60 protein-coding genes, 2 rRNA genes and 1 pseudogene (1 of these 63 running past the window's edge) are annotated in these 57,671 nt (G+C 36.7%); 44 read left to right on the top strand and 19 right to left on the bottom strand.

Annotation, left to right across the window (positions count from 1 at the left end):
- Together ACIP9W_RS12900 and rrf are read left to right on the top strand one after the other, a co-directional pair.
- A 23S ribosomal RNA gene (locus tag ACIP9W_RS12900) occupies positions 1 to 93 on the top strand; the annotation flags it as partial.
- 59 nt (positions 94 to 152) lie between these two features.
- Positions 153 to 268 (top strand): 5S ribosomal RNA (rrf, locus tag ACIP9W_RS12905).
- A 261-nt stretch (positions 269 to 529) separates the two neighbouring features.
- Here rrf and ACIP9W_RS12910 read toward each other — a convergent pair.
- A complete protein-coding gene (locus tag ACIP9W_RS12910) occupies positions 530 to 889 on the bottom strand; it encodes a VOC family protein (protein ID WP_400789987.1) in 360 nt (119 codons plus the stop codon).
- 146 nt (positions 890 to 1,035) lie between these two features.
- On the opposite strand from ACIP9W_RS12910, the gene ACIP9W_RS12915 reads away from it, so the two are divergent.
- The 5 genes from ACIP9W_RS12915 to ACIP9W_RS12935 all read left to right on the top strand — a co-directional run bounded on the left by ACIP9W_RS12915 (position 1,036) and on the right by ACIP9W_RS12935 (position 4,854).
- The gene (locus ACIP9W_RS12915) at positions 1,036 to 1,911 is read left to right on the top strand and encodes a helix-turn-helix transcriptional regulator (RefSeq protein ID WP_400789989.1); all 876 of its coding nucleotides are present in this window, start codon (positions 1,036 to 1,038) and stop codon (positions 1,909 to 1,911) included.
- A 286-nt stretch (positions 1,912 to 2,197) separates the two neighbouring features.
- On the top strand, positions 2,198 to 2,572 hold the full coding sequence (locus ACIP9W_RS12920) for a GntR family transcriptional regulator (protein ID WP_400789991.1): 375 nt from the start codon (positions 2,198 to 2,200) through the stop codon (positions 2,570 to 2,572).
- Positions 2,569 to 3,447, top strand: a complete 879-nt coding sequence (locus tag ACIP9W_RS12925; RefSeq protein ID WP_400789994.1) for an ATP-binding cassette domain-containing protein — start codon at positions 2,569 to 2,571, stop codon at positions 3,445 to 3,447. The genes ACIP9W_RS12920 and ACIP9W_RS12925 overlap by 4 nt, the downstream gene beginning before the upstream one ends.
- The gene (locus ACIP9W_RS12930) at positions 3,431 to 4,165 is read left to right on the top strand and encodes a hypothetical protein (protein WP_400789996.1); all 735 of its coding nucleotides are present in this window, start codon (positions 3,431 to 3,433) and stop codon (positions 4,163 to 4,165) included. The genes ACIP9W_RS12925 and ACIP9W_RS12930 overlap by 17 nt, the downstream gene beginning before the upstream one ends.
- Positions 4,162 to 4,854 (top strand): hypothetical protein, encoded by a 693-nt coding sequence (locus tag ACIP9W_RS12935; RefSeq protein ID WP_400789998.1) that lies wholly within the window; start codon positions 4,162 to 4,164, stop codon positions 4,852 to 4,854. The genes ACIP9W_RS12930 and ACIP9W_RS12935 overlap by 4 nt, the downstream gene beginning before the upstream one ends.
- A 29-nt stretch (positions 4,855 to 4,883) precedes the next feature.
- Here ACIP9W_RS12935 and ACIP9W_RS12940 read toward each other — a convergent pair whose 3' ends face one another.
- The gene (locus ACIP9W_RS12940) at positions 4,884 to 6,026 is read right to left on the bottom strand and encodes an FAD-dependent monooxygenase (RefSeq protein ID WP_400790001.1); all 1,143 of its coding nucleotides are present in this window, start codon (positions 6,024 to 6,026) and stop codon (positions 4,884 to 4,886) included.
- Positions 6,027 to 6,114: 88 nt separating this feature from the next.
- On the opposite strand from ACIP9W_RS12940, the gene ACIP9W_RS12945 reads away from it, so the two are divergent.
- Positions 6,115 to 7,098 carry a GNAT family N-acetyltransferase gene (locus ACIP9W_RS12945; RefSeq protein ID WP_400790004.1) on the top strand — a complete coding sequence of 328 codons (984 nt, stop codon included), beginning with the start codon at positions 6,115 to 6,117 and terminating at the stop codon, positions 7,096 to 7,098.
- On the opposite strand, the gene ACIP9W_RS12950 is transcribed toward ACIP9W_RS12945, so the two are convergent.
- Positions 7,080 to 7,682, bottom strand: coding sequence for a PQQ-dependent sugar dehydrogenase (locus tag ACIP9W_RS12950; RefSeq protein ID WP_400790007.1), 603 nt, complete (start codon positions 7,680 to 7,682; stop codon positions 7,080 to 7,082). The genes ACIP9W_RS12945 and ACIP9W_RS12950 overlap by 19 nt on opposite strands.
- Before the next feature lie 38 nt (positions 7,683 to 7,720).
- Positions 7,721 to 7,852, bottom strand: a complete 132-nt coding sequence (locus tag ACIP9W_RS12955; RefSeq protein WP_400790010.1) for a hypothetical protein — start codon at positions 7,850 to 7,852, stop codon at positions 7,721 to 7,723.
- Positions 7,853 to 8,041: 189 nt separating this feature from the next.
- Between ACIP9W_RS12955 and ACIP9W_RS12960 the strand changes: the two genes are divergently transcribed.
- The 4 genes from ACIP9W_RS12960 to ACIP9W_RS12975 all read left to right on the top strand — a co-directional run bounded on the left by ACIP9W_RS12960 (position 8,042) and on the right by ACIP9W_RS12975 (position 10,948).
- A complete protein-coding gene (locus tag ACIP9W_RS12960; protein WP_400790013.1) occupies positions 8,042 to 8,776 on the top strand; it encodes a sulfite exporter TauE/SafE family protein in 735 nt (244 codons plus the stop codon).
- Between the two features lie 18 nt (positions 8,777 to 8,794).
- Positions 8,795 to 9,754: a D-2-hydroxyacid dehydrogenase family protein gene (locus tag ACIP9W_RS12965; protein ID WP_400790504.1), complete on the top strand. Its 960-nt coding sequence runs from the start codon at positions 8,795 to 8,797 to the stop codon at positions 9,752 to 9,754.
- Between the two features lie 137 nt (positions 9,755 to 9,891).
- Entirely contained in the window at positions 9,892 to 10,065 is a 174-nt protein-coding gene (locus ACIP9W_RS12970) for a hypothetical protein (protein ID WP_400790016.1), read from the top strand.
- Complete coding sequence (locus ACIP9W_RS12975; RefSeq protein ID WP_400790506.1) at positions 10,061 to 10,948, top strand: Rpn family recombination-promoting nuclease/putative transposase; 888 nt, start codon at positions 10,061 to 10,063, stop codon at positions 10,946 to 10,948. The genes ACIP9W_RS12970 and ACIP9W_RS12975 overlap by 5 nt, the downstream gene beginning before the upstream one ends.
- A 31-nt stretch (positions 10,949 to 10,979) precedes the next feature.
- Here the strand turns inward: ACIP9W_RS12975 and ACIP9W_RS12980 are convergent, their stop codons facing one another.
- Entirely contained in the window at positions 10,980 to 13,142 is a 2,163-nt protein-coding gene (locus ACIP9W_RS12980) for a M28 family peptidase (protein WP_400790018.1), read from the bottom strand.
- A gap of 191 nt (positions 13,143 to 13,333) precedes the next feature.
- Here ACIP9W_RS12980 and ACIP9W_RS12985 point away from each other — a divergent pair, with 191 nt between their 5' ends.
- On the top strand, positions 13,334 to 14,494 hold the full coding sequence (locus tag ACIP9W_RS12985; protein ID WP_400790022.1) for a PstS family phosphate ABC transporter substrate-binding protein: 1,161 nt from the start codon (positions 13,334 to 13,336) through the stop codon (positions 14,492 to 14,494).
- 38 nt (positions 14,495 to 14,532) lie between these two features.
- Here the strand turns inward: ACIP9W_RS12985 and ACIP9W_RS12990 are convergent, their stop codons facing one another.
- From ACIP9W_RS12990 to ACIP9W_RS13005, 4 genes are read right to left on the bottom strand one after another with little or no spacing between them, the layout of a single operon-like run.
- Positions 14,533 to 14,943, bottom strand: a complete 411-nt coding sequence (locus ACIP9W_RS12990; protein WP_400790025.1) for a DUF3021 domain-containing protein — start codon at positions 14,941 to 14,943, stop codon at positions 14,533 to 14,535.
- Entirely contained in the window at positions 14,940 to 15,398 is a 459-nt protein-coding gene (locus ACIP9W_RS12995; RefSeq protein WP_400790028.1) for a LytTR family DNA-binding domain-containing protein, read from the bottom strand. Before ACIP9W_RS12995 ends, ACIP9W_RS12990 begins: the two co-directional genes overlap by 4 nt.
- Before the next feature lie 49 nt (positions 15,399 to 15,447).
- Complete coding sequence (locus ACIP9W_RS13000) at positions 15,448 to 16,194, bottom strand: ABC transporter permease (protein ID WP_400790030.1); 747 nt, start codon at positions 16,192 to 16,194, stop codon at positions 15,448 to 15,450.
- 12 nt (positions 16,195 to 16,206) lie between these two features.
- Complete coding sequence (locus ACIP9W_RS13005; RefSeq protein WP_400790032.1) at positions 16,207 to 16,926, bottom strand: ABC transporter ATP-binding protein; 720 nt, start codon at positions 16,924 to 16,926, stop codon at positions 16,207 to 16,209.
- Positions 16,927 to 17,182: 256 nt separating this feature from the next.
- On the opposite strand from ACIP9W_RS13005, the gene ACIP9W_RS13010 reads away from it, so the two are divergent.
- The 6 genes from ACIP9W_RS13010 to ACIP9W_RS13035 all read left to right on the top strand — a co-directional run bounded on the left by ACIP9W_RS13010 (position 17,183) and on the right by ACIP9W_RS13035 (position 23,625).
- Positions 17,183 to 18,112, top strand: a complete 930-nt coding sequence (locus tag ACIP9W_RS13010) for an AEC family transporter (RefSeq protein WP_400790035.1) — start codon at positions 17,183 to 17,185, stop codon at positions 18,110 to 18,112.
- A 12-nt stretch (positions 18,113 to 18,124) separates the two neighbouring features.
- Positions 18,125 to 19,756: an ATP-binding protein gene (locus ACIP9W_RS13015; RefSeq protein ID WP_400790038.1), complete on the top strand. Its 1,632-nt coding sequence runs from the start codon at positions 18,125 to 18,127 to the stop codon at positions 19,754 to 19,756.
- Entirely contained in the window at positions 19,719 to 20,408 is a 690-nt protein-coding gene (locus ACIP9W_RS13020) for a response regulator (RefSeq protein ID WP_400790040.1), read from the top strand. Before ACIP9W_RS13015 ends, ACIP9W_RS13020 begins: the two co-directional genes overlap by 38 nt.
- 134 nt (positions 20,409 to 20,542) lie before the next feature.
- Positions 20,543 to 21,577 (top strand): Bug family tripartite tricarboxylate transporter substrate binding protein, encoded by a 1,035-nt coding sequence (locus tag ACIP9W_RS13025; RefSeq protein WP_400790042.1) that lies wholly within the window; start codon positions 20,543 to 20,545, stop codon positions 21,575 to 21,577.
- A 53-nt stretch (positions 21,578 to 21,630) separates the two neighbouring features.
- Positions 21,631 to 22,080, top strand: coding sequence for a tripartite tricarboxylate transporter TctB family protein (locus tag ACIP9W_RS13030; RefSeq protein WP_400790045.1), 450 nt, complete (start codon positions 21,631 to 21,633; stop codon positions 22,078 to 22,080).
- Positions 22,081 to 22,098: 18 nt separating this feature from the next.
- On the top strand, positions 22,099 to 23,625 hold the full coding sequence (locus ACIP9W_RS13035; RefSeq protein WP_400790048.1) for a tripartite tricarboxylate transporter permease: 1,527 nt from the start codon (positions 22,099 to 22,101) through the stop codon (positions 23,623 to 23,625).
- A gap of 42 nt (positions 23,626 to 23,667) precedes the next feature.
- Here the strand turns inward: ACIP9W_RS13035 and ACIP9W_RS13040 are convergent, their stop codons facing one another.
- Both ACIP9W_RS13040 and ACIP9W_RS13045 read right to left on the bottom strand, forming a co-directional pair.
- Positions 23,668 to 24,450, bottom strand: a complete 783-nt coding sequence (locus ACIP9W_RS13040; RefSeq protein ID WP_400790051.1) for a class I SAM-dependent methyltransferase — start codon at positions 24,448 to 24,450, stop codon at positions 23,668 to 23,670.
- A 131-nt stretch (positions 24,451 to 24,581) separates the two neighbouring features.
- Positions 24,582 to 25,454 carry a LysR family transcriptional regulator gene (locus ACIP9W_RS13045; protein WP_400790054.1) on the bottom strand — a complete coding sequence of 291 codons (873 nt, stop codon included), beginning with the start codon at positions 25,452 to 25,454 and terminating at the stop codon, positions 24,582 to 24,584.
- A gap of 131 nt (positions 25,455 to 25,585) precedes the next feature.
- Between ACIP9W_RS13045 and ACIP9W_RS13050 the strand changes: the two genes are divergently transcribed.
- The 6 genes from ACIP9W_RS13050 (at position 25,586) to ACIP9W_RS13075 (ending at position 31,528) form a co-directional block, all read left to right on the top strand.
- Complete coding sequence (locus ACIP9W_RS13050; protein WP_400790056.1) at positions 25,586 to 26,671, top strand: isocitrate/isopropylmalate dehydrogenase family protein; 1,086 nt, start codon at positions 25,586 to 25,588, stop codon at positions 26,669 to 26,671.
- Between the two features lie 41 nt (positions 26,672 to 26,712).
- The gene (locus ACIP9W_RS13055) at positions 26,713 to 27,543 is read left to right on the top strand and encodes a DUF6282 family protein (protein WP_400790058.1); all 831 of its coding nucleotides are present in this window, start codon (positions 26,713 to 26,715) and stop codon (positions 27,541 to 27,543) included.
- Between the two features lie 230 nt (positions 27,544 to 27,773).
- Complete coding sequence (locus tag ACIP9W_RS13060; protein ID WP_400790061.1) at positions 27,774 to 28,802, top strand: tripartite tricarboxylate transporter substrate binding protein; 1,029 nt, start codon at positions 27,774 to 27,776, stop codon at positions 28,800 to 28,802.
- Positions 28,803 to 28,908: 106 nt separating this feature from the next.
- Entirely contained in the window at positions 28,909 to 29,355 is a 447-nt protein-coding gene (locus ACIP9W_RS13065) for a tripartite tricarboxylate transporter TctB family protein (RefSeq protein ID WP_400790508.1), read from the top strand.
- Between the two features lie 24 nt (positions 29,356 to 29,379).
- Positions 29,380 to 30,903, top strand: coding sequence for a tripartite tricarboxylate transporter permease (locus ACIP9W_RS13070; RefSeq protein WP_400790064.1), 1,524 nt, complete (start codon positions 29,380 to 29,382; stop codon positions 30,901 to 30,903).
- A 13-nt stretch (positions 30,904 to 30,916) separates the two neighbouring features.
- Entirely contained in the window at positions 30,917 to 31,528 is a 612-nt protein-coding gene (locus ACIP9W_RS13075; RefSeq protein ID WP_400790066.1) for an RraA family protein, read from the top strand.
- A gap of 38 nt (positions 31,529 to 31,566) precedes the next feature.
- Here ACIP9W_RS13075 and ACIP9W_RS13080 read toward each other — a convergent pair whose 3' ends face one another.
- Complete coding sequence (locus ACIP9W_RS13080) at positions 31,567 to 32,427, bottom strand: LysR family transcriptional regulator (RefSeq protein WP_400790069.1); 861 nt, start codon at positions 32,425 to 32,427, stop codon at positions 31,567 to 31,569.
- Between the two features lie 167 nt (positions 32,428 to 32,594).
- Between ACIP9W_RS13080 and acnA the strand changes: the two genes are divergently transcribed.
- From acnA to ACIP9W_RS13135, 11 genes are all read left to right on the top strand, one after another.
- Complete coding sequence (gene acnA, locus ACIP9W_RS13085; protein ID WP_400790071.1) at positions 32,595 to 35,327, top strand: aconitate hydratase AcnA; 2,733 nt, start codon at positions 32,595 to 32,597, stop codon at positions 35,325 to 35,327.
- Positions 35,314 to 35,568: an HPr family phosphocarrier protein gene (locus tag ACIP9W_RS13090; protein WP_400790074.1), complete on the top strand. Its 255-nt coding sequence runs from the start codon at positions 35,314 to 35,316 to the stop codon at positions 35,566 to 35,568. The genes acnA and ACIP9W_RS13090 overlap by 14 nt, the downstream gene beginning before the upstream one ends.
- A 181-nt stretch (positions 35,569 to 35,749) precedes the next feature.
- Positions 35,750 to 36,388 (top strand): class II aldolase/adducin family protein, encoded by a 639-nt coding sequence (locus ACIP9W_RS13095; RefSeq protein ID WP_400790077.1) that lies wholly within the window; start codon positions 35,750 to 35,752, stop codon positions 36,386 to 36,388.
- A gap of 17 nt (positions 36,389 to 36,405) precedes the next feature.
- Positions 36,406 to 37,101, top strand: coding sequence for an aspartate/glutamate racemase family protein (locus ACIP9W_RS13100; RefSeq protein ID WP_400790079.1), 696 nt, complete (start codon positions 36,406 to 36,408; stop codon positions 37,099 to 37,101).
- Positions 37,080 to 38,372, top strand: coding sequence for a four-carbon acid sugar kinase family protein (locus tag ACIP9W_RS13105; RefSeq protein ID WP_400790082.1), 1,293 nt, complete (start codon positions 37,080 to 37,082; stop codon positions 38,370 to 38,372). Before ACIP9W_RS13100 ends, ACIP9W_RS13105 begins: the two co-directional genes overlap by 22 nt.
- Before the next feature lie 15 nt (positions 38,373 to 38,387).
- Positions 38,388 to 38,525, top strand: a complete 138-nt coding sequence (locus tag ACIP9W_RS13110) for a hypothetical protein (protein WP_400790085.1) — start codon at positions 38,388 to 38,390, stop codon at positions 38,523 to 38,525.
- Positions 38,526 to 38,804: 279 nt separating this feature from the next.
- Positions 38,805 to 39,419 carry an NUDIX hydrolase gene (locus tag ACIP9W_RS13115; RefSeq protein ID WP_400790087.1) on the top strand — a complete coding sequence of 205 codons (615 nt, stop codon included), beginning with the start codon at positions 38,805 to 38,807 and terminating at the stop codon, positions 39,417 to 39,419.
- Between the two features lie 104 nt (positions 39,420 to 39,523).
- On the top strand, positions 39,524 to 40,345 hold the full coding sequence (locus ACIP9W_RS13120; RefSeq protein ID WP_400790510.1) for an alpha/beta fold hydrolase: 822 nt from the start codon (positions 39,524 to 39,526) through the stop codon (positions 40,343 to 40,345).
- 263 nt (positions 40,346 to 40,608) lie between these two features.
- A complete protein-coding gene (gene pcp / locus ACIP9W_RS13125) occupies positions 40,609 to 41,211 on the top strand; it encodes a pyroglutamyl-peptidase I (protein WP_400790512.1) in 603 nt (200 codons plus the stop codon).
- A 90-nt stretch (positions 41,212 to 41,301) separates the two neighbouring features.
- Positions 41,302 to 41,964 carry a GNAT family N-acetyltransferase gene (locus ACIP9W_RS13130; protein WP_400790089.1) on the top strand — a complete coding sequence of 221 codons (663 nt, stop codon included), beginning with the start codon at positions 41,302 to 41,304 and terminating at the stop codon, positions 41,962 to 41,964.
- Positions 41,965 to 42,072: 108 nt separating this feature from the next.
- On the top strand, positions 42,073 to 42,468 hold the full coding sequence (locus ACIP9W_RS13135; RefSeq protein ID WP_400790092.1) for a DUF4181 domain-containing protein: 396 nt from the start codon (positions 42,073 to 42,075) through the stop codon (positions 42,466 to 42,468).
- On the opposite strand, the gene ACIP9W_RS13140 is transcribed toward ACIP9W_RS13135, so the two are convergent.
- The 4 genes and pseudogenes from ACIP9W_RS13140 to ACIP9W_RS13155 form a co-directional block, all read right to left on the bottom strand.
- A complete protein-coding gene (locus ACIP9W_RS13140) occupies positions 42,454 to 43,311 on the bottom strand; it encodes an AraC family transcriptional regulator (RefSeq protein ID WP_400790095.1) in 858 nt (285 codons plus the stop codon). The two genes, ACIP9W_RS13135 and ACIP9W_RS13140, sit on opposite strands and share 15 nt — an antisense overlap.
- 179 nt (positions 43,312 to 43,490) lie before the next feature.
- Complete coding sequence (locus ACIP9W_RS13145; protein ID WP_400790098.1) at positions 43,491 to 44,159, bottom strand: GNAT family N-acetyltransferase; 669 nt, start codon at positions 44,157 to 44,159, stop codon at positions 43,491 to 43,493.
- A gap of 18 nt (positions 44,160 to 44,177) precedes the next feature.
- Positions 44,178 to 45,091 (bottom strand): annotated as a pseudogene (locus ACIP9W_RS13150) (carbon-nitrogen hydrolase family protein).
- A 225-nt stretch (positions 45,092 to 45,316) separates the two neighbouring features.
- Entirely contained in the window at positions 45,317 to 45,733 is a 417-nt protein-coding gene (locus tag ACIP9W_RS13155; RefSeq protein WP_400790101.1) for a helix-turn-helix domain-containing protein, read from the bottom strand.
- A gap of 167 nt (positions 45,734 to 45,900) precedes the next feature.
- Here ACIP9W_RS13155 and ACIP9W_RS13160 point away from each other — a divergent pair, with 167 nt between their 5' ends.
- The 3 genes from ACIP9W_RS13160 (at position 45,901) to ACIP9W_RS13170 (ending at position 48,775) form a co-directional block, all read left to right on the top strand.
- The gene (locus tag ACIP9W_RS13160) at positions 45,901 to 47,295 is read left to right on the top strand and encodes an IS1096 element passenger TnpR family protein (protein WP_400790103.1); all 1,395 of its coding nucleotides are present in this window, start codon (positions 45,901 to 45,903) and stop codon (positions 47,293 to 47,295) included.
- Positions 47,296 to 47,386: 91 nt separating this feature from the next.
- Positions 47,387 to 47,656: a hypothetical protein gene (locus ACIP9W_RS13165; RefSeq protein WP_400790515.1), complete on the top strand. Its 270-nt coding sequence runs from the start codon at positions 47,387 to 47,389 to the stop codon at positions 47,654 to 47,656.
- Positions 47,657 to 47,770: 114 nt separating this feature from the next.
- Positions 47,771 to 48,775, top strand: a complete 1,005-nt coding sequence (locus ACIP9W_RS13170) for a nucleoid-associated protein (RefSeq protein ID WP_400790105.1) — start codon at positions 47,771 to 47,773, stop codon at positions 48,773 to 48,775.
- A gap of 77 nt (positions 48,776 to 48,852) precedes the next feature.
- Here the strand turns inward: ACIP9W_RS13170 and ACIP9W_RS13175 are convergent, their stop codons facing one another.
- The 3 genes from ACIP9W_RS13175 to ACIP9W_RS13185 all read right to left on the bottom strand — a co-directional run bounded on the left by ACIP9W_RS13175 (position 48,853) and on the right by ACIP9W_RS13185 (position 50,749).
- A complete protein-coding gene (locus ACIP9W_RS13175; RefSeq protein ID WP_400790107.1) occupies positions 48,853 to 49,434 on the bottom strand; it encodes a hypothetical protein in 582 nt (193 codons plus the stop codon).
- 101 nt (positions 49,435 to 49,535) lie between these two features.
- Positions 49,536 to 50,069 carry a dihydrofolate reductase family protein gene (locus tag ACIP9W_RS13180; RefSeq protein ID WP_400790109.1) on the bottom strand — a complete coding sequence of 178 codons (534 nt, stop codon included), beginning with the start codon at positions 50,067 to 50,069 and terminating at the stop codon, positions 49,536 to 49,538.
- A gap of 38 nt (positions 50,070 to 50,107) precedes the next feature.
- Positions 50,108 to 50,749, bottom strand: a complete 642-nt coding sequence (locus ACIP9W_RS13185) for a TetR/AcrR family transcriptional regulator (RefSeq protein WP_400790111.1) — start codon at positions 50,747 to 50,749, stop codon at positions 50,108 to 50,110.
- A gap of 112 nt (positions 50,750 to 50,861) precedes the next feature.
- Here ACIP9W_RS13185 and ACIP9W_RS13190 point away from each other — a divergent pair, with 112 nt between their 5' ends.
- The 5 genes from ACIP9W_RS13190 to ACIP9W_RS13210 all read left to right on the top strand — a co-directional run.
- The gene (locus ACIP9W_RS13190) at positions 50,862 to 51,611 is read left to right on the top strand and encodes an SDR family NAD(P)-dependent oxidoreductase (RefSeq protein ID WP_400790518.1); all 750 of its coding nucleotides are present in this window, start codon (positions 50,862 to 50,864) and stop codon (positions 51,609 to 51,611) included.
- Positions 51,612 to 51,989: 378 nt separating this feature from the next.
- Complete coding sequence (locus ACIP9W_RS13195; RefSeq protein WP_400790114.1) at positions 51,990 to 53,048, top strand: NERD domain-containing protein; 1,059 nt, start codon at positions 51,990 to 51,992, stop codon at positions 53,046 to 53,048.
- A 75-nt stretch (positions 53,049 to 53,123) separates the two neighbouring features.
- Positions 53,124 to 53,834, top strand: coding sequence for a nuclease-related domain-containing protein (locus ACIP9W_RS13200; RefSeq protein WP_400790116.1), 711 nt, complete (start codon positions 53,124 to 53,126; stop codon positions 53,832 to 53,834).
- 1,101 nt (positions 53,835 to 54,935) lie between these two features.
- On the top strand, positions 54,936 to 55,961 hold the full coding sequence (locus ACIP9W_RS13205; RefSeq protein WP_400790119.1) for a hypothetical protein: 1,026 nt from the start codon (positions 54,936 to 54,938) through the stop codon (positions 55,959 to 55,961).
- Positions 55,951 to 57,671 carry the 5' portion of an McrB family protein gene (locus ACIP9W_RS13210; RefSeq protein WP_400790122.1) on the top strand. Its footprint extends 229 nt past the window's final position, so only the first 1,721 of its 1,950 coding nucleotides appear in the window; its start codon is at positions 55,951 to 55,953; its stop codon lies beyond the right edge, outside the window. The genes ACIP9W_RS13205 and ACIP9W_RS13210 overlap by 11 nt, the downstream gene beginning before the upstream one ends.

Raw genomic sequence — 57,671 nt, forward strand, 5'->3', positions numbered from 1 at the left:
GATCCCTCAAAGACGATGAGGTAGATAGGTTCGGGGTGGAAGCGTGGCGACACGTGCAGCTGACGAATACTAATCGATCGAGGACTTAACCAAATGTATTTATCTGTAGTAAATGTCTGTTTATCCAGTTTTGAGTGAACAAACACTCATCGTCTAGTGATGATGGCAAAGAGGTCACACCCGTTCCCATACCGAACACGGAAGTTAAGCTCTTTTGCGCCGATGGTAGTTGGGGGTTTCCCCCTGTGAGAGTAGGACGTCGCTGGGCAAATAAAAAAGTCGTTACCGAGTTATCGGTAGCGGCTTTTTTTATATTTTAAAAAAAACAGCAAACGACATTTCCCAGGAAATAACGACATTTTTCATCAATAATATCAAGCAAAATTGAATTTTAATATTCAATTACGTTGTAAAAATAAATTAACATTTGATTATATTATTAATATGTTTAATTTCTTAAAGAATAATCGATCAGATCAATAAAAAGTCTACTTATAAAACAAAAAATCCCCCATAAAAAAGGGGATCCTTAACTAGATATTTCACTCATTAAAGCATGTGTGTTGCCTTCAGTATCTTTGAAGAATGCCATCCAAGTTTCGGTATTCCCCATTTTAGCAACCATATGTGGCTCATCTATGAATGTTGCCCCTCCATCTTTTATTTGAGCTACTTCTGTTTGTATATTATCTACTTTAAAATACAATACAGAACTTGGATGGTTAAATTCTTCCGATTCCGGTCTACTCAATAATAATCTTGTATCTTCGCACTGGAAAAACGCTAATCCATTCATTTCGAATAGCAAAGGCAATCCTAATACATCTCGATAAAACTCGACAGCTCGTTCTACGTTATCTACATTAACTGCAATTTGTCCAATCTTCATCTTTACCACCTCCACTTCCTTTTACAAATTCTCTATAAACTAGAAAAATCCTTTATACTATTTATATTAATCGAAAATTTCGCAAAAAATATCAAAATAACAATAACTAGAACTATTAAGATAAGTATAGAGGAGGTGATGGGCCAGTGAATATCATTCAAGAGACATTAAACTGGTTAGAAACAAAGATAGACGAGTCCATAAAAAATGAAGAAATTGTTCAATTTACAGGATATTCATTTTATCATTTTCACCGTATGTTTCAAGAGCATGTTGGCATGTCACTTCATGAATATGTAAGACAAAGAAGGATAACGAGTGCAGCAACCAAACTTATTTACAGTGATACTCGAATATTGGACATTGCATTTAGTTATCAGTTTGAATCACAGGAAGCTTTTACAAGAGCATTTCGCAAGGTGTATGGATTACCGCCAGGAAAGTATCGAAGGCTAATGCGAACCTTATTACAAGAAGAAAATCAGCAGGAGGTAGAGAAGATGGAAGGTTGGTTTTTAAGTGGTACGAATAGTGAGCGTTATGAAATGAGAAGAGATTTGGAAAATGTTCTGAAAGGAAATGCATCTGGACAATTACGATCTAAAGGACAAGTTATGCAAGATGAGTTCGGTACAGTTATGCAGCAGTTCAATGCAAAAGAATGGCTTGGAAAGCGCGTGAAGCTGTCTTGTTTTATCCAAACGAAAGATGTGGAGAATTCAGCAGGATTGTGGATGAGAGTAGATGGAAAAGATGGGGATACTCTGCAATTTGATAATATGCAAAATCGTCCTATTAAAGGTACGACTGCTTGGAATCATTATTGTGTCATATTAGACATTCCAGTAAATGCAGGGGCTATCTATTTCGGTGTTATGCTTCAAGGTGCTGGAGAAGTATGGATGGATGAATTTACTTTGGTCGAAGTAGATGAAAAAACACCTTCAACGAATATGATGATGCCTGAAAATATGCCAAATAAGCCAGTTAACTTAAATTTTGAACTGGAGTTTGAAATGTAAATGAGTAGTAGAACAAGAAGCATTGTTGGAGTATCTGTTACTGTAATGATTTTTGTGCTTATAATAGCATTGAAATTTTTCTTAGGAAATAGGATTTACCTTTGGATAAAAGATGTTTTAAACATGCTAAATGTGTAAGAACCCAAGACAGCTATATATTAATACAGAAAGCCGCATTCTTATGAATGTGGCTTTCTGTATTAATAGGATAGACTTTTTTATGAATTTCATATATACTACATTACATCACTAATGTACTGATTGTCATAGAAAGGAGGACAGCTAATTGGATTTGAATACAGATAGCACGAAACCCATCTATATGCAAATAGCGGAATGGATTGAAAATGAAATAATTGCCGACCGATTTCTTAGCGATGAAAAAGTATACTCGCAATATCAATTAGCAGAGCTCTTTAACATTAACCCCGCTACAGCAGCAAAGGGTTTAACGATACTTGTAGAAGAACATATTTTATATAAGAAAAGAGGATTAGGCATGTTCGTAGCGCTAGAAGCGAAAAACATGATTCTTGAAAAGAGACGCAGCGAAACTTTAACACGAATGGCAAGAGAGCTTGTTCATGAAGCAAGACGGCTTTCTGTGACTGAAGAGGAACTAATTCAGCTAATAAAGAAATGTGAGGAGGAACAAAAGTGACAATTATTGATTGCCAAAATCTAAAAAAGCGTTATAAGCGATTGAATGCACTTGAAGATATTACATTTCAGTTAGAAGAGAAAAAAATTACCGGTTTAATCGGACGTAATGGTGCTGGGAAGACCACATTGTTAAAAATCTTAGCAGGTTTTATTAGAAAAAGTTCTGGGGATATTCAAGTGTTTTCGAATAACCCATTTAATAATTTGCGTGTATCAGCAAACAGTATTTTAGTAGATGATCAAATGAGCTTTCCGGATTCATTAACATTGGCAGATATATTAGAGGTGGCACCGGATTTTTATAAAAGATGGGATACTGAGCTTGCGAATAATTTATTTAAATATTTTAGATTGAATCCAAAACAACTGCATTCCAGATTATCTAAAGGTAATAGGGCAACTTTTAATATGATTTTTGGGTTGGCAACACGTTGTGAGTTGACGATGTTTGATGAACCTACGAATGGGATGGATGAAGCGGTTCGATCAGATTTCTACCGAGCGCTTTTGAAAGATTATATAGCGCATCCTCGCTCCATTTTGATTTCTAGCCATCATTTAGCTGAAATGGAGCATTTGTTGGAGGATATTTTACTTATTCATAAAGGGAAAGTTATTTTTCATCAATCACTAGAAGAAATAAAAGAGTATGCAGTTGCGCTTCAAGGACCAACTGATTTAGTAGAAAAGTTAACTACCGGCAAGGAAATTCTTCATGTAAAGCAATTGGATAGTCAGCGGAAGTATGTAGTGATTAGAAGAGAAGACGTGCCTGTAATAGAGGGAGTAAAGATTCAACCAGTGTCTGCTAGTGAAGTTTGTATGTATGTGACGAGTGAACGGAAAGGGGGAATAGATGATGTTTTTAAGTAATAGCAATTTAGGAGAAGTAGTTAAGACGCAAGTGAAGTATAAGATGAATGCTTATTTGGGTACGCTCGTATCGCTTATTGTAGTGCAGATACTTGGACTTATACTCTCAATGAATGGAACAAGTTCTATGAGTACGAATTTTAACAATACAGACTTTCAAATTGTGTGGATTACAGCAGATACTGTTATAATATTTGTTTCGATTTGGGCCTTATTTTTGGGAAATGTTATTACAACAAAAGGATATCGAAAAACCAATTTTTCGTTTGTCACAAATGGTATCAGCAATAATTTATCCAATATTATTGTGCTTATTATAATGAGTGTATTTGCAGGTGTAACAACTTTTTTATCTCATTATATTTTACGCCTCGTGGTACCTCTTTTTAACGATGTAGGTTATGTGAAAAGTGGAAGTATTATAGATGATCCGCTTAGTTCGATTGCAAGTATGGGATTAATGGTAGGTCTAATACTAATGATTTCTGCAGGAGGATATTTATGGGGAACACTCGTTTATATTCATAGGGCGTATATGTTTTTGTTAATTGTTTTAATTATTACATTACCTACTACGAAGACTGGTCAAATGATTCTTCAATTCATATTCGCTGATAATGGCTCTTTATTCGTTTTGAATTTCAAGTTTGTTTGTGTAGCCATTATTTTCTTTGTACTAGCGATGCTCAGCTCTAATCGATTGGAGGTCAAACGATGAGTAACTTTGGTATTTTATCCATTTTGCCTATACTCGGTATACTTTTCATTATATGGCGGCTACTTCGGCTGGCAAAGAGCACATCGAATCGTATCAATTGGGCGCAGCGATCGAATAAGTGGATACTTTGTATTTATGTGGGTCTTCTTTTATTGGCAGTTGTTGTGTATGAAGCTATTCAAACAAATGGGGAGGAAGCGTTGACTTCAAAAGAATATACAACCTTTGTAAACGAAAATAATGTATTTCAGCAAGCTTTTGAAAACAATGAGGAAAGTAAACTTGATTCCAAATTTTTGATAGAAGAATGGACAAAAAAATTAGAAGGAGATACATTGGAAGTAATTTCAAACGGCTCTGATTTACTTATGAACATCGAATGGTTGGATTCAAAGGAACAATTGGTGGAAGCTAAAATATATAGGACATTTTCATACATGGGTGGTATAAATATGGGAGAGGAAATTCCATTACCTACTCTTGAAGTAAAAGACAATCAATTAATATTGACAGCCATTCCTCAGAAAAAAAGAACATATTATCGTTTTACAAATGAACTAACGTTCTTTTCAACTGTTAATAGTTTGGATGCCTGGGAGCAAAGACGTGTTATAGGCCACACATATATATACTTAAAAGTCCCAAAACATATCAATGTGATAGATAAAGATGGATTACAATTTTATTGAACAAAAGTGCCTTCTGAAGCGAGGCACTTTTATTTTAACTTCACATCGAATAAAAATTTTAAACGACGTAATAGCAATTTAGATGGGAGAAATGGGAACAAAAAATCACGAGTACTGGCAAGTGAGCGGAAACGAAACTGAGCCGCTACGCCGATTTGCCGAGATAGATTAATCACTTTTGCAGTACGTGCTACCCGCTTTTCTTCGTAGAAGGCAAGTGCTTTCTCATTGTCAGTGAACTGCTGAAATGCGTTTCCGAGCACAATCGCATCCTCAATTGCTTGGCCTGCGCCTTGTCCCATATTTGGAGTGGTGGCATGAGCAGCGTCCCCGAGTAATACAATACGACCAAAGATAAATTGGTGCAAAGGTTTAATGTCGTATATGTCATGGTGAAGAATATGTTCAGGTTGTGTTTCTCTGATTAGTTCTGGTACTACTTTTGGAAAACTTTTAAATAGGTTGGCAATTTCATTTCTTTCGATATGTTGATAAAAAAGGTCTTTCTCTCGTGTATTGATACATGCAAACCAATAGACTCGCCCATCCTTCATCGGAGCCATACCGAATCGACCGTTCGTTGACCAAATTTCAGTAGAGGTAAACTCGTCTACTTTTCCTTTGTTTTCTGTAATCCCACGCCAGCATGTATAGCCGGAATAGCGCGGCTCGGAATTTGGTACAAGTTTTTTTCGAATAGTCGAGTGAATGCCATCTGCTGCGATAAGTAAGTCTGCAGTTAATTCTGTTCCATCTTCAAAATAAGCACTCACTTGGTCTCCACAATCCATCACATTCACGCATTTTTTATTGTAATGAACCGTATTTGGTTCAAGTGCTTCTAGGAATGAACCATGTAAGTCTGCTCGATGAATGGTAATGTTCTCTTGGCCAAACCTTTCTTTAAGTAAAGAAAAGTCGATGGAGTTTAGTAGCCGTCCTTTGGCATTTAGAAAAACTTGCGTGTGTAAAACATTTCCGTTTGTAAAAACTTTTTCACCGACACCAATATTCATAAGAGCCTGCATGGCATTCGACCCAATTCCTATACCTGCGCCAACGGGTTGAAATGTCGATGCTGCTTCGTATACGTTTACGGAAAACCCTTGTTTTTGTAAAGTTACGGCAGCACAAAGCCCTCCGATTCCACCACCGATAATTGCAATTTTCATACCCCTCAGCTCCTTTTGTATCATTAGTTTATCAGATTATAAAGAAAACTTGTGTTATGCTAATATAAAACCAATAATTGGGGGAATTATGGTGATAAAACTTGTAGCATATGATGAAAACTTTCGAACTGCATTAGAAGATTATCCGCTAACAGAAGAACAATTAGGATTTACTGGTCATCCACTTGAACTATTAAAACGCTGCTCTAACATAACTACATACTCGCCTATTATTATATTGGAAGAGGAACAAGTTGCAGGTTTTTTTGTGCTAGATACGGGGGATGATAAATTCCATTACACCGATCAACAAGAGAGCATTTTACTAAGAGGATACTCGATTCATCCCGAATATCAAGGCCGAGGGATTGCTAAGTCATCAATGGCTCTCCTTTCACCCTATATAAAAGACCATTTTCCTCAAATAGAGCAAATCGTACTAGGTGTTAATGAAGCAAATAAAGCAGCACAGTCCCTTTATATAAAAGCTGGATTTATAGATGAAGGGAAACGATTTACTGGAAGATCGGGTATACAGATTGCTATGTGCCTGAAGCTAGATAAACTAATAATCCGACAATCACTTCCTGGAGATGAACAAGGTATTGTGGATGTGTGCGTGGCGGCTCAGTGGAATACATATAAAGAGTTATACACCACAGAATACATAGAAAGAATTATTGAGAAATACTATACAGCAGCACGAATTCAAGATGAAATCATAGCTACAAGTCTAGAGTGGAATGGATACTACGTTGCTTTGCTGAACGATCAAATTGTCGGAGCAATAGGCGGAGGAGTAGACGACGAAGGTATAGCGGAGATATATGTACTTTATTTAGATCCAACAAAACGCGGACAAGGTATTGGTACAAAGTTACTTCATTATTTTACCGGTATTCAGCGTATACAATACAAAGCACAAGAACAATGGGTGTCTGTTGCAAAAGGAAATAATCTCGCTATACCTTTTTATGAAGCAAGAGGGTTCATTTTTCAACTGGAAAAACAGGCTTATGAAAGCAATCCAGAAGACAATGTTAGCTCATTGCGTTACAAACGAATGATATAGCCCCCTGTTATAGGGGGGTAGTCATTCACTCTGTACAATACGTCGTCTTCCTTGCTAGGTTTACCGCGACCATCTGTGTTATTCGTAATAAAATATAGGGACTTCCCATCAGAATAGACATCTAGAACTCTTCCAAATCCGGCAATAGTGCGTTCCACTTTTCCTGTAGATACATTCATTACTTTTATTGCTTCACCGCGTAGTGTAGCAACATACAGTTTTCCTTTATGAAATGTAATACCAGAGGGAGCCCAGGTTTCATTATCTCCGGAAGTTATAATAGGTGTTTCTAACCCTTCTTTTTGTTCTGTTACTTGTATGATCGGGTATCCATATTTTTTTCCATGTTCGATACGATTAGTCTCGTCATTGGCAGATTGACCATGCTCTGCTTCATAAAGGATTCCATCTTCGTTCCAAGCAAGTCCTTGTGGATTTAGATGTCCACTTGAGAAAATGTCGAAGGAACCATCTTCGTTCATGCGTAAAATTTTTCCGTTAAGAGAATTAGTATCTTGTGCATAGTCAGGATTTCCGGCATCACCAATCGTTACATAAAGTAAACCATCGGGACCTATTTCCAAACGGCCGCCATGGTGGATATTGCCTGTAGGTATCGCATCTAGATGGATAGTCGTTTCATACCAGCCATCGTTTTCCCTTTAATCGTTACAACTCTATTGAATGCCTCTCCATTCAGATCGTATGTGTAATAAGCATATGCTTCTTGTGAATCCTTAAAATTAGCCTTCAAGACGAAACCTAGTAGTCCAGCTTCTGAGGCATGAGATAAATCATCAGAGAGCTCGACGTGTTCATGTTCTACTTTTCCATAATGATAAGTATTTCAAATAGGAAACTATAATTACTATCGAATTTACTTATTACGCATAGAGGAGTATGCTGAAATTACACATAGTACGAAAAGAAAGAAGGCTTTTTGATGGAATTATTCCTCTTTTTTATTGTAGGGGTTGCTGGGAATGTTGTTGGTACATTAGTGGGAGGCGGAGGACTTATCAGCTTACCAACAATGTTACTCATGGGTTTGCCCGTGCATTCGGCAATTGGAGCAAACAAAGTCTCCAATACAGTTAGTTCTTTAACTAGTTTCCTTGTTATTTTTAAACGGAAAGAAGTTTCCGGGAAAGAAGCATTGGCGGTTATCACATTTTGCTTAGGTGGTGGTGTCTTAGGTGGGCTGATTGCCTCTTTGTTAAGTGGGCAAGTGCTGACAATCATTGCAATTTTATTACTTAGCTTTGCATTCGTTACATCTTTTATGAGTAGCGGAAACTTTGATGGGACTGAATCATTGCATATCAATAAAAAAATTGGTCCGGCATTACTTGGAATTGGTATGTATGACGGGATGTTTGGACCGGGGAGCAGCACGCTTGCAATGTATATGTATGCTAGTCAAAAAATAGCGTATATCCGAGCGGTAGGCTTATCCAGAATTGGTGTTTTTGCAAGTTGCTTTGGAGCGTCCATTACGTATATATCAACTGGTAAAATCATTTGGCCGCTGACTATTGCATTAATGGCCGGAGCAATTGTGGGGGCACAGTTAGGGGTACGTTTAGCACGCAAATTAAAATCTCAGCATATTAAGCCGCTACTGAGAGTAGTAACAGTGCTATTGATCGTGCAAATAATGGTTGACTACTTGAAATAATGAGGAGGAGAATATTTGATGAAGCTTCGGTGTGCAATATTAGATGATTATCAAAATATAGCAGTAGAGTTAGCTGACTGGTCCAGTGTTTCAGATAAGGTAGACGTGCAATCATTTAACAATCATTTTGAAAGTGAAGAACATTTGGTGAAGGCTATTAGTGATTTTGAAATTGTTGTTATTATGCGTGAAAGAACGCCTTTTACTGCATCCTTGTTTGAAAAACTTCCAAACCTCAAATTACTTATCACATCTGGTATGAGAAATGCAGCAATAGACCTCGTCGCAGCAACAAAACACGGAGTAACGGTTTGTGGTACGGCAAGTAGGTCGGAACCACCAACCGAGCTAACTTGGGCTCTGTTATTGAATCTTGCACGGCAAGTCACAATAGAAAACAAAGCATTACGAAATAATGGACCTTGGCAAAGCACTGTTGGAGCAGATCTATTTGGTAAACGTCTTGGTCTATTAGGACTGGGGAAAATAGGGAGTCGAATGGCAGTAATAGCACAGGCATTTGGCATGGAAGTTATTGCATGGAGCCAAAACTTAACGATAGAACAAACAGAAAAACACGGGGTATTATTAGCGACATCTAAAGAAGAACTGCTAGAAACAAGCGATTTTGTTTCTATTCATCTTGTACTAAGTAATCGAACAAAAGGGCTTGTAAGTGCAAAAGAATTGCAGCTTATGAAAACTTCCGCTTATCTTATCAACACTTCACGTGCAGCTATTGTGGATCAAGAGGCATTAATAAAAGCACTAAGTGAGAACTGGATAGCAGGGGCAGGAATAGATGTTTTTGAAATAGAACCACTTCCACAAAATCATCCATTCCGTGTTCTACCAAACGTACTGGCTACACCACATCTAGGCTATGTTAGTGAACGAAATTACAGTACGTATTACCGCGAAGCAGTGGAGGATATTCATGCATTTCTGACTGGTTTCGTGCTAAGACAATTAAACTAATTATGACAAGAGCTTCTAACTAAATGTTGGAAGCTTTATTTTTATGTCAAATTAAATAGAAAGAAAAATTAGATAATTATTTGCGTTTAAAGAACATGCGTTCTATAATTAGGGTTATAACAAAGGAGATGAAGTTAATGGTGAGTTTTGTAATGGAAGAGAAAAGTGTTTATCCCGCATTAACGGGCAGTAAGACTCCCACTTCAAGATTTAAGAAAAGCGAAAAGATAAGTGGGAGATCAACTGCCCCTAAAAGCCCGATTGGTTCAACTAACAATCAGTGGGGGATGAAGAAAACCCCCACTGATTGAAGTTTCACTTTATACGGAAGAGCTTTTAGACCTTCGAAATGATTTTGTATTTAAAACTTTTTTTAGTAGCCGTTCGAGTAATCATTTGTTATTGGAGTTTTTGAATGCAGTTTTAGAAGAAACAATTATTGCAGTTGAAGTAACAAATACTAATTTGCAGAAGATGCATGCAAATGATAAGGCGTCGAGTATGGATATGCGTGTGAAAACGGAGAGAGGTGAACAAGTAAATATAGAGATGCAAGTTCAAGGACATCGTGCATTACCTGAGCGCATGTTAATGTATTGGGCAAAAATGTACGCTTTACAAGATAAAGTGAATAACTCCTACTCACAATTAAAAAAAGCGACACAGATCCTCATAACTGATTTCAATCTATTGCCAAAAAAACATTTCCATAGTAAATTTCAATTAACAGATAAAGAAGCCGGGGCCATCTTTACAAAACATATAGAAATTCATGTATTAGAATTATCTAAGCTTCCGAATCTTAGTATAGTGGAAACGGATGAGCTAGAGAAATGGTTATTATTTATGAAAAGTGATAAAAAAAAGAAGGAGGCATTAGCGATGGAAAGTCCAATATTTAAAGAAGCACTTGAAGAGATAGAAAGATTAAGCCAAGATCCAGAAACAAGGGCAATCGCCATCTCCCATGAAATTCATTTAAGAGATCAGATTCAACGAGAAGAAGATGCAAGAGAAGATGGTATGGAAAAAGGCATTGAAAAAGGCAAGAAAGTGGAACGAGAAGTTATTATACTGGGGATGATTTCCAAAGGATTTTCAGCTGAAGAAATATCTAATACGACTAGTGTTCCGTTAAAGGAAATAAAAGAAATTTTAAATACAAAAAATGGTCATAGAACAATAAAAAAGTAGAGCTCCCAATTAAATAGGAGCTCTACCTCAATTATTTTAGCTGAGTTAACATCGAACCAAGCTCTTTTACGCTTGCAGTTTCATCGGCAACAGTAGTTTTCAGTAACTCTTTTTGTCTTTCTAGAGCACCATTCAACGTCTTAAGCTCTGTAGTTACATCAGCATTAGCTTGTTCTCTTTTTTCTTGTAAAGAATTGATTGTGTCAAATAAATCTTCGTGTCCAACAATTCTGCCGTTACCCCACATTAGTTTTTCTTTTGGTGCATCTAATACATAGTCTGTGAAGTAATCAAATACTTCTTTATCGAAATCATAAGCATACCAGTTATTATCAATTGCATATAGATACTCGTCCAATGGAGTAGCGATATCACCCTTATTTAGAGCATCAATGGATAATGCTAGATTATCAATATTATTTTGTGGATGTGTGTGGGGGAAAATCTGTTCATCCTCCCATGTTAAGCGTACAAATTGATCCTCTGCATATTTAAATGCAGCAAGCAATCCACTATTTAGATCACGACTTTCTTCATATAGTTTCTTAGCTGCATCAGAATCGCCTTTTGTAAGAGCGGCTAAATAGTCTTTATTCACTTTTGCAACGCGTGCATTTACCTCTTCCGCTGTTGCAATTACGCGATCAACTTCGTTTATAAGCTCATCTGAAGATACTTTAGCTTTTTCAAAGACTTCTGCATTTATATCTTCTTTCAATGCTTTCAAGCGAGTTGTAAAATCAAGTGGAGCGACTGCCGTTTCATCATAATGCATGGCAAGTAATCCGTATAAATTCAAGTGGAACTTTAATGCATCTTCATTGTACGTATCTTCATTATCAAATTGTGAGTGATAATGAGAACGCATGAACTCACTATCTTGGAAGTCATTACGAAGTGCAGGAACACCAGCAATTGCAAATGAGAAGTCATCCGACCATGTACGAAGTGGAGATACAACAGAAATTCCATCTTTATAAACGCCATTTACACTTGGCACATTCTTTGCAAATTCCGTTAAATAGTTATCTAGCTCATAAACTGAACGAATTTCATCCTGTGTCGTATGTTCATAAGCAGGAAGTTCAAAGTTCATATTGGCAAAAGCCTTTCCAGCCCATTCTGGATGTACATTGAAAATTTGATTGTATGCACCAGTGGACCAGTCATAACGAGTATCGGAAACTCCCCATTCCTCAGCAGCAAGTGCATTAAAAATAATCGTTTTTTCCGGTTGGTAGCCACTATCGACTAATCCTTTGGCAACACCCATCATTAAGCCGATTGCCGCGTTGTCATCTTGGAAACCGGAAAAATAAGAATCATAATGAGCAGATAAAATGATATAAGAATCTGGGTCTTTACCAATAATTTTCCCATAATAGTTATATGTTTTTCCGTCAAACTCTACAGTAGATTTTGCGTCAAACTTAACTGTCATCGTACCATTTTCTTGTGCTTTCAGTGCTTCTTTTAAACTATTTGCATCTGTTTGTGACATAGAGAACGCAGGTGCATCTGCTGGTCCGATAATATCTTGTGCGTTCAAGGCATCAGGATCCACTTCCGAATATCCAGCTTCTTGTACAGCAATTACTGCAGCTGCACCTTTTAAGTGTGCTTGATAAGCAGGGTAGTTGATCCACCATTCTTCACGTTGATTGATATCAACTAAAACGAGCTTACCTTCAACATCGACACCTTCTAGATCTGCTTCTGTCCCTTTACCAGCATAAATTATTTCGAATTCCTTTTCGCCATCCGTATCGAAATTTGTTTGATATCCTCCTAATACAGCAAGGTATTCTTTGCCATCTGCATCAGTAAAAGTTAAATCTGCTTTTTCAAATGTCCAAGTATCTAAAGTAAATTCATCTTTTGTTACTTCAGTAAGCCCAATCTTTTTCATTTCTTCCCCAATTTTTTCCCCAGTTTTCAATTCTGCCTCAGATCCAGCAGTACGATAACCTAGTTTTTCATTGGTTTTAAATTCTTCCAAACTTTTCGTGAAATTATAAGCATAATCTACATCTACAGCAGAAAGATAATTGCTATTTACATCTTCTCGAGTGGTCATTTTCCCCTCTTGAACTGTCTCTTCTTTTTCTTTTGATGTTTCATTTTTTGGTGTACACGCTACTAATAACATTGCGACTAACATCGACAAAGTTACATAGCTAATAAGCTTTTTCATTTATCACATTCCTTTACGTTTTTTTTATAACTAGATAATTAAACGATATTTATACAATATTAGCAATACTAATATGGAAAAATAATAACCAACCATATACTACCCTATAAATTGTTGAATAAACAGGAGAAGCTAAAGACAAAGGGATATTCACGTATTTTGTAGAATATACAAATGGGGGGAGATGTCTTTTGGAGAAAAAGTCACTTGTGGAACTAATTTTATATGCGATATTTGTTCTAGTAGGAATGTGTTTTTTAACGTTAGTTATTTTATTTATGGTATTGATAAGCGGTAAGGTTTATTTTATTGCGCTAATAATTACGGGTGCGATTATTTTATATGTGTTTTACGTGCTTCTTCTTTTTCATTTTTTCAAAACAAAGAAACGGAAAGTTGTATTCGGAAGTATTGCGGGAGTAGCTATTATAGTAAGTAGCGTTTCTCCTATTCAACATATTTATACAAATTCCATTCCTTCAGTGGATGCAGAAGTGAATGTGTATGATTATAAGCCTTTTTCAGAATCCAGCAAGATTGCAACTTTAGATGATGACTCTACGTTAAAGTTGACAGGGGACTTGCCTAAATTGGACGGTGCAACGGCTCTTTACCCACTTTACTCTGCATTTGTTCAAGCGACCTATCCTAAAAAAGAGTATGATCCCTATGAAAAGGAAGTTATGGTCAATACGACACCAGATGCATATAACAATTTAATCTTCGGAAGAGTGGATATGATTTTTGCCGCAGCTCCTTCTAAATCTCAAGTGGAAAAGGCAAAGGAACACGGAAAAGAACTTAAAATGATACCAATTGGACGTGAAGCATTTGTCTTTTTTGTTCACCAGAAAAATCCTGTTTCAGGTCTAACAATGGAGCAAATAAAAAATATATATGCAGGAAAAGTAACGAATTGGGAAGAAGTGGGTGGGGAAACGGAGGATATTCGAGCATTCCAACGTCCAGCGGATAGTGGGAGCCAGTCAGCCTTGGAGCACTTAATGGGAGATATTCCAATTATGGAGGCGCCAACAGAGGATATTGCAACAGGAATGGGTGGTATTATTAATGAGGTTTCTCAATATAAAAACTACAAAAATGCCATTGGATACACATTCCGTTTTTATTCTACTGAAATGGTACAAGATAAGAAAATTAAACTGTTAGAAATAGACGGTGTCGCTCCTACAAAGGAAACGATACGATCGGGAGAATATCCCATTGCTTCAGAGTTTTACATTGTAACAGCAGGTACAGATAACCCAAATGTGGAGAAATTCATTGCATGGATCTTATCTCCTGAAGGACAGGAACTAATTGAAAAAACAGGATATGTATCGTTAGATTGATAGTAAGAAGAGCTCTTAAAAGGGCTCTTCTTGTGCGATTAAAGCATCTCTAGCTCTTCATTCAATTTCTTCATTTGTCTTTTAAAATAAAGATAGAAGGACGTCCAAAAAATTACGTAGAAGCCGAGGAATGAAGCAATGGCAATGGAAAAGCTAGCCATATTAAATGGAACCCATCCAATACCGAAAGCTAAAAGGAAATACAATAGGATAACCGTGACAAAATGTAATGCCGTTTGCTGATAAAGCCGTAAATTAGGATTTTCAAAATAGAGGGAGCTGACCGTGAAAAACCAACCGCAAAAGATAGAGCCAAGCGAATTCTTTAGAAACAAAGTTCCATCTAACATAATATGATCATTCGAAATTACATATAAATTTGTAAATACAACTGCAAGAAATGCACCGAAGAAAATACCAATCATGCTTCGAAATAAAAAAGTTTTCATTCGCTTTTCCTCCTATTCATTTTTAAAGCTTCCTTTATCGCATTCACATATGTCCGAGAAACGTATTCCTTCATTCCCGATTTAAAATACACACATAATGTGCCATTAAACGATGCTTCAAATCGGCTTAACTCATGTAGATTTGCAATAACCGATTTGGAGAGCCGGATAAACTTATTAGATGGAAGTATTCCTTCCAATTCATATAGTTTCTCTTTTAGTTTGTAAGAACCAGAAGAGGTTACCGCGATAACCGCCTCTTTTTCGGTATGAAAGTAGTGAATGTCAGTCGGTTTTAAAATATGCTGCATTTCTCCATCTTTTCCTACGAGGAATTCTGTTTCGCGCACCTTTATAAAATCAAGGATGTCCTGCACGGAATCATCTAATTCTGGTGTTTCAATCATCACTTTTGTTTCTTTAAAATCACTATCTATGTTCAATGATACTTTCAACTTTTTACACCCCTCTTGACTTAAGTGTAAACGTTTAGAAGTGAGCCGGCTATCCTATTTTACGTTTATTTTGAATACGAAGAATGACGAGTGCAACTGCAACTAGTGCAACAATGTAGCCAATTGAAAGAAACATATTTTGATCAAAAGTTAGTTGTCCATTCCAAACGGCAATAAATAAATTATTCATATGATACATTGGATTAAAATCTGCAATTACTTGGATGAATTTTGGCATCATGCTAATTGGCATTGCGAAACCACCAGTGAAGATTACAGCTTGAAAAACAACAATAGAGAATACTAGTGCACTATTCATATGCTGAAAAAAGGAGTAAATGGCAGATGCAATAATCAGTAACACGGCATTTAGCAAGATGAAAAATCCATAGGAAGTTAAAAAGCTTAGTAGCCCAAACTCCAAGTCAAACAAGAACAGCCCGATGATTAAAATGAATCCATATCCTAAACTCGTCATAATAGTGGAGCGGATAATACTTGAAAGTAATAGGGTATTTTTAGAAACAGGAGAAAGAGAAATTCGTTTCTCCACACCTGTTGTACGCTGTACAACTTGGTCGAAACCGAAAGCAAAAAATACAACAGTAAACGTAATGAGTAAAATAAAGGATGGTGTATATGTTTGAGCGTAGCTTAAGTTACCTGCATACGATTGATCTCCATATAATTGCCCCATGAAAATATACGTTGCAGGTGGCACGAAAATCGTAAAAACTAAGTAAAATAATTCTCTGGAAAACATTAATAAATCATATTTTAACTGTGTCGCTAACATTATTTTTCCCCCTTAAATAGATACTTTCGCAAGATAAAACTCATGGATCGATTTGTAACCAGCTGCCAAAATAGTATCCGTTGTATCAAATACTTCATTCACGCCATTATTGATAAGCATTACTTTGTCGCAATATAGTTCAATCTCATCCATATTATGAGTAGTTAATATGACCGTTCCACCCGTCCTTTTGTTGTAATCTGTAATGTAGGACCAAAGCATATTACGCATATGGGGATCTAGTCCCGTTGTCGGTTCATCTAATATGAGTAGTTTTGGTTCGGATAAAAAAGCGATTGCTAAGCTCACAATTTGTTTCCAACCACCTGAAAGCTTATCAAAATACTTCTTCCGGTGGGGTTCCAGCTTGAAATCGACGATAATCTTTTTTATGTCCAGTTTCGATTTGTAATATGCTTTGAAAAGTTTTAGCAATTCTTCTACTTTTAATGTTTTATAAAATTGAGTCGGTTGCAGAACAACAGAAATCTGCTTTCGTACTTGTTCCAGTCGATTCATAGGTAGTGATTCAATATTTTCGTCCAACACAATAACTGTTCCGGCATCGTAATGTTTAATCGTCATTAATATTTCTAAAAACGTCGATTTCCCAGCTCCATTTTTTCCAATAACGCCAATGATTTCACCAGACTGAGCTTGGAAGTTTACACCTTGTAACACATGGTTTGTTCCGTATGATTTTATTAGATTGTTCACTTCAATTATCTTCACTTGCTATACCTCCGCTAGGTTTCTTTGTAATGTCATTGTATGGTGAATCCTCTCCTAAGTAATCCGTTTTTCAGTGACCGGGAGAAATAGGAGAGTGACTTGCATAAAAGAGAGGGTCACTTGCAAAGGGAAATATATGGGGTAGAAGCACGAGGTTGTTTAGAGCAACCATTCTAATTTATGGTATAGCAGAAAATTGCAAACAGTGGGATAATACTTTAGTAAAATGTATTTTATTTGGGAAGAGGTAATATGTATGGTTTATTTGAGTATGGTGTTTTTTCAAGTAGTTGCCCCGATTCTAATTATGCTGGGAATTGGTGCATCACTGCAGCTAAAGTTTCAATTTAATCTAAAGGCGTTATCCAATTTAATCACTTATTGTTTAATGCCAGCAGCTGTTTTTATTAATATATATGAAACGAAAGTGAACGCAGGGGTATTGGGACAAATCATTATCTACTTATTAATTTTTAGCGGTTGCTTAATGCTGCTAGGATCGATTGTTAGCAGACTACTAAAACTTAATAGAAGTCAGTCTGCTATTTATAAAAATAGCATTGTGCTCATTAATAATGGAAATTATGGGATTCCTGTTAGTCAAATGCTGTTTGCTACGAATCCTCTTGGAACGTCTATCCAGATTATAATTGTTATTTATCAAAACATTATTACGTATACATATGGTCTTTATAATTTAATCTCTTCTACAAAATCTGGCTTGGATATTTTACGCAGCTTACTTCGTTTGCCAATTGTCCACGCACTCATAATTGGTGCGCTGATGAATATATTCGATATCGGCATTCCGGTATTTTTGCGTATTCCAGTTGACTATTTAGCGCATGCATTTATTTCAATTGCTTTAATTACATTGGGAGCTCAATTAGCCCAGTTAGATATCAAGACGATATTAAATAAAGTGATATTAACCAGTACAATAGGTCGGCTAGTCATAGGTCCTGTAATAGCGTTCGGATTAATCCTATTAATGGGTCTCGACGGTGTCGTAGCACAGTCATTGTTTATAGCTAGTGCTTTTCCAACTTCTAGAAATAGTTCAACACTGTCTCTGGAGTATGATGTAGAACCAAATTTGGCTGCACAAATTGTGCTGTTTTCGACGGTTGTTAGTTGTATTACGGTAACGATCGTTATATATCTATCGAATATTTTGTGGGGATAGTGAGTGGATAGGATGGAAAAGAGGTCATTACAAGCAAGAATTTTTGGATTTGGAGCGGTCTTTGTATCAGTTGTAGCAATTATGACGGGTATTTCTTTTTATTTTATCATTTCGCATGCGATTGAAGGTCAAGTTGGAGAACGTGCGCTTAGCATAGCTATTACCACAGCAGAACGACCAGATATTGTAGCAGGCTTCGAGTCAGACAATCCAACAGATGTATTACAGCCAATCGCAATGACCATTCAGGCAAGTACAGGAGCAGAATATGTCGTTATTGGGGATAAAGACGGGATTCGCTATGCACATCCAGTAGTAGAAAGAATCGGGAAAAAAATGGTTGGAGATGACAATGAACAAGCCCTATTATACGGGCAATCCTATATTTCGGAAGCTACTGGTACACTTGGTACAGCGCTTAGAGGAAAAGCTCCTGTATTCGATAAGGATGGGCATATTATTGGAATTATATCGGTAGGATTCTTAAAAGAGGATATGACCACGTTATTCATTCGCTATGTAGATAATATTGCTTATATCGTGGTAATTGCAATATTACTAGGGATCCTAGGTTCTAGTATATTAGCAAGGAATATTAAGAAAGAGCTGTTTAATCTGGAGCCAGTAGAAATTGCAAATCTATTTACAGAGCGGAATGCATTGATAGAATCTGTCCGCGAAGGGATTGTTATGGTAGATGCAAAAGGCATGATTACAATGGCCAATTCAGCTGCACTTGAAATATTATCATTACCGTCTCAGACCGAATTGGTCGGACGAAACATATGGGATGTTATACCGAATACGTATCTTCCGCAAGTATTAGAATCTGGCGAAGAGCATTTAGATAGATCGATGGAGTTAAGAGGAAAAAAGGCAATCGTTAATCGTATACCCATTCGTGTCGGTGAGAAAATTATCGGTGCTGTATCTAGTTTTCGCTCCCAATCGGACATTGATCGTTTAGCAGAAGAACTATCACAAGTGAAACAATATACCGAGGCTTTACGTGCTCAAACACATGAATATAATAATTTTTTATATACCATTTCTGGACTTATTCAACTGAACTCTTATGATGAAGCTATTAACTTAATCCATGTGGAAACAGCAGAGCATCAATCACTTATTCAATTTATGACGAAGCGTTTACAGGACCCATTCCTTGGAGGGATTGTCATTGGGTTTCTTAATCGCGCAAAGGAATTAAAAGTGCGGTTTATATTGGATGAAGATAGTTATTTAGAAAAGCTACCGAAGCATCTGCAGAAGCATCTCTTTGTTTCTATTATTGGTAACTTAGTGACGAATGCCTTTGAAGCAGTAGAAAAATTATCAGAAGAGCTACGCATTGTCCGCATTTTAATCGTCGACAACGGAGAGGAAATCATAATAGAAGTGGAAGACTCCGGAGCAGGGGTACCTATTGAAGTGCTGGATATAGTTTGGAAGGAGAAAGTATCTACGAAAAGTGATGCGAATCGGGGATTTGGTTTGGTAAAAGTAAAGGAAAACGTGAATGATTTAGGTGGTTCTATCGCGCTTGAAAAGGGGGATTTGGGCGGGGCATTGTTTATCGTTTCTATTCCAAAAGGGGGTTATTTACATGACAAAGCAAATAGAGATTTTAATCGTGGAGGATGATAAACGAATTTCGGATATTCATCGGCGATTTATCGAAAAGTTGGAAGGGTTTAAAGTTATCGGCTCTGCTTATACAGGAGAAGAAGCAAAGGATTGGATTATTTCATATATGCCAGATTTAATCTTATTGGACGTTTATCTCCCGGATACACTTGGAACCGATTTACTGACAATTATTCAAGAACATAGCCCAGACACGGATATCATTTTTATCACTGCGGCTGCAGAGTCGGAAATAGTAAAAAAAGCGTTTAGAGGCGGTGTGGCAGACTATATTTTAAAACCATTAACATATGAGAAATTTAAAGAAAGTCTACTATCCTATAAAACGAAAAGGGACATCCTTACAGGTAGCGGGAGAGTACAAGAGGACTTGATCAAGTCTCTTTGGAATAACTCTTCTTCCGTTCCTCATTCGGAAGATGCCCCTCCAAAAGGAATTGATCCCATTACGAAAGAAAAAGTGGTCAATCATATTAAGAAAGTAAATGACGGTATTACTGCAGAGGCGCTTGGGTTAGAAGTGGGTGTAAGTCGTTCCACTGCAAGACGTTACTTAGAGTATCTTGCATCTGAAAAGCTTGTCTATGCTGAGCTTATTTACGGGACAGTTGGTAGACCAGAACGAAGATACTTCATTCATTCGTCGTGAACAATATGAACAAAATGATTTCAATTTTCATTATCCAACTTATCATCAGAAACATTGTATTAGTCAAATGTTCTGATAAATTAATAACAAGCGAATGAAAACGCTGTCATTACTTTGGGGATGAGGGGGATTTTATGAAAACTTGGAAGAAGGTCACGTCAATCGCTTTTACAGCTGTTTTAGCAGTGGGGTTAGCGGCTTGTTCGTCAAGTGAAAAAGGAAGCGAAAGTAAAGTTGAAGGAGCTAGTGCATCGGATTATCCGAAAAATAATCTTACTATTGTTGCTCCATCAGGTGCTGGAGGCGGATGGGATTTAACTGCTCGATCAATCGCTAAAACTATGAATGATACAAAGTTAATCGAAAAACCAATCGTCGTTGAAAACAAACCAGGGGGCGGCGGAGCAGTTTACATGGCAGAATTTGCAACGAAAGAAGCGAAAAATGACTATGTACTGATGGTAAAGTCTCCACCAATTCTTATTAACAATGATAAAGCGGAAGGGAACAGCCCTTATGGTTACAAAGATACAACACCACTTGCGCAACTAACTCGTGACTACGGAGCGATTGTTGTAAAAAGTGATTCATCTTTCGAAACATTGCAAGATGTTCTAGATGCGATTAAAGCTGATCCAACAGCAGTAACACTTGCAGGTGGTTCTGCACCTGGTTCAATGGATCATCTTGTAGGAATCTTGCCTGCATTTGAAGCGGGAATCGATCCGAAAGCAGTGAAGTATGTATCATATGATGGTGGTGGAGAAGCGGTTGCTGCATTATTAGGCGGTAATGCCGACGTTATCGCAACAGATGCATCTACGATCGCAACATATGCAAAATCTGGAGATGTACGCGTATTGGCAGTTAGCTCTTCTGAACGTTTAGAAGGAGAACTAGCAGATGTACCTACTTATAAAGAATCAGGTATCGATGCAGAGTTTACTATCTGGAGAGGTATTTTTGGACCGAAAGAAATGTCTGAAGGTGCAAAAAACTATTGGTCTGACAAACTAGCAGAAATGGTTGAAACAGACGAGTGGAAAGCAGAGTTAGAAAAGAATGGCTGGGCAAGCGAATACCGTAACTCAGCAGACTTTACTACTTATTTAGAAGAACAAGATAAAGTGATTGTAGAACTTTTAACAGCACTTGGTATGCAAAAATAATAGTATATAGGCGGCTGCAAAGTCGCCTTTTTAAGTTAGGAGCGATTAAAAATATGAATAAAAAATTCGATCGGTTTGCCGGTGTTGCCTTTTTGTTAGTCGGGATTTTGTTTCTTGTAGAGAGTCAAAAAATTTCTGACAGTGCATACGGCTCATCCGTCGGTCCAAAAATATTTCCGATGTGGCTTGGTATTATATTAATTGCTTTAAGTGCTCGTCTTTTATATGAAACATTTAAATACAAATCGGAAGAATCGAAGAAAGAGCGACTGCAATATAAAAAGTTCCTGATCATTTTTGTAAGTGCAGTGCTTTATGCCTTTTTCTTAGAGAAGATTGGATATGTCGTATCTACTTTTCTATTTTTACTAATTGCTTTTCAAACGGTGGAGCGCGGAAAAATGGTTTATTCCATTCTTATTTCAGCTGCTTTTTCATTTGGTGTCTATTATATGTTTTCGGAGCTTCTCGGCGGTTCATTGCCAGGATTTCCGTTGTTGTAGAGAGGAAGGAGTTAAGCTATGGATACATTACAATTTTTAGCAGACGGTTTTAGTGTCGCTTTTCAGTGGCAAAATTTATTGTTTGCTTTGGTCGGCGTTATCATTGGGACGGCAGTAGGAGTGTTACCGGGTATAGGTCCGATGAGCGGTGTTGCTCTCCTAATTCCTGTAACAGCAACGATTACTTCAGGTATGCCAACTAGTGCAGCTGCGGCGAGTTCAATTATTTTATTAGCAGGGGTTTATTATGGAGCGATGTACGGAGGATCAACTACTTCTATTTTATTGAACACACCAGGGGAATCCTCTTCCGTTGTGACGACATTAGATGGTTATCAAATGGCACAACAAGGTCGTGCAGGAGCGGCTTTGGCAATTTCGGCAATTGGATCATTTTGTGCTGGGATTGTAGCACTGATCGGCCTTGTTCTTTTAGCAGAACCGTTATCCAATATTGCCGTAAAGTTTGGACCAGCGGAATACTTTTCTTTAATGTTATTAGGATTAGCAGCAGTTAGTGGGCTTGCAGGAAAGTCGATGACAAAAGCGTTGATCATGACTGTTTTAGGGCTAATGCTTGGAACAATCGGAATCGATGCTGTTTCTGGTATTGCTCGATTTACATACGATCAGCCTATTTTGTATTCTGGACTTGAATTTTTAACAGTTGCTGTAGGGTTATTTGCACTTGGAGAAGTATTTAAAACGATTTTAGAGAAAGATGAAGAGACGGGTGCAATTGCCAAAATTCATCGTATAATGCCAACTAAACAAGACCTGAAAGACAGTGCAATACCAATTACGCGTGGCTCTCTTCTTGGATTCTTTATCGGAGTTTTACCAGGAGCGGGTGCAACACTTGCCTCTTTCTTCTCGTATATGACAGAGAAAAAATTTAGTAAAAACCCAGAAACGTTTGGTAAAGGAAATATTGCAGGTGTAGCTGGTCCCGAGTCAGCAAATAATGCAGCTTCTGGTGGGGCAATGATTCCACTTTTAACTTTAGGAATTCCTGGATCAGGTACAACTGCAATATTAATGGGCGCACTAATCATGTACAATATTCAACCAGGTCCATTACTGTTTGACGAGCACCCAGAAGTTGCATGGGGACTAATCGCAAGTATGTTCATAGGAAACTTAATGTTACTTGTGTTGAATATGCCATTAGTTCGGGTCTTTGCAAAAATTATTGAAACACCTAAAAAGTATTTACTACCGATGATAGTCGCAATTTCCTTCTTTGGTGTGTACGCAGTCCAATACACAACATTTGATTTGTTTTTACTTTTAGGCTGCGGTGTTTTAGGTTATTTATTGTCTAAGAATGATTACCCAGTGGCTCCTTTAGTACTTGCCCTTGTATTAGGACCGATGATCGAAAATAATATGCGACGCGCTTTAACCATTTCAAATGGAGACTTCAGCATTTTCTTTACGAAACCCTTATCATTGGTATTCATCGTAGCGGCAGCAGCGTGGTTGTTAGTTCCTTTACTGCTCAAGCTTAGAGGACGAAAAGTTATTATAAATGAAGAAGGTTAATAGGAATGCAGACTCCATTTGAGAGTCTGCATTTTTTCCGTTCTATTTTTTTATTGCTAACGCCATCCATTCATCTATTGTAATCGATTGAATCCTGTCGTTTGTGTTCTGAATTGAAAAGTAGTGAATGATCCTGTCATTAGCAGAGAGAATATGCGTGTCAACTTTTTTTACTTGTTCTTCAGACGGCGTTGTACGTCTTACCCAATCAGGATAATCAAAAGTTTTCTTTCGTACTTCAGCCTTTAACAAAGTTAAATCAGCTTCTTCGAACCAAGTTTTCCATTCGTTTACAGAATAGCTACGGTTATGGCTTTCATCGCGTAATTTTTCGAGAAGGTTAACGAATTCGTCAAATTCCTTTTCCTCAGGGGCAATATTATCAATAAGTAGAAACTTTCCGCCAGGTTTCAATACTCTTGCTACTTCGTTTACAAATATATCAGGATGAGGAAAATGGTGAGGTGCAATTCTACAAGTAACTGCATCAAACGTATTTTCTAAAAACGGTAGGGATTCAGCATCTGCAATTACATAAGAAATATTTGTCTCGGTCTGATCTAAATGGCGCTTGGCTGCTTCAAGCATTTGATAGGTTAAATCAGTAGCAAATACTTGAGATGCGTGTGGAGCTAATGCTTTAACCACATGGCCCCCTCCTGTTGCGATATCAAGTACAATTGAATTGGTTGGAAGATTCAACCAAACTGGAATAAGGCTTAAATCGGATCCTTTTGCATGCGTGCTACTTGTTACATACTTCTCTGCATTTTTACTAAATACCTCTTGAACTTTATTTTTAATTGGATCTCTTTGTTTTGCCATATTCAAAATCTCCTTTTTAGAATAGATAGTATGCTTTGTAATTAGAAAAGAGAAGTTTAATATCCTCCCCTCAGCAGTTCGCTCACTATAAGATTTTGAGGCAACAGTTTTCAATCAATCTTTTTGTATGTCTAGATTGGTGGCGAAGCCTCTTTTATAAACTTAATAAAATCACGGACAAATGATAGGTTAAGTGTATCTTTTTTATACAAAAGAGAGGTAATCCATAACAAGGGTTCATTATTCTTGTCGCATAAATCAAATTGTTTTAGCTGCTGATCCTCTCGATCATTCAAAATAATCTTCGGTACAATAGCATATCCTAGGCCATTTATGACCATTTTTTTGGCTATTTCCATATTATCAACGCTCATCAGTATTTTTGGAGGGAATTTATAATTATCTCTCCACCAATTATCGATATGCATATTAAGTGCTGGGTCAGTCTGATAGGTAATTCTATTTTGTTCTGCCAGTGTTTGTAGGTCAATTTCTTTTAAAGATATAATCGTAATGCTTTCTTTGAACAACTCATGCTTTTCATCCGACCAGTGGTGATTTCCTCGAATAATCCCAAGATGAAAATCTTCTTTATAAACACCTTGGGCTATATCTAGGTTTAAGCCGGTTTCTATATCGAAGGATACGGCTGGGTATTTTTTGTTGAAACCGGCAAGAACCTTTGGTAATTGATGAGAGGCGATAGCACGAGCTGCACCAATTCTTAAAAGACCTTGTGGTTCATTGCTAAGATTGGATAAATTTTCTTCCAAGCTTCGATACTCCTTTAGCATGGATTTTGCATATTTGGCAAAATACATGCCTTGTTCTGTGAATTCCACCCCATGTCTTCCTCTATGGAGAATTTCGATATCTAATTCTTTTTCGATCTGTTTAATTCGATAGGTAACAGTAGGTTGAGACATAAATAATTTGAGTGAAGCGCGTGTAATGTTTTTTTCAGTAAAAACGGTATCAATAATTTGCCAGTCTTTTTTGTCCATATAGCCTCCTGATATAGAAAATTTGAATGAAAAAGTATACACATTATCTATTATATTTATTCTATTTTTTATATTACACTAAAACCAATGGAAATGTCAGACTATTTCCACAAAAAAAGAGGGGTGTAAATATGGTTGTATATAAAATTGGCGTATTATCTGGCGATGGGATTGGACCAGAAATTGTAGATGCAACAAAAGTAATCTTAAAAGCAGCAGCAGAAAAAGCGGAAGTTGAGCTAGATTTAGTTGAATTACCGATGGGATGGAGTGCGATTAAGGAATATAACGATCCTATACCGCAATATACGAAAGAACAATTAAAGGATTGCCATGGATGGATTCTTGGGCCACATGATTCAGCAGCTTATCCACCAGAGCATAAGGTGAATCGTAATCCAAGTGGTGAATTAAGACATCATTTTGATCTGTATGCCAATATACGTCCGGCAAAAACAATGCCTAGTACAAAGAGTTTAGTCGGTGAAGCGGATTTAGTTATTTATCGGGAGAATACCGAAGGGTTTTACACAGATAGAAATATGTATCAAGGAGTTGGGGAATGGATGATTACCCCCGATGTAGCAATTTCTACAGGAGTCTTTACACGCAAGGCTATTACTCGCATTGCACATGAGGCGTTTAAAGGGGCAATGGGACGTCGTAAAAAAGTGACGATCGTTCATAAAGCGAATGTGATCAAGCTTGGTACTGGTTTATTTTTAAATGTTTGTAGAGAAGTAGCCAAACAATACCCTGAGGTGGAAGTGGATGATTATCATATTGATGCGATGACTGCCCATCTGGTGAGAAGAGCTGGTGATTTTGATGTTATCGTAACTGAAAATATGTTTGGGGATATACTGTCAGATTTAACGGGAGAGTTAGTAGGGAGCTTGGGGTTGGCACCTTCTATCAATTGTAATGACACACAAGCAATGGCACAGGCTGCACATGGTTCGGCACCGGATATAGCAGGGATGAATATAGCAAATCCTATCGGAATTATGCTTTCTACCGTCATGCTATTTGATTGGATGTATTCCCAACATAAGGATGCCAAACTTCAAACGGTCGGAAGAATTATGGAAGATGCTCTATTTTCAACTGTCAAAGAAGGTATTAAAACGAAGGATCTAGGTGGAAATGCAACTACTTCAGCATTTGCTGAGGCAATTACTAATAGAATCACGAGCAATACGATAGTTAGCAGTTAAAGAATATTTACAGATAGGCTCCCAATTTAGGAGGTATTATTTTGAAATTACAAGGTGTAATAGATATGCATGTGCATTCAGCTCCAGATATAAGAGAAAGAGCACATGATGATCTAGTATTAACAAAGCAAGCACAAGAATTAGAAGTACGTGCATTTGTTTTAAAATCACATTATTTTCCAACGACAGACCGTGCTTGGTTGATGAATCAGTTACAAAATGAGGTATTAGTTTTCGGTAGTATCACTTTAAACTATTCAGTAGGTGGTATTAATGCGATTGCAGTGAAGCACGCAGCGAACTTAGGTGCGAAAATTGTATGGTTACCTACTATAGATGCCAAGAATCATCGAATGCACGAAGGTGAAATAGGCGGCATTCATTTAATAAAGGATGAAGGTATTTCAGAAGAATTAAATGAAATCTTTAACATTATTGTCCAATACGATTTAGTTCTAGCGACAGGGCATATCTCGAAGGATGAAATCCTTTATGTAGTAAATGCGGCACGAAAAGCTGGTGTAAAAAAAATTGTCGTTACTCATCCTGAATTTCATATTCTAGGCCTTACAATAGCTGATCAAAAACATTTAGTTGAGGAATACGAGGTAATATTCGAAAGAACATATGCACAGCCAATAGGCAATAAGCAATACAAAGTAAACTTGCCAGAAATAATTGCAGCTATAAAAGAATTAGGCTATGAGTCTACATTAATTTCTACAGATAGCGGGCAAATTGAGAATCCAGCCTGGAATGTTACTCTACCAAGTTATTTAACATATTTACGTGCTCATGGGATAGAGGAAGAAGCAATTAAATACATGACGCAAACATTACCATCCTATCTACTAAACTTAGAGAAAATTTAATGAATTTGAACAATATTCCCAAAATGCATGCAAGCATATGCCTAATATGCATTATTCAACGCTGACACATTAAAGATATAATGAGAACCAAGTTAAAAATATAGGCAAGGAGGGATGCAGATGAATTTGGCTTATGTGTACGTAGACTTACTGTAACTAAAATGCTCTGATTTGAAAGCGCTATCTTTTATTAGTTTGTTTACACATAAAGTATATGAGGGGGAAGTAAAATGAAAAAAATTTTTACTTTAATATTGTTATCCATGTTGTTAGTCATGCTAGCGGCATGCGGAAATGAACCTGAAAACACAAGTGCGGAAGCCGAAACACCATCTTCTGATTCAAACTATCCGGAAAAAGCTTTAACATTCATCGTGCCATCTGGAGCTGGTGGTGGGCTTGATACGATGGGGAGAACATTAAGTAGTTTATTGTCTACTGAAAAACTGGTTGATAAAGCAATTACTGTAGAAAATAACCCAGGTGGCGGTCAAGTAGTTGGAACAGTTGCATTTGCCAACAAAGAAAAAGGCAATGATTATAAAATGTTAATCGCTTCTACACCATTTTTGCTCAATCACATTAAAAAAGAAGGTAACAGTCCAATTTCTTACCGGGATATTACGCCAATTGCACGCTTAGTGACAGAGTACGATGTATTGGCAGTACCAGCAGATTCTCCATATCAGGATTTACAATCATTAATGACTGCATTAAAAGCAGATCCACAATCAATTACATTTTCCGGAGGGTCGGGTCCAGGATCATTTGATCATTTAAATGCTATTTATCCAGCGATGAAGTCAGGTGTTGATATTAAATCGATGAAATATATTTCCTATGATGGCGGTGGAGAAGCCCTAACTGCTTTACTTGGAGGAAATGCAGATGTCGTTACTTCAGATGTTTCATCTGTTTATGAGTTTGTTAAATCTGGTGATGTAAGAATTTTAGGTATATCAGCACCTGAACGTTTAGAAGGGGCGTTTGCAGAAATTCCAACTTATAAAGAGCAAGGAATAGATGCTGTATTGACAAACTGGCGTGGTCTTTATGGTCCTGCTGATATGAGTGATGATGCTAAAGCATTTTGGTCTGAAACTATTGCGAATCTATCAGAAACTCAGGGCTGGGCAGATTTAATGGAAAAGCAAGGATGGCAAGATGGGTTTATGCCTGAAGCAGAATTTATTAAGTTGATGGAAGAAGAAGAAGCGATGTATACGGCAATCTATGAAGATTTAGGAATGGCAAAATAATACCTTTATACGTGTAATGTCTTGATATAAGAAGGCATTACACGTACTTTATATGACGCTTTAAAGAAACTGATATCGGACTATTTTTGGGAAGGGAGGGAACATGTTGAATAAAAAATTTGATAGATTTACTGGTATTTTATTTTTAGCGGTGGGGACTTTATTTATTCTGGAAAGTAGAAAGCTTTCAGAAAGCGCATATGGAAGCGGGGTTGGCCCCGATATTTTTCCGATGTATTTAGGTATTGTACTAGTACTTCTAAGCATTCGATTATTTTATGAAACCTTTAAGTATCAAAGGGACAATGGAGAAAAAGAAAAGTTAGATTATAAACGCTTCATTATTATAGCGGCAACTGCACTTTTCTATGCACTATTTATAGAATCTTTAGGTTATGTAATTACTACCTTTATCTTCTTATTTGTTGGTTTCCAAACGATGGAAAAGGGAAAAGTTTGGATTTCCCTTTTAATATCTTCCATTTTTTCGGGTGGGGTTTATTTTTTATTTGTAGAAGTTTTACAAGGGACCCTTCCACCGTTTCCGTTTTAACATTATCAAAGGGGGGAGGATTTTATGGGGACGCTGGATTTTTTATTTCAAGGATTTGCAACAGCATTGCAATGGCATAATCTATTATTTGCGTTTTTTGGTGTTTTAATCGGGACCGCAGTGGGAGTTTTGCCGGGTATTGGTCCAATGAGTGGAATTGCGCTATTAATGCCTATGGTTGCTTCGGTCACTGGAGGATTACCACCTGAACAGGCAGTTACAAGTTCTATTATTCTTTTAGCAGGTGTATATTATGGTGCTATGTATGGAGGATCTACAACATCCATTCTATTGAATACGCCGGGTGAGTCGTCATCGGTAGTAACGACATTAGATGGTCATCAAATGGCTAAAAATGGTCGTGCAGGTGTTGCGCTTGCAATTAGTGCAATTGGTTCTTTCGCTGCAGGAATAGTTTCTTTAATTGGGTTGGTTTTATTAGCTAAGCCACTTGCAAGTATAGCAATAAAGTTCGGTCCGGCAGAATATACAACGCTTATGCTTCTAGGATTATTAGCTGTAAGTGGATTAGGTGGTAAGTCCATTACAAAAGCCTTGATGATGACAGTTGTAGGTCTTTTAATAGCTACAATCGGAATAGATTCTGTTTCGGGGATCATGCGCTTTACATATGAAATTCCAACACTGTATGAAGGAATCGAGTTTCTAACGATTGCAGTAGGTTTATTTGCAGTGGGGGAAGTATTTAAATCGATTCTTGAAAGGGAAAAAAATGAAGGTAAGATAGCAAAAATTAATAGCATTATACCGACTAAAAAAGATTTGAAAGATAGCTCTCTGCCAATAGCTCGCGGCTCGATTTTTGGCTTTTTTATCGGTGTGCTTCCAGGTGCAGGAGCAACTCTTGCTTCATTTTTCTCTTATATTATGGAGAAAAAGCTTAGTAAAAACCCGAAGAAATTTGGAACAGGTGCTATTGAAGGGGTAGCTGGACCAGAATCGGCAAACAATGCTGCAGCTGGAGGTGCTATGGTACCACTTCTAACATTAGGAATTCCAGGGTCAGGATCAACTGCGATTTTAATGAGTGCATTTATCATGTTCAATATTACACCGGGACCACTACTGTTTGAAAATCATCCACAAGTTGCATGGGGATTGATCGCAAGTATGTTCATGGGGAATCTTATTTTATTAGTATTAAACTTACCATTAGTAAAAGTATTTGCAAAAGTAATAGAAACGCCACCAAAGTATTTAATCCCCTCGATCATTGCATTTTCGTTTTTCGGTGTGTATGCAGTTCAGTTATCTATATTCGATTTAGTGTTACTAGTTGCACTTGGCATTGCGGGATACTTTTTAACAAAAAATGATTATCCAATTGCACCGCTTGTATTAGGTGTCGTATTAGGACCGATGATTGAAAACAATTTTAGAAGATCTTTAACGATTTCAAATGGAGATTTAATGATTTTTGTTGAAAGACCACTTTCCCTTGTATTCGTAATTATCGGTATTCTATGGATTTTAACACCAATGTTATTAAAGTTAAGAGGGAAAAAAGTACTCATTAATGAAGAATAAGGAGACGAGGAAAATGACCATTATAGGAAAATATTTAGATATACCAACAACATGTGTATCGGACGCATTAAAGGGTTTAACGAATATGGCTGCAGAAATAAAACCATTAAAAGAAAATTACCGTATTGCTGGAAGGGCATTTACTGTTCAAATGCCAGTAGGGGATAACTTAGTTGTATTAAAGGCTATCAGAACTGCGAAACCTGGCGACGTTTTGGTCATCGATGCAAAAGGAGATACGTATCGTGCGATTGCAGGAGATTTTATATTAGGAATGGCACAGGATTTAGGTATACAAGCAGTTGTAGTCGATGGCGTCATTAGAGACGTGGTTGGTATTAAAGAATTGAATTTTCCTGTATTTTGTAAAGGAACGACGATCGCAGCGAGTGGCAAGGCAGGAGAAGGAGAGATAAATGTACCAATTTCTTGCGGAGGTGTAACTGTGCATCCTGGAGACATTATAGTAGGGGACGCAGATGGTATTACAGTCATACCTCAAGATGTAGAAGAAAACGTTCTAGAAAAATCTAAAGCAAAAAAAGAGCAAGATGAGCAAAGAGCTGCTAAAGTATCTGGAAAGAAAGATCAAATCATTGCTTACTTAGATGATTTTCTAAAATAATTTGAATAAGCAAAAGGATGGGGGGATGTCTTCCCATCCTATCCATTTGCCGCTTTCATAAACTCAATAAATTTATTAACAACGTTCAAACTTTCCACTTCTTCATGATACACTAACCAAGTTTTTTGCGTTAAAACCTCTCCATCTAGTGTTGTAAGAGGGATTTTATAAATAGGATCATGCTCATTAAAAAATAGAGAAGGTAATATTGCGTAGCCTAAGCCATGCATGACCATTTCCTTGCATGTATCCGCTCGATCTACGGTTGTACTTATTTGTGATGGTAGTTTAAAGCGCTCCGCCCACCAATTATCCACCATATGCTTATAGAGTAAATCGGTTTGATAATTAATGCGAGGCAGCGTATGTAAATCATCCACTTCCACTTTTTCCACAGAAGCAATACAAATCTCTTCTTCAAACAAAAGAATCTTTTTACCAGGCCAGTTATAATCGCCTCGAATAATTCCTACATGAATATCATGTGAATAGGCGATTTGTGAAATATTGCGGCTATGATCTGTAATAATTTCATATCCAACATTCGGATAATTTTCTTTAAACGTTTTTAGCCATAAAGGCAATTTGTATTTACTGATGAAATTAGATACACCAAGTCGGAGTGTGCCTGCCACATGATGATGATAATTATCGATTGCTTCTTTAATCTCTCTAAAGGTATACAGCAATTTTTCTGCACGTTCGGCTAAATATTCTCCCTCAGGAGTAAACTGCACTCCTTTTACACCTCTCGTAACAATTTGTACATCAAACTCAGCTTCTATTTGTTTAAGTCTTTTAGTTAGAGTAGGCTGTGCGATAAAAAGTGCCTGTCCTGTTTTGGTAATACTTTTTTCCTTATATAAAGTATGTAAAATGAGCCAATCTCGATCGTCCATCTTTTCGCCCCCTTCGATATCTATTATATCATTTTCTGACTTTACAGTTTTTTAGAAATAGAGATTATAAAAGTATAGCATGGCTATCTATGAATAATCGCTATTTTTAAAAGCACTCTACTTTAATTTAAGATAATAATATAACCGTTTTATAAGGAGTAGATTAAATGAGCGTCGGTAAATATATGGAGAAAAGTACCTTGAAAGTTAAGGGAAAAGAATATAATTATTATTCTATTCCGCAGCTGATGAAGGAATTCCCTAGTGTTAGTAAGCTACCTTATTCTATAAAAGTTTTACTAGAGGCTGCTATACGGACATTTGATGAGAAAGCTGTAACAAAAGAGCATATTAAGAAATTAGCTACTTGGAATATTAGTAAAAATGTGAATGAGGAAGTACCTTTTAAGCCCACTAGAATTTTACTGCATGATACTACAGGACTGCCGGCAATTGTTGATTTGGCAGCAATGAGAGAAACAATGCATCGTGCCGGTGGAGATCCGGCTTTGATCAATCCAGTCATACCTGTGGATTTGGTAGTAGATCACTCTGTGACAGTAGATCATTTCGGACGACCAGAAGCATTACTGTTAAATGAAAAAATAAATATAGAACGAAATAAAGAGCGCTTTCGTTTTCTAAGATGGGCACAGCAGTCTTTCAACAATCTTCAAATTGTTCCTCCAGCAACAGGTATTATGCACCAAATCAATATGGAATATTTGTCTTCAGTTGCAGCAGTTCAAAACACGGTTGAAGGAACGGTTGTTTTTCCAGATTCATTAGTCGGAACGGATTCGCATACAACGATGATCAATGGATTAGGGATACTGGCCTGGGGGGTTGGTGGAATAGAGGCAGAAGCTGCTATGTTAGGGCAACCATTGTACTTTGTTCCACCTGAAGTAGTTGGTTTTCAGTTAAAAGGAACTTTAAATGAAGGAGTTACAGCAACAGATTTGGCCCTCACAATAACGAATTTGCTAAGAAAAGAAAATGTCGTTGGTAAATTTGTAGAGTTTATCGGTGATGGCGTCAAATCTATGAGCGTTGCTGATAGAGCAACTATTGCGAATATGGCACCAGAATATGGAGCGACAATGGGGTACTTCCCTGTAGATGGCCAGACGCTAAATTATTTACGACTGATAGGACATGAGGAAGCGCATGTCGAATTGGTCGAGGCTTATTATAAACAACAAGGTATGTTTGCAGAAAATGCGGCCATTGCAGATTATTCTGTGTTACTCGAGCTTAATTTAGCAAATGTCGTCCCTTCCTTAGCTGGCCCTAAACGACCGCAGGACCTTGTTAAATTGGGTGATATGAAAAAAGAGTATAGAGAAATTATTCAAAAGCAGGTAACTGAGGGAGGCTATGGGCTAAGCGATCAAGAAGTAGAGAAGGAAATCCAACTTCCACTTATAGATGGGACAAATTCAACCTTAAAAAATGGTTCGGTTGTATTGGCAGCAATCACTAGTTGTACGAACACCTCAAATCCAATGGTGTTGATAATGGCAGGTATCTTAGCAAAGAATGCTGTAGAGAAAGGCTTGACAAAACCAGCGTATGTGAAAAGTTCTCTCACACCGGGTTCTCGAGTAGTAACAGACTACTTGCAAGAAGCAGGGCTACTAAACTACTTAGAACAGCTTGGTTTTCACGTTGCGGGCTATGGCTGTGCAACTTGTATTGGCAATTCAGGACCTCTCATAGAGGAAGTGCGAGATGCAATTGACCAGCATAATTTAACCGTTGCAGGTGTACTCTCCGGAAATAGAAATTTTGAGGGACGTGTACATCCGCAAATAAAAGCAAATTATCTCGCATCACCGCCATTAGTAATTGCCTATGCATTAGCAGGTACGGTAGATATAGACTTTACTAGCGAACCAATTGGCTATGATTATGCTAAGCAGCCGGTTTTTTTAAGAGATATTTGGCCATCTTCATCAGACGTAGATGCATTATTAATAAAGGCATTAAGACCAAGTATGTTTAAACATCGCTATAAAAATATATTGGATGTAAATAAAGATTGGAACCAAATTGAAGTAAAAAACAGTCAACTATTTGATTGGGAAGCATCCTCAACCTATGTCCAAGAGCCGCCTTTCCTGCAAGGGCTAACAGAGAATTTAGCAGATATTAATGATTTTAAAGATATAAGAATACTGGCGTTATTAGGTGATTCTGTGACTACTGATCATTTATCTCCTTCAGGTGCAGTACCACCAAGCAGTGTTGCTGGACAGTATTTGCAAAAGAACGGTGTATTGAAAAAAGATTTAAATTCATATCCATCTAGACGTGGTAATCATCATGTGATGATTCGTGGAGCATTGGCAAATCACCGCATTAGAAACCTAATGGTTCCAGGAGTTGAAGGAGGATATACAAAACACCTCCCAACTGATGAAGTGCTCTCCATGTACGATGCATCCAAAGCGTATAAAAGAGATAATACATCTTTATTCATCATTGCTGGGAAAGAATATGGAACTGGTAGCTCTCGTGATTGGGCCGCAAAAGGTGTTTTATTACTAGGAGTGAAGGCTGTAGTGGCAGAAAGCTTTGAACGAATTCATCGAAGCAATCTGGTGAATATGGGAGTTTTACCTTTGCAATTTCTACCTGGTGAAAATGCGGGAACGCTAGGATTAGATGGTACGGAAGTTTTCCAAACGATTGGTTTATCAAATGATATTAAGCCAGGACAACAAATACAAATAACAGCAGTGAACAATAAGCATACCGTAACCTTCGAGGTGATTGTCCGACTAGATAATATCGTTGATATTGAATACTACCGAAATGGTGGAATCATGCAAAAGGTTGTTAGAGATCGTTTACTGCAGTCAAATTCTGAGGAGGTAAAGTATGGATTTAAGTAATGCGTTTGCACAATTAGTTGTAGATATCAATCGAACTGCACATCAGTTTCAATCGAGTATTGTTATTATAACGGATAATAAATGTCTAGATGCTAAAAGTATTCTTGGGCTAACTTATTCTGTGTTAAACTCAAAATCCTTTGTCTTGGAGATTCATGGTCCAGATGCAGAGGAAGCCAAAAAAGAGATGGTGCAAGTATTTCATCACCATAATCTATCAGTAGAAGTCCATACGGAATAGACTACAAGCCTATAAGAGCACTATTTTGTTAGTTGCTTGCTTAGGCTTTTCTAAATTGATAGGAGCAATCGAAAATATGAATGAAATTGAATCAACATTATCTATTATATTAATTTGTAAAGAAAGATTAAAATTGATATATAGTTCTTAATATTAAAATAATCGGGTTGGAGGGATAAGAGTGGATGCGAAATTAGCGCTCATTGAAGCAGGTTTATATTTGCAAAATAATCGGCTAGCTTGGGGAACCTCTGGCAACATGAGCGTGCGATTAGATGATGAGCAAATGCTTCTTACTGCTTCAGGTACGAAAATAGGAGAATTATCTGCTGACGATTTAATCGTTTCCAATATTTATACGGGTGCATATACGGGAGAACGGAAAGCTTCCAAAGAGACACCTATGCATAGTGGAATTTATAAGAAGAGGGCAGACGTGAAGGCTGTTATTCATTCATCTCCTTTTTATACTACCTTTCTTTCTTGTACCAATGAAAACATTCAATCGAATTTATTCATCGAAACAATGTACTATCTTGAAAATATTGCTTATGTTGAGTATTTTCATCCAGGCACAGCTGAGCTAGGAGAAGCGATTGCACAAAAAGCTTGTGAGGTAAACATTATTATGATGAAAAATCATGGAGTGGTTGTCTTTGATGAGTCTTTAGAAGAAGCTAAAATGCGACTGGAAACGTTAGAAATGGCTTGTCGCATGATGGTCGAAGCAAAAGCAAGTGGAATTCCATTAGTAGGATTGAGCGAGGATACGGTTCAAAGCTTTTTAAATGAATCACTCTATAAGCCAAGAAAAAAATAGATGGAGGCTGTAAAGCGATGTATAAAATAGGGATAGTAAATGCTACAAAAAACTCGATGGAACCGATCAATGATGTATTGGAAACAAAGGAATCATTAGTAACAGCACAGCATTTTTCAGATTTCGAATTACTAAGTGATATTAGGGAAGCTGGTGGAGTCAAAAAACCTTTCATTAGAAGAGTGATTCGATTATTAGAAGAAGCAGAGAGCCAACAAGTAGATGGGGTTGCACTATCTTGCTCCTCTTTTACACCCTATGTAGATTTACTCAGATCATTATTTGATTTTCCGATTGTCAGCGTGGATTACGATATGCTTGAAAAATCTGTAGAGGTCGGTACGAAGATTGGTGTAATTTCCACTTTGCCAACTGCCGGAAAAACAACAAAAAGTATTATCGAAAGTATTGCAACTAAACAAAACAAAAACGTGGAGATTTATAGTGAGATCGTTGACCAGGCAGGAAAAGCCATCTTAAATGGACAGGAAGAAGAGCATAATCGTCTTATAATAGAGACAATAATAGAATTATCGGCAAAATGTGATGTGATTGTACTGGCTCAGCTGTCTATGTGTAGAGTATTAAGGCAAAAAGTAGAGCTCCAGAACGATATTCCTATTTTAACAAGCGCAGATTTTTGTATCTCCTCCTTGATAAATACGTTAGGCAGGAAAGAGGAGGGGTTAGGGTGCAGCATTTTATCGGTGTAGTTGCGGATGATACAACGGGTGCAAATGACATAGGAATTATGTTTAGAAGGGGTGGTTACTCGGCGAAAGTATATTTTTATTCAGAAGAGCAAGCTTATAAAATGGATACGAATGTTGTTATCGTGGATACGGATAGTCGCTTAGATTCACCAGAAGTGAGCTACAATAAGGTTTACAATGCTACGGAGAAGCTAAAGGAAGCTGGATGTAAGACTTTTTACAATAAAACCTGTTCGGTCTTTCGAGGTAATATTGGCGTAGAATTTGACGCGATGCTAGATGCTTTAGAGGAAGAATTTGCAGTCATAAGCTTGGCATACCCTTTGAATGGTCGCAAAACAGTACATGGAATTCATACGGTGCATGGCAAAAAACTTGAGCAATCAGAGTTCGCAAAAGATCCAGTTCATCCTACAACTGAATCCTCTTTAGTATCTATTCTACAAAAACAAACGGCTAGATTGGTTAGCTTTATAGATATTGATGTGGTTCGTCAAGGACCAGCAAGGCTAACAGAAGAAATCGAAAAAAAGAAACGCGAATCTAATTATTGTATTATCGATTCTGAAACCCAACAAGATTTACAAATCGTAGCAGAAGCAATTAAAGATATTCGTGTAATATGCGGTAGTTCCGCGCTAGGTGAGGAGTTACCACATTATTATAGTGAGCAGCCTATACCGACGGAGATAGATGATATAAAGATAGAAAATAATCAGGGTGTACTTGTCGTAGCAGGAAGTCTTACACCACAAACAAAGTCACAAATTCTATTTTTGAAAAACAAAGAGATAGAACAAATAATAATAGATTCACGACAATTAATTTCTTCGAATGATTTAGCTGAAATAAGAGAAATTGTTGAGCAAGCTACATCAATATTACTTACAGGTAACGATGTACTTATCATGCCAAATAATAGAGATGAAGTCGTAAAAGAAACGAAACGTATAGGTGAGGAAAAAGGATACACGCCTTTAGAAACAAGTAAGATGGTCTCTGCTATGTTAGCAGAAATTACTGCAGAGATTGTCCAACAAATTTCACTGAAAAAGTTGATTGTTGCAGGAGGAGACACCTCTGGGACGGTCATTAGAAAGCTTCGTTTGGAGGGCAATTATATTTTAGAAGAAGTAGATATAGGTGTCCCATCTATCAGAGCTATGGGAGAAGATATGTTCATGGTATTAAAGTCAGGAAGCTTCGGCAAGGAGAGCTTTTTAATGGATGCTATTGATCATTTAAGAAATCTTACGTTAGTAACTAAGTGAAGAAGAGTAATAGAAATGCAGACTCAAAGTAAGTGTGAGTCTGCATTTTTTACGGTTTGTCGATTAGTAGTGGAAAACTATGGGGTAAGTCGTCCTGAAAAAAATAAAAATAAGAAACAGTTTGTCGACTATGTAAATCCAGTAAATGGCTAAGGGCAACAGATTAGTTATGATAAGCAATCAAATCTAGTTGGTAAGCAACTAAATCAGCATCAGAGCAATCAAATTACTAGTGAAAGCAACCAGATTGCCGATGAGAGCAACCAAATCTAAAAATGACAGATTACTTGAAGTGAGACGCCGATAATTATTGCTAGTTTTCCTATTATGCTAAACCTATGAAACAGTGTAATGCTCGACAGCTTCTTTTCTCAAACACTAATTTTCATGATACGATTGGAGAATATAAAGTTTTGTAAGGGGGTAGATTCCGTGTTCATAGATAAGCTAAAAAATAGGTTAAATGAAAATCAACCTCTGTTTATCGGAGAGGAGACGGCATTACGTTCAGCTGTTATGATACCACTTATTCAAGTAGATAATGAATGGCATGTTCTTTTTGAAGTACGTTCACTAACGATGAGAAAACAACCAGGGGATATAAGTTTTCCGGGTGGTCGAATTGATGCAACAGATGCATCGCCAATGGAAGCTGCCATAAGAGAAACCTATGAAGAACTAGGTATAGATCCAGCATCCATCAACGTATTAGGACAAATGAGTGCTTATGTTTCATCTCCCTCTTTTGTTGTTTATCCGTTTGTAGCGACGATTGACCAGCATCCAATACATTCCTTTAACAAGCAAGAGGTCGAAGAGGTATTCACGATACCTGTCGACTGGTTGTTGAACTATCAACCTTATATGCATACAGTATCCGTTCAACCGATGCCCTTAACCGATTTTCCCTTTGAAAAGATTATGAATGGCGATAAATATCAATGGAGACCACGTGCGATCGAGGAATGGTTCTATGATTTTGGAAAATATACAATATGGGGTTTGACCGCTAGAATATTAAAGCATTTTGTAGAGACGATTAAATAAGTAATATTGGAATTTTTAGTATAAGGTCCGAATAGGCTGATATAACGAAGAGTGTACAAGAATTATATTATTGCTGCTCTTACGATAAGGAGGCTGGCTAGTTGATGACAGTGTCGGAAGGAAAATATGTGGAAGTAAACCCAGGTGTAGAATTGTATGTTCAAGATGTGGGAAGTGGGGAACCAATTGTTTTTATCCCTGGCTTTACGTTTACAACGGAAGTGTTTACTCATCAAGTGGAGCACTTCTCCAAAACAAATCGAGTCATTGTTATCGATCCAAGAAGTCACGGTCGATCATCGATTACGTTACAGGGAAATGATTATGTAACGCATGGTACTGATTTGGCAAAGGTACTTGAAATATTACAATTAAAGAACGTAACACTTGCAGGCTGGTCATTCGGTTGCTTATCTATTTGGGAGTATTTAAAACAGAATGGCTATGATAATGTAAACTCTCTTATTTTCATTGATATGTCACCAAAGGCATTGTCGACAAACGGTGTAGAAGATTGGGTGGAAGGTCCTCTAGATGACATTGGAGCAATTTATAACACGTACTTACGCAATCCGGCAGGTCAACGAGAATTTATTAAGGCTTACACAACAAGTGTCATGGTGCAGCGTGATGTAACGGAGGAGGAGTTAAATTGGCTAGTGGAGCAATCATTAAAAACTCCTTATTATATTGCTACGAATTTATTTGCTTCTGGTATGTTCTCTGATTATCGAGAACAAGCGAGAGAAGCTAGTGAAACAGTACCTACATTAACGATTGTGGCGGACCATTGGGCAGATAGAGCAATTGCGTTTACACAAAGGATCTCTCCAAAGTCCAGCATAGAAGCACTTGGCGGACATCTCATGTTCTGGGAGCATAGTAAGGAATTTAACAAGTTAGTAGATCAGTTCTTAAAAGGATGACTTAGACGGAAATAAATTAAAGAAATACAGTCTCTCTGTAAGGTGAGAGGCTGTATTTTTTTGCTTTAGAAAATTATTAAAAACTAGAAAAATAAGTGGTACCTCTTAAAGCTCAATATAAGAATGCTGCGTAGTAAGTCCGAAATAGAACAGAAGCATGAGCTCTTTTGTTCTGGAAGTATTATTTATAACCGCTCATTGTGTTGACTTAAGGGTAAAAGAAACACAAAATAAGGTTAAAGACAGAACGAGGAGGCAATATGATGAAAAAGCTATTGTTAACTGGATTTGAACCGTTTTTATCTTTTACCGTAAATCCTACCATGCGTATAGTGGAGGAATTAAATGGACTGGAAATTGGAGGCTATCAAGTGTTAAGTCGAGTGCTGCCAGTCGATTTTGCGTTATCTGGAGCAAAAATTTTAGCACATATCGAAGAAGTTAAGCCGGATGCGGTCATTTCATTAGGATTAGCAGGGGGCAGATATAAGATCACTCCAGAACGAATCGCTATTAATGTGAAAGATGGAGCAGCCGACAATGAGGGGCATATCCCGATCGATGAAACTATTAATATAGAAGGAGAGCCCGGTTACTTTTCCACATTACCTATTCGCCAAATGGTTAACAAACTATTAGAAGAAGGGTTTCCTGCAGAAATATCCAATACGGCGGGAACTTATCTATGCAATAACGTTATGTATGAAGCGTTGCACTATGCAAAAACAGTGAATCCCAATATGAAAGCAGGATTTATCCATATTCCAGCATCTCATGAATTAGCAATTCAACATGGGAAAATTCCTAGTTGGTCACATGCAGATTTGAAGAAGAGTGTAGAGATTTGTATTGGGGAATTAGTGTAAGCCTTGAGAAATAATTAAGAATAGGTATTCTATTCAACGAGACAGGCATACCTGTTTTCTGACTTTATAAAAGGCCAAGGGGGTAGAAAGATGTATCGTAAAGAATTATTTGTATTCCAAGAAGGAAGGCCAATTCGAGCAATTGTAAGAAACTATAAAAAAGAGGATTTTGAAGACTTGATCGCCATACAGCAAGAATGTTTTCCACCACCCTTTCCGTCTGAATTGTGGTGGAGTGAGGAGCAGCTTGCAAACCATGTAAAGTTTTATTCGGAAGGTGCATTATGCGTGGAGATAGATGGTGAGCTTGTTGGTTCTATCACTGGATTATTGGTTCCTTTTGATTCAGAAGATCCAATACATACTTGGGAGGAAGTAACAGATCATGGGTACATCAGAAATCACGATCCTAAAGAGAAAACATTGTATATTGTTGATATTTCCGTCAAACCTGCATTTCGCAAGCTCGACTTAGGCAAGCTATTGATGCAAGCTGTATATGAGCGGGTAGTTCACGATGATTTGGATCGCGTACTCGGAGGAGGAAGGATGCCAGGGTATCACCATTATGCGGTGGAACTAACACCTGAACAGTATGTGGAAAATGTTCTAGGTGGTAATTTGAAAGACCCAGTAATTTCGTTTTTGCTCAGATGTGGGCGTACTCCAGTTTGTGTTGTTCCAAATTATTTGGAGGATGAGGAGTCACACAATAATGCTTTGTTGATGGAATGGAAAAATCCTTTCAAATAACTGAATACAAGTTTTTCATGAAAGGTATAAGGGGATTGAAACTTTTTACTACATTGAACAGTAAAGTAATTATCACTTGTTCGCAAATAGATAGTAAAAAGGAGTTGAATGAGTATATTTTTATTTAAAGCAATCATGTTAATTTTAGTTGTTGTTGCCGTCATGACTGTCATGGAAATAGTTTTACGAAAAGTTTTTAATGTAGGGAAAAGAGAAAAGAATCGACCGAAATATGTAAATAATACGCATAAATGGGGCGAGATTTTTCTAATAGTTTTATTCGCAATAAGCTATATTATGGTAATAAATTTAGACCTTGAATGGAGTTATTTATGGATTGCGTTCTTTTTTACAATCCTTCAATTATTTCGTGCCTTTATGGAATGGAAATATCCGATTCAACGTGGCGAATATATCATCCATCTTTTTGGCGCGGTTGTTCTTGTTATTTTTATTCTCCTTGTATCATACACTGATTGGCTTAATCACTTATTTGGATTTTAAGTTTTTTATTTGGTACTCTTTCGGTGAGACTCCGTATTTCTTCTTGAACTGTTGCAAAAAAGCAGACATGCTTTGATACCCGACCTGAAGTGCAACATTTGTTACACTTTGCGAAGGATTACGTAGCAATTGTGCGGCTTGTTCCATGCGAATAGTTGCGACACGTTCCATTGGGGTTAATTGGAAGGCTCTTTGGTACATTCGATTCAACTGGGACTCACTGACATTCGTGACTTCTGTTAACTGCTTCATGCGAATTGGTTGGTGATAATTTTGTAATATATAGCTTTCTGCGTTTCGAATTGGATCAGGTAACAAATAGTGATCCAGTACATACGTGATTTTGGACAGCATATGTTCGTTTGGAAAGATGTAAGCCATAATTTCTAGTAAGGCAAGATGAACAAAATAAGGTTGATTTTTGGAAAGATGAACAAGGATCTTTTCGAGTAGGCTATTGATCTCCACGGTCCACGGTTCCTGTAAAATACACACTCGATTCGGATTTTCGAGTAGTGAAGGCGAAAATTGATGATGCTGCTGCAAAAGGTGAACAAATTGCTCTGTTATAGAGATGGATAGGGGAAAAAGAAGCGTACTGCTCATCTTTCCAATCTCAAAACGAACATTTACACCTTGCGGATAAAAGACATATTCACCGACTTTGAGTAGGCGAGATTCGTCTTCACCGATTTGATAAGTCAAACTTCCTTCTAGGACAAAAAGTATTTCGGGTTCTGATGACTTGAACTCAGCGCTTGTTTTGTTTTGGTAGTGAGAAAATGAAATACTATCAAGCATTACATGATTCTCTTTTTTTAACACTTCAAGTATATGTTTCAATTTGCCACCCCACTTTAACTTTATTCAGCAGGGCTTGTGGTCCCCTACTAAATTGTATACATCCTTTGCGTTCAGCTCACCACTAATAGAAGTGGGGGAATTCTGCTGAATCAAGTTAAAATAAATATAACGGAAAACGCCCCTCTATATCAATAGAGAGGCGTATATCAAAAGATAAATTATAAAGGATATAGTTCGATTTCGTCTTTTGTTTCCAAATCTGCAATCATCGTGTGCCATGCTTCCGGTTTATGTGACAGAATCGCATAATATGATTTCAAAAAATCTGCGATAAAGCGTGCATCTAATGTGTGTATATCTTGATATGGTAAGAAGCAGAAATCTAAATCTGTTACGGCATCGCCTTCATTTGTCCAAGAAGGATGTACATAGGAGAAATTCAAGCGTTTGAAGCCGAGATGAGCCAATACTTCACGACGTACAAATGGGTTCATGGCCTTAATCCCGCCAAACGCATGATCTCCGATTCGGTAAGGGTCATAAATCTCGGCAAACACTCCAATCAACTCGACATTATGCTCTTTAGAAAGCTGCAACAAATCCTCATGTCGTTTCTTTGCAAGGAACGGCCCGACACCAATGCCTTCCTTTCCTATCATTGTAAAGTCCGTCATGGATAATTTCTTGTCTGCATAGAAGCGATATTCCGTCGCACCTACAACTTCACCATCTTCCACTGCCACAAACATACGAATAGTAGGTTCCAGTAAAGGTTCTCTCCATAATTCATATTCCAGTACTTCTTCAGCAGGAAACACTTCTTGCATCAACCTGTGCATTTTCGGAAACAATGGATCTTCTATATTTTTTATTTGAACGTATTCCATTACACTCACTCCCCTTGATTATTTATCTAAAGTCTTTTGCAAGACCATTTCCTTTGTCATGGATGTTTCAACTATCATTGTGCCAAGGTCAGGATATAAATCGAATCGACGGTCTCTCCAAGTTGTGACAGAGCCGTGTTCACGTACCTCATACAATAGGGACAAGTCAAGATCGGCTGAAATCACCATATCGTTATTAATTTCCCCTTTTACAAAATACCATCTTGCGGGAAAGGTACGTCATTTGGTGTGATTACAGCTGCCTGCCCAAAGTTCCCGCGCATGAAGTCTACTGTTGGAAGTGATCCAACAGTTCCAGTTGTCACTACATATACTTGGTTTTCAATAGTGCGTGCATGGCTTGTGTAACGAACACGGTTAAAGCCGTGGCGGTCGTCGGTACAAGAAGGCGAGAAAATCACGTCAGCGCCCATACCACGAACCATTCGAACTACTTCCGGGAATTCAATATCGTAACATGTTAAGAGTGCTATTTTTCCTTTTGGTGTTTCGAAAATTCGGAGAGACTCACCTGGCGAGATTCCCCATTCAGAGACCTCAGTCGGCGTTAAATGGAGCTTCGCTTGTTCACCAATATGACCATCGGGTGAAAATAAGTGCGCAACATTGTATAAACGCTCCTCTTTGCGAATGACGTGAGTCCCGCCAATAATATAAACCCCATGCTCCACAGCTAGGGATGAAAAAAGTCGATAATAGCGTTCCGTGTAATTTGGTAGGTTTTGGATTGGTTGACCTTGATCATTATCCGAAATGGAAAGTAATTGTGTCGTTATAAATTCTGGAAACAAAATAAAATCTGTATTGAATTCAGCAGCTGTTTTCACATAATGTGTCACCTGTGCCTCGAATTCCTCAAAACTATTAATTGTATGAAGATGATATTGTACAGCAGATACACGTAATTTCATCTGTATACCCCCTTGAAAATAGTATCTATTTATAAAATAATAGATGAATCATATCATACAAATTGAAATAATCCATACGAAATTCATTCAAAAAATGATGTGATTCTTGCATCTTCAAATTACTTATGATTTCTACATATATCCCAGTGTTTTCGGGCACGCTGTTGTGAAAAATTTTGGCGGGGGAAGAGGGGCAGAGAAATTCCCTGCTCCTTTTTATGGCTACTACAGCAGACCAGATGATTTTAAAACATTATTTTTATACATTTCTTTGACAGCTACAGGCATTTCTTTCGTAGATTTCCATTCCGCCTGTTCTTTTTCAAAAGTCATTTCCAAGTCCTCGGGGAATTGCATTTCATATAGATCGTCTATACTCTTCACTCTTAGGGCCGCCATTAGAGCGAAGAGCTGAACTTTATTTATACTAATCCCTTTGCCATTAACAAGCTCTGAGATTGTTCCGACTCGCATGCCAGTCATTTGTGCCAAATCTTTTTGCGTGATTCCTCTTTCTTTTAATAGATCATCTATCTTAATAGTAAAGTAAGCCTCGCCTAGTAATCCCGCCGTATCCATTACTATATTGTTCATCAGACTATGTCCAGACTGTAACAACTCTTGAACTTTCATTTTTTTCATGATAACAATCTCCTTTGAATTGTTTCCGCAAATGTAATACATAGTAAAAGTATGGACTACAATGTACCAATTAACTCAAAATGCATCAAAAAGGTAAGGAAACACAGTAAAATATTCGAAACAGGCGAGAAGATGGCGTATGATAAAAGAAAAAGAGCAGGTGGCATATGAAAGCTTACATACTAAAACTAACATTTGAATACTTGGAGCCATCAGTCTGGAGAAGAGTGATATTACCTGCTGGGGCGACGTTTAACAGGTTGCACGAAACCATTCAATACGTGACCAATTTTAAAAGTACAATATCTCCGTACCATTTCTTTGGAATAGGGATAGATGATATTTTCATTACAAATAATGGTGCAATTTTAGAAGAATATAAAGGAAAGAAGTTTGCGGGACAAACTGTCAAACAACCGACACGGATAAAAATAGATTCTTATTTAGAAAAACACGGTCAATTCGTTTATAGCTACGATTTTGGAGATGACTGGAGAATTCGTGTGGAACTCGAAGACACTGTGGAAGATTATTATTTTGGATACCCAACCCTGCTAGACGGAGAAGGGACTGCACCGCCCGAGGATGTTGGTGGTCCACCTGGATACGAAGAGTTTTTAAAAGTGTATCATGATCCAACACATCCAGATTATTTAAGGACTTATGCATGGGCAGAAGGTATGTACTATTTGCCACTGGATATAGATTGGGTGAATGAACTTTTAAAATCTGTCAAATACAAAAAGACAGAATGGCAACATATCGATCACGACAATTATTTTATACTATCGGATAAATATCGCGGTGCAGATTTCACTGATCTCGAAACGCTGCCAAACAAAGATTTGGTTATTCAGTATGCCGCGGCATGTGCTCAGCTATATGGGGTCATTAATTATTCAAAGTTTGTAGAGATTTATAACGCTCAAAACAAAATCCCTATTTCAAGCAAGGAACTACATGAACTATTGACGGACTATCATTATTCAAAACTACTTGAAGGTAAATATGTGCATGTGTCTTACAACAAATTGGTCCATGAGGCAATTGAAGGTTTTGGAGATTATGATGCATTAATGTCTAAAGTCAAAGGAAAGCCCTATTATATACCCTCGAAAAAGGAATTATTGCGTTACGCAGATGAGTTCTATTTTGAAAAGACAATCCACCAGAAAAAACTAGCTAGCATGGTTGCAAAAGACTATTTTGGTGGGAGTACAGTCAAGGCACATAAGGAAATAGAGGAGTTAGTTTATGAATTACAAGTTTTTGATATCAACGTCCAAGAAGCTTTAAAGGAATTTTTAGGACGTTTTGAATTTGTAGATAAGAAACGACTGAATGAATACGTACAAGCAGTCTCAATGATTGCGAATACAACCCGAATTTGGGAAAATAGAGGTCATACACCAGATGAACTTTCTCAAATGAGCAAGCCACAATTAAAGCCATTGCCAAATACGTTTGAACCAACGGATGTGGTAGAAGATGTAAAAGTTGGTCGGAACGATCCTTGCCCATGTGGTAGTGGGAAAAAGTATAAAAAATGTTGCGGGAAATAATAGAATGATTTAAGAATAGGTACGCATGTTCACTAAAACATGGGTGCCTGTTTTCATCATGAAAGAAAATTGTATATGTGGAGGAATGGAAATGTACGATCCAACCATTTTTGAAAATTTGAAAGTAGCATTTGAAAATCATGTATACGATTTAGATAATATCGATCACCCAAACGAGATTTGGGAAGATGAGATTGAGTTAACACAAACACTAAGCTACGTATATAAAGAGGAAGCTTCTGATTATCTGGACACGATAGAGATAGAGTTTATCTCCAAAATAAATGAAGATAATATGGGAGAGATTGCGGATTTTCTTGATCATGTGTTAGAAACATTGGAAGCATTGCATCGTATTTAGTGGGGAAGAGGAATCGGATAATAAAGACTCCACGTGATGAGAGAACTTGCCATCTTTCAAGCAGAGTATGATATGGTAAACTATCTACAAAAACTATTTTAGAAGGTGAACACCATGCTTGAAGTAAGCGATAGTAAATTAGCACAGTATGTCGTGCATTATATGGGCGATCAGTTAGTGCTCGGGCAAGAGGCATTCCCGCAGCCAGAGGTTATGCTAGAAGCGGCTTTTACGCAGCTTTCGTTCCATAAACTCGACCTAGACCAACAATACGCATTTTTTCATGAAACGAATATTGGTTTAAATGAAGTATATACATATGTGAAGAGTATTTTTGATAATCCAACTAGTTTCCTAGAACATTCACAGTATATTGCGAAACACTTACACAGCGTATCGCAGCATCCAAATATCAAAAATGGTGAATTATTCACCGGCTTCTTTGAAAATTGCTTGTTTCAAGATGAAGTTAGACAAGCGATTGCTATTGTAAAAATAGAAGAAAAAGAAATGTTTCTTGATGTGAAAAGTGACCAAAACAATGTAATTGTGAATGGGATCGACGGCATTAATGTCAAGAAAGCAAATAATATGTGCGTAATTATCGATATGGGCCAAGACGAAGAACCGGCCGTATTTTTGAAGACCAAAAGAAAAGAAGATGTCGTCTACTGGCAGGAGCGCTTCTTAAAGCTTAAAGTAGCGGATGAAAGCTACCATAAAACGAATCTAGCATTAACTGAATGTAAAAAGTATATTTTAAAAGAAGAGACATTTACCAATACCGATAAACTAGGATTTTTGAACAAAACGCTGGAATACTTTCGAAATGAAGAAGAATTTCAAGTGGAAGACTATATTGAAACAGTATTCGAACAAGCAAATGAAGTTCAAAAAGACGTCTTGATCAATACAGTAAAGCCATACGAAACAGAAATTTCGGAGAGCGCCATTGTGAAGGCAGAGAAAAATTATAAACGAAAAATAAAATTAGATGACAATATCGAAATTCAAGTAAACGTTCGTGACATAGAAAAAGTGAATGAGCTGATCGAAGTCGGTTATGACGAAGTGACGAACCGTAAGTTTTATAAAATTTATTTCGAGGAAGAAGTATAGAAATCTCCAAAAAGGTCCCGCATCTCTAAAAGAAGTTGCGGGACCTTTTTAATGTGTAGCCGCTAGAGTCTGTAGCCTTATTCCTCCTCGTTCAATGTCAAATCTACAACAAAACGACTCTCAGGCAAATAGGTAATGGATATCTTTTTACCTTTAAAGAATTCTTCATATACTTCTTCTGTAATTGCCCTATTTTCCAGTGTGAAGGTTTTCCCTTCTAGATCAAATTGCCAAATATACTCATTGGAATCATGCTTTGGTGAACGAAAAGTAACATTCTTGGCGACACCTACAACGTTTTCAAAGCTCCCTTTAGCGTATTGATCTTTGTCTTGATAGAATGAAATAGCAGTAAAAAAGGAGGATAACACCACAAACGTAAATAGTAGTGCTAAAAAGGAACCAAATAATTTTTGGAAAATATTGCCGATAAAGCTTTTTGCTCTATTGGTTATAAGTGCAACAGATCCAAAGAGTACGATAAGTCCAAAAAAACCTATAGTTAGTTTTATTAAGATTTGCTGCCACAAGAAATCTTTAATGATTATAGAAAGAATCAGTGAAATAAGAAATAAAGGGATATCTATCACTAAAAAATACCCAAAAAAGGTCTCTATTACTTCTTGCCGTTTACTGTCTTTCTTTTTATCTTTCTTCAAATTCACACTTCCAAACTGAAATAATATTCCTTTTAGAATTTTAAATGAACAGAGCGAAAGGACAAGACTGATGAATGAGCTTCACTATCTTGTCCTCGTTATTATCTTTTCACTTCATAATGCAGCTCAGCAAATTGATTAAAACGATTGACGCTCTTTAAGGTAAGCTCTGTTTCAAAATCGATTTCTTTGAACAAAGGAATTCCTTTTCCAATCAGTACCGGAGATACGGTTATAATCAGCTCATCTACTAATTTTTCTTTCATAAACGAGTGGATTAGATCTCCGCCGCCCATTACCCAAATATTTTTACCTTCTTTGTTTTTCAATTGATTTGTAAATTCGACTACATCGCCATTGAAGAATTGGACGTTTTCATTATCCTGACTTTCTGTTCTGGAGAAAACATAACATTCCTTCCCCTCATAGGGGAATATTTCCAATTTCTGTTCTAAAAGCCAGTCGTACGTGCGTCTACCCATAATTACTGTATCTACTGTGTCGTAGAATTCGGAATATCCATTATCGCCCTCTCCTTCAACCTTAAACAACCACTCCAAAGAATCATCCTTTGTCGCGATATATCCATCTAAGCTTGTCGCAATGAACATTACGGCTTTTCTTTGATTCGTCATATGGACCTCCTATTGTTTAGTATCTAAAGATTTCAGCATCAAACTGGTCGTACATAAGATAAGAGAATATCTTTTAATACACGTTGCTGAATATGTGGTTCTATATCTTCCTCTAAAAATGAAATAGGGGCTTTCAACACCACATTACTTACGAAAGTACCGAACGTATTAATAATTGTTATGAGCGTTTCTTTAGTAACTATATCCGTTCGAATGGATCCATCTGTTTTTCCATCTTCCATAATCGGGTTAAGGCTATTACTTATTTGTTTCTGAATCTCGATATAGTCATCAATGTCTGGTAATGGCTCTTTTGTAAAAGAAGCATAGCTTTCAAAAGCTTCCCGAAATTTGGAGGAATTACCTTGAGGAGAGTGTTGATCTTCTTCGAGCAAGAAATTTAACACATCTTCCAATCGTTCATACGCCGTTTTAGGCGAAGCTGCAATTTGTTCAAATGCCGGAAGAATTCTTTCCAGGTTTTGAATAGCAACTGCAACAATAAGTTTATCTTTTTTAGGGAAGTAGCGAAAAACGGTGGCGATTCCGACTTTTGCCTCATTGGCTACATCTTGCATTTGGACGCTATCTAATCCATGTTGTAGAAATAAGCGCTCAGCTATGGAAACAATATGTTGATAACGCGTAGATTTATTTTGTTCGCGAACACTTAGTGGCATAGAATAACCTCCTTTATTTTTATTATACATCGTTTAAGTTTGCATCCGCTCATTTTCAGGAGTAAAATAAATGATAGTTAGACTATCAAAATTTAACCACGAGGTGAAGGAAATGAGATTAGCGGGCAAAGTAGCTGTAATTACAGGAGCAGGAAGCGGAATGGGAGAAGCCGAAGCCCTATTATTTGCAAGAGAAGGTGCTAAGGTAGTAGTAACAGACATCAACTTTGAAGCAACAGAAGCAGTTGTTGCACAAATAAAAGAAAATGGTGGAGAAGCAATTGCCATCAAACATAATGTTGCGTCAAAAGAAAATTGGGAAAACGTTTATAACAAAACAATTGAAGCTTTCGGTAAACTCGACATCTTAGTAAACAATGCAGGAATATCATTGGCTAAGGGATTCTTGGAGCAAACAGAAGAGGACTGGGCACGAACATATGCCATCAACATCAATGGGACGATGTTCGGAATGCAGCTAGCAATCCCACTTATGGAGAAAAATGAAGGTGGTTCGATCGTAAATATTGCTTCGATCTCTGCCTTAACTGGAATGGCAGGAGCAGGAGCTTACACAGCTTCAAAAGGTGCTGTACGTTCCATTACAAAAGCAGCAGCTGTTGACTACGGTAAGAAGAATATCCGGGTGAACGCCGTATACCCTGGCTATATTGTCACACCAATGAGCGCACCACATATGGAAAGTCCGCAATACAAAGACTACTTCTTGTCTCAAATTGCCCTACCGAACCTCGGGAAAGCAGAAGAAGTGGCAACAGCAGTATTGTTCTTAGCATCAGACGAAGCAAGCCATATTACAGGTATTGAGTTGCCGGTAGATGGTGGGGTTACAGCGAAATAATAGGAAAGAGCTTGTGGAAGTGATCATGTCACTTTTGCAGGCTCTTTTTATTAGCAAAGGTTAATAAGGAGACAGCCAAAAGTTCGCAAATAATCCTGTAATAGTACTTAAATTTTAAGTATGCTTGATGGAAAGGAACAGAAAGTATTTACTACTAATGAACTGATCTTTAAATATTAACTCATATTTATACTCAGAAAGCTGCCGAAGATAAAATTTCGGTAGCTTTTTTTGCTTTATCCCCTACTTATAAAGAAAGTCCGATAAAATAGTTAAATATTATGATAATATGAAGGTAATTAGAATGCTAGATATTAGTATCCTTTCAAATGGGAGGAATCCATTGGTGATATAAAGTTATTTTGAGGAGAGATTAAATTGACAGGGTTTGCTAAAAAGTCATTTTTAGAAAGAATGAAATTAGCATTAAAGGATAAGGAAGAACTCCAAGTACCTGTACTTATCAAAGAGGGTAATTCTGCACAAAAGAAAATCGATAAAATACAGAGTGATTTAGAAAAAGAGAAGTCATCGGCAATTCAAAAAAACTTACTAGGTAAAATGAAAATCCTTGAATTAGGATTATATGGTGAAAAAAGTGTTCAATTTGAACTAATGAATGCGTTTATTCCTATTCATATTTTGCATGATCTCCAAGTGACACATGGAGATTGGAAAACTCAAATTGATTTTGTTGTTATAACACGAAAATTTTTACTCGTTATTGAAGTGAAGAATTACTACGGGAATATTTATGTAACTGAACACGGGGAGTTTATACGGAACGTCATGAAAGGTAAAAAGGTAGTTTTTCAAGAAGGATTCTATAGCCCCATACGCCAGGTAGAAAGACAAACAGAGATATTAAGAACCTTAATGAAGGAGAAGGGAATAATAGGGAATAAAACACCAATTAAAGAAGTAGTTGTTTTTACGAATAATAAAACGATACTAGACTTAAAAGAGGCAAAAGAGGATATACGAGATAGAATCGTACGTTTAGATGGATTAGTTGGATACATTTTAAAGGAATTAAAAAAATACTCACCTGTCCAAATTCTAGATAATCGAATGTCGGATATAAGTGGTTTCCTAATGGACTGTCATATAGAAGGAAAAATAGAAAAGCAAGAGGATACTGTAGAATTGAAACTATTAGATGAAACAGTAGAATCTGTGGAAACTTCACTAGTTGAACAGGCAACATCTTCTTCGGGGGTGGAAGAGGCTTTAAGACAATTTAGAAAAGAGAAAGCAACATCTTTAGGTATGAAAGCATTTCATATTTTTTCCAATAAGACTCTAGACGAAATTGTTTCAAAACAACCTACAACATTGGTAGAACTATCAACAATAAGAGGTATTGGTGAGAAAAAAATAGAGGAGTTTGGACTTGAAATTATTGAAATTATACAAAGAAATGGTTCGAAAGATTGAAAAGTAAACAGATATGAATGTTTTGTGTCTAACACAGTGAGCGTATTTAAAAAATATAAGAAAGGCTGTGGGTGTATGTTTAAAAAAATAATCCGTCGTGTAGAAGATTTACTTAGTCCTTCGGCGGTAAGTAGACCGGCAGATAAACCTAAGCATAAGTCGGTCGTTTCTATTTATAAGGAACAGACTGGAAATGGACTATTCACCACCATTTTCAACAAAGGTCATTATGGGGAATTCTCTTCCTATGGTAAATTGGCAAAATTGCCAGGTTATCATAGAGCATTGTTCAATATCTATATCCCTAGCGGCAAAGAACGAACAACTGAAATTGATCTGGTCTACCTTCATGAAACCGGCATCTACGTAATTGAGTCGAAAAACTACAGCGGTTGGATTTTTGGGGATGAAAAGTCACAAAAGTGGATGCAAACCTTTCCAAATGGCCACAAGTTTTCCTTTTACAATCCCATCAAGCAAAATATTGGCCATATAAAAGCTCTAAGAGCCCTATTGCCATCTATTGAAACTGCACATTTTACATCTGTCATTGTCTTCAGCGAAAGATGTGAGCTGAAGAAAGTCACCTGCGATGCAAAAGATACATATGTTATCAAACGCAATCGTTTATCTAAATTAATGGAACAACAAATACAAAATTCCCCTAACATTCTGGAAGCCACTTATATCGACAAGATTTATAGCTTCCTTTCACAGTATCAAAAGGTAGATAAATCGGTGAAAGAGGAACATATTGGAAAGATTGAGGGGAAGTTTCCGCGTTAGAAATAAAAATAATACTTAGAACATTCAAGGTTCCCTGTGTTAAATACAATTTATAAATAATACTGAATAGCATATTTAATAGATTGAAAATGGATAAGACGTCACGGTCTATACGAAAAGAGAAATCTGATCAATCCTTAAAGGATATTAAGTAGATGTATAAAGAAAATCCAGAAGAAGCTAGGGCTGTTGGAGATGGAATTATTCGCAAGACTTATTGAACACTAATGGCTAGTGAGCAGAAGGACTATTATTTTCAAATGTTTATTGGTACTTCACCATCACAATCTATGGGGTGTTAAAAGTTATTGAAATATGTAAAAGATCCAATGATAGGTTAAAAAAAAGAAACAATATTAACCTTAATCAAATTATGTCAAATTTTCAACTTCCGTAGCTTTATTGCATAATCCTTTTACTTACAGATTACTCCAGAACTGATAGTAGCATAAAAAAATAGCCATATTGATTAATATTTCTACAAAAGCTGCCGAAGAAACAATTTTAGTATTTTTTTATAATCAGCTTCTACTTGTAACACAAGTCGATATAAAGGCTCCTTTGTAAAATACGGTTTTTAAACAATTCTGAATAGTAATTAAGTAGTGTGAATATAGGAAATATAATACATGTTAAAGAGTTTCTGGAATTTATAGTACAACTTTTACAGGCTCTTACTATTTTGTCTTAGCTACCCTGTGTAAGGCACAACTCGAAAACAATACTAAATAGTGTCTAAGTTGTGCCTAACACAGGGAGCGTAATTATTTTTTCGATTACGTAAGAAATTTCCCTGTGGTGGAATTAAAGGACAACCATGTCAATTATACTAAATTCATGACCTTGTCAGAAATATTAACTAGAGATCTAGTAAGAAGAAATATTCCTAGATGATTGAGGAAAACCAAAAATTTTGTAATTTACTGTCTACTTAATTGTTAAATTGATGGTAATATAGAATCAGGGTAAATTACTCTAAATATTTACAAAATAAAGTAATGAATTTTACTTGTTAAAGATAGGAGCGGACCGAAATATATAGCGAACATTATCGAATATTAAATTTAGAGCAAAGAGAGAAGGAAAAGGATGGAATTGCAATTGAAAAAATATACGACAGAACAGCTTGAACAGATGGTTGATAAACCTTTTATAGAATGGATGATAGAAGATTTAAATCCGGATCAATTGTCGGTACTACTATTTTCAGTAGGAGTAGAAAAAACGATCAGAAGAGGAACCAAACTTCCAAAAATATTTTTGATAAATAAACTTTTGGCAAAAGCCGCAAGAGTCAAATTGAGAGACAGGATGAGTGTACCACCGTTTAATTGGTCAATGGAGTTGGAAATGAAAGATTTATCTAAAGATGATATTTTTGAAAAAGCAGAAATTGATAATGCTCCTACAAAAGAATTAGCTTTAGCATTATATTTACAAAATCACTTTGAAGAAGCAATGGAATTGTATGAACAAAGTGAAGAAATTCCTAAAAATATCAATGATACCACTGATAAGAAAACAGAAATTAAAGAAACGGAGCAACAAAGAAATGAAGAAAAAAATAATGAATTAACTACAAGAAAAGAAAAGAGATTCAATCAAAAAATTACGAAACTAATTAATGAAAACTCCCAAACACAAAAGCAACTAGTCGAGTTGAAAAAAGAAATGAAAGAGAAACTATCATCAAAACAACAAGAAATATTTCTATTAAATAAAAGATTAACACAAGAAGAACAAGAGAAAGCGCAAATAATAAAAGAAATTGATTTTCTAAAAAATGAAAATGATCGATTAAAAGAAGAAGCAAAAAAGAAAGAAGATAAAAAAACAATTTCTGCTGAACCAAAAAGTAAAATGAAAAAAATTGCATTTTTGGGCAACCCGAAAAATAAAGGAATCTTAAAAAATGAACAATTTCAAATTGAAATATTCGAACTTGAAGAACTTTCTATAGTAATTGATCGTGTAAATGACTTTGAACATATATACTTACTTACTTGGAGATTTTTGGAGAGTGAGTTCGAAAATAATGCAACCAAAGAAATTAAAAATAAAACAGTCAAAATAGAAGCATTTCCTAATTTGAAACAAGAGTTGGAGGATTTATCGAATGTTAAATAAAGTCTGGAGTCCATATGTTATAGGCGTATTAACTAATGAAACTAGTCATTATTCTGGGAGAAATATATTTGTAAATAATAATAAAGATTTGCAATTCTATATTAAAATTTTGTCTACTCCTCCTCATAGTTTTCCGAATAGTCAAAAAGATATTACAAGTTATGGTAGTGAATTAAAGCAACACGGTTTCGAAGATGAGTTTTTCGAAAGTGATCGCAGAATACATAGTTTGGAGAATTTCTTAGAGGATAATTTAGTTGTTTTTCAAATTGAAAAAAGATCCACTTCCACTGATGAATTTTATAGAGCGAAAAATATTAACCTTTTATACAAAAAATCATCTTTCACTGAACAAATGAGTTTTTTCCCAATTCCTCTGTTTACTGAGGAGGATGAGAAAAAGTCTGAACAGGATTTTACTCAAGAAGAATTTGTTCAACAATTAAAGCAAGGGAAATACATAGGACGCAATGAGTATGTTTCACAAGAACCAGATGATACGCCTAGGTTTGTCTTATATAAAAATAAAAAAGGTCAGTACCTAGTATTTGGAGAATTTGAAAGCCATCAGTATGCACATGGAGGATTTAGTTTTACTAACTCGAATGGTGGATTAAAACATGTAGCATTACCGGAAGAGTTGGTAAAAGAAATATATTTCTTTAAAGATGTGGCATTCATTTCTGTTGATCTAGAACATGCAATCATGGAGATTCTTCAAGATAGATCTATAACAGCCTTAGGGGAAGGTCAAATAAAAAAAGAACAACAATTAGGTGAAACCAATTCACTAGAGAAAACAATTGCTGATAAAAACACTAGTAATGTAATAGATAACATAGAGGAAACTTTTATGTTGCAGTTTATTGCTGAAACAAAAAAGATGATGCTTGGTTATAATTTAGAGGATCTTTATAATTTCCATACTGCTGTGAAGGCCAGCGGACTTGTAATACTTGCAGGAATGAGCGGGACTGGAAAATCTCAATTGGTAAACGCATATCAGAAGGCACTCAATTTAGATTCTGATAAGTTTTTGATGGTGCCAGTTTCTCCCACATGGGCAGATGATTCGGATTTGGTAGGTTATCCAGATATTATTAATAATGTCTATCGTGCTGCAGATAGTGGATTGGTAAAATTACTCATTGAGGCTCAAAAATATCCTACAGAAACATTTTTAGTTTGCTTTGATGAAATGAATTTAGCTAAAGTGGAACATTATTTTTCTCAATTTTTGTCTGTATTAGAAATGGAAAAAGGAAAAAGACGTCTAAGATTGTATAATTCAGATTTACAAAACAAATTTTATAATGGTGCTGATTATACTCCAGAATTATTGATTGGAGACAATGTAATTTTTACTGGAACAGTAAACTTCGATGAAAGTACCCATCATTTTAGCGATAAAGTTTTAGATCGTTGCAATATGATTCAACTAAAGGTTGAGCCATTTACCAATTTATTAACGTATAATGAAAAAATTACGGACAAACCTGAGATTCATAAACCTTCTTATGATATTAATGAGTTTATTAATTATGATAAGAAAATTACTTTATCCCCAACAGAACTCGAACTTTTATGGGAATTTCATCTTCTTTTAAATAAAGTATCAGATAGTATGGGTATTGGACCACGTATTGTAAAACATATTGATCGTTATGTAAAAAATCTAAGTTCCTTAAAAGAATGTCCGATTACACGTGG

It is taken from the genome of Psychrobacillus sp. NPDC093180 (genome assembly GCF_044754065.1).
Taxonomy (GTDB): domain Bacteria; phylum Bacillota; class Bacilli; order Bacillales_A; family Planococcaceae; genus Psychrobacillus.

Coding starts and splice junctions, on each gene's coding strand:
- ACIP9W_RS12910 (WP_400789987.1), bottom strand. CDS start 889: ATGAAGATTGGACAAATTGCAGTTAATGTAGATAACGTAGAACGAGCT.
- ACIP9W_RS12930 (WP_400789996.1), top strand. CDS start 3,431: ATGATGTTTTTAAGTAATAGCAATTTAGGAGAAGTAGTTAAGACGCAA.
- ACIP9W_RS12935 (WP_400789998.1), top strand. CDS start 4,162: ATGAGTAACTTTGGTATTTTATCCATTTTGCCTATACTCGGTATACTT.
- ACIP9W_RS12940 (WP_400790001.1), bottom strand. CDS start 6,026: ATGAAAATTGCAATTATCGGTGGTGGAATCGGAGGGCTTTGTGCTGCC.
- ACIP9W_RS12945 (WP_400790004.1), top strand. CDS start 6,115: ATGGTGATAAAACTTGTAGCATATGATGAAAACTTTCGAACTGCATTA.
- ACIP9W_RS12960 (WP_400790013.1), top strand. CDS start 8,042: ATGGAATTATTCCTCTTTTTTATTGTAGGGGTTGCTGGGAATGTTGTT.
- ACIP9W_RS12965 (WP_400790504.1), top strand. CDS start 8,795: ATGAAGCTTCGGTGTGCAATATTAGATGATTATCAAAATATAGCAGTA.
- ACIP9W_RS12970 (WP_400790016.1), top strand. CDS start 9,892: ATGGTGAGTTTTGTAATGGAAGAGAAAAGTGTTTATCCCGCATTAACG.
- ACIP9W_RS12980 (WP_400790018.1), bottom strand. CDS start 13,142: ATGAAAAAGCTTATTAGCTATGTAACTTTGTCGATGTTAGTCGCAATG.
- ACIP9W_RS12990 (WP_400790025.1), bottom strand. CDS start 14,943: ATGAAAACTTTTTTATTTCGAAGCATGATTGGTATTTTCTTCGGTGCA.
- ACIP9W_RS13000 (WP_400790030.1), bottom strand. CDS start 16,194: ATGTTAGCGACACAGTTAAAATATGATTTATTAATGTTTTCCAGAGAA.
- ACIP9W_RS13010 (WP_400790035.1), top strand. CDS start 17,183: ATGGTTTATTTGAGTATGGTGTTTTTTCAAGTAGTTGCCCCGATTCTA.
- ACIP9W_RS13015 (WP_400790038.1), top strand. CDS start 18,125: ATGGAAAAGAGGTCATTACAAGCAAGAATTTTTGGATTTGGAGCGGTC.
- ACIP9W_RS13020 (WP_400790040.1), top strand. CDS start 19,719: ATGACAAAGCAAATAGAGATTTTAATCGTGGAGGATGATAAACGAATT.
- ACIP9W_RS13025 (WP_400790042.1), top strand. CDS start 20,543: ATGAAAACTTGGAAGAAGGTCACGTCAATCGCTTTTACAGCTGTTTTA.
- ACIP9W_RS13030 (WP_400790045.1), top strand. CDS start 21,631: ATGAATAAAAAATTCGATCGGTTTGCCGGTGTTGCCTTTTTGTTAGTC.
- ACIP9W_RS13035 (WP_400790048.1), top strand. CDS start 22,099: ATGGATACATTACAATTTTTAGCAGACGGTTTTAGTGTCGCTTTTCAG.
- ACIP9W_RS13040 (WP_400790051.1), bottom strand. CDS start 24,450: ATGGCAAAACAAAGAGATCCAATTAAAAATAAAGTTCAAGAGGTATTT.
- ACIP9W_RS13045 (WP_400790054.1), bottom strand. CDS start 25,454: ATGGACAAAAAAGACTGGCAAATTATTGATACCGTTTTTACTGAAAAA.
- ACIP9W_RS13050 (WP_400790056.1), top strand. CDS start 25,586: ATGGTTGTATATAAAATTGGCGTATTATCTGGCGATGGGATTGGACCA.
- ACIP9W_RS13060 (WP_400790061.1), top strand. CDS start 27,774: ATGAAAAAAATTTTTACTTTAATATTGTTATCCATGTTGTTAGTCATG.
- ACIP9W_RS13070 (WP_400790064.1), top strand. CDS start 29,380: ATGGGGACGCTGGATTTTTTATTTCAAGGATTTGCAACAGCATTGCAA.
- ACIP9W_RS13075 (WP_400790066.1), top strand. CDS start 30,917: ATGACCATTATAGGAAAATATTTAGATATACCAACAACATGTGTATCG.
- ACIP9W_RS13080 (WP_400790069.1), bottom strand. CDS start 32,427: ATGGACGATCGAGATTGGCTCATTTTACATACTTTATATAAGGAAAAA.
- acnA (WP_400790071.1), top strand. CDS start 32,595: ATGAGCGTCGGTAAATATATGGAGAAAAGTACCTTGAAAGTTAAGGGA.
- ACIP9W_RS13090 (WP_400790074.1), top strand. CDS start 35,314: ATGGATTTAAGTAATGCGTTTGCACAATTAGTTGTAGATATCAATCGA.
- ACIP9W_RS13100 (WP_400790079.1), top strand. CDS start 36,406: ATGTATAAAATAGGGATAGTAAATGCTACAAAAAACTCGATGGAACCG.
- ACIP9W_RS13110 (WP_400790085.1), top strand. CDS start 38,388: ATGCAGACTCAAAGTAAGTGTGAGTCTGCATTTTTTACGGTTTGTCGA.
- ACIP9W_RS13120 (WP_400790510.1), top strand. CDS start 39,524: ATGACAGTGTCGGAAGGAAAATATGTGGAAGTAAACCCAGGTGTAGAA.
- pcp (WP_400790512.1), top strand. CDS start 40,609: ATGAAAAAGCTATTGTTAACTGGATTTGAACCGTTTTTATCTTTTACC.
- ACIP9W_RS13130 (WP_400790089.1), top strand. CDS start 41,302: ATGTATCGTAAAGAATTATTTGTATTCCAAGAAGGAAGGCCAATTCGA.
- ACIP9W_RS13135 (WP_400790092.1), top strand. CDS start 42,073: ATGAGTATATTTTTATTTAAAGCAATCATGTTAATTTTAGTTGTTGTT.
- ACIP9W_RS13145 (WP_400790098.1), bottom strand. CDS start 44,159: ATGGAATACGTTCAAATAAAAAATATAGAAGATCCATTGTTTCCGAAA.
- ACIP9W_RS13155 (WP_400790101.1), bottom strand. CDS start 45,733: ATGAAAAAAATGAAAGTTCAAGAGTTGTTACAGTCTGGACATAGTCTG.
- ACIP9W_RS13160 (WP_400790103.1), top strand. CDS start 45,901: ATGAAAGCTTACATACTAAAACTAACATTTGAATACTTGGAGCCATCA.
- ACIP9W_RS13165 (WP_400790515.1), top strand. CDS start 47,387: ATGTACGATCCAACCATTTTTGAAAATTTGAAAGTAGCATTTGAAAAT.
- ACIP9W_RS13170 (WP_400790105.1), top strand. CDS start 47,771: ATGCTTGAAGTAAGCGATAGTAAATTAGCACAGTATGTCGTGCATTAT.
- ACIP9W_RS13180 (WP_400790109.1), bottom strand. CDS start 50,069: ATGACGAATCAAAGAAAAGCCGTAATGTTCATTGCGACAAGCTTAGAT.
- ACIP9W_RS13185 (WP_400790111.1), bottom strand. CDS start 50,749: ATGCCACTAAGTGTTCGCGAACAAAATAAATCTACGCGTTATCAACAT.
- ACIP9W_RS13190 (WP_400790518.1), top strand. CDS start 50,862: ATGAGATTAGCGGGCAAAGTAGCTGTAATTACAGGAGCAGGAAGCGGA.
- ACIP9W_RS13200 (WP_400790116.1), top strand. CDS start 53,124: ATGTTTAAAAAAATAATCCGTCGTGTAGAAGATTTACTTAGTCCTTCG.